Annotated in this window: 51 protein-coding genes (1 of these 51 cut by a window edge); 11 read left to right on the forward strand and 40 right to left on the reverse strand. The window is 40.2% G+C overall.

Annotation, left to right across the window (positions count from 1 at the left end):
* The 4 genes in view from tkt to I588_RS08820 are tightly spaced (at most 35 nt apart) and all read right to left on the reverse strand, a layout consistent with a single transcriptional unit that may run on beyond the window.
* Positions 1-1190, reverse strand: partial view of a transketolase gene (tkt, locus tag I588_RS08805; RefSeq protein ID WP_010755388.1) — the 5' portion only. 790 nt of this gene lie to the left of the window's left edge; 1190 of the gene's 1980 nt are visible here — the first part of the coding sequence; the start codon lies at positions 1188-1190; its stop codon lies beyond the left edge, outside the window.
* 35 nt (positions 1191-1225) lie between these two features.
* Positions 1226-2500 carry a PTS ascorbate transporter subunit IIC gene (gene ulaA, locus I588_RS08810; protein WP_010755387.1) on the reverse strand — a complete coding sequence of 425 codons (1275 nt, stop codon included), beginning with the start codon at positions 2498-2500 and terminating at the stop codon, positions 1226-1228.
* A 20-nt stretch (positions 2501-2520) separates the two neighbouring features.
* Positions 2521-2799, reverse strand: a complete 279-nt coding sequence (locus I588_RS08815; RefSeq protein WP_034692519.1) for a PTS sugar transporter subunit IIB — start codon at positions 2797-2799, stop codon at positions 2521-2523.
* A gap of 11 nt (positions 2800-2810) precedes the next feature.
* Positions 2811-4874, reverse strand: a complete 2064-nt coding sequence (locus tag I588_RS08820; protein WP_010755385.1) for a BglG family transcription antiterminator — start codon at positions 4872-4874, stop codon at positions 2811-2813.
* 365 nt (positions 4875-5239) lie between these two features.
* On the opposite strand from I588_RS08820, the gene I588_RS08825 reads away from it, so the two are divergent.
* The 3 genes from I588_RS08825 to lpdD are packed head-to-tail and all read left to right on the forward strand — an operon-like array spanning position 5240 to position 7710.
* Entirely contained in the window at positions 5240-6718 is a 1479-nt protein-coding gene (locus tag I588_RS08825) for a UbiD family decarboxylase (protein WP_010755384.1), read from the forward strand.
* A 16-nt stretch (positions 6719-6734) separates the two neighbouring features.
* Positions 6735-7304, forward strand: a complete 570-nt coding sequence (locus tag I588_RS08830) for a UbiX family flavin prenyltransferase (RefSeq protein ID WP_010755383.1) — start codon at positions 6735-6737, stop codon at positions 7302-7304.
* Positions 7297-7710, forward strand: coding sequence for a prenylated flavin chaperone LpdD (lpdD, locus tag I588_RS08835; RefSeq protein ID WP_034692330.1), 414 nt, complete (start codon positions 7297-7299; stop codon positions 7708-7710). Before I588_RS08830 ends, lpdD begins: the two co-directional genes overlap by 8 nt.
* Before the next feature lie 217 nt (positions 7711-7927).
* Here lpdD and I588_RS08840 read toward each other — a convergent pair whose 3' ends face one another.
* The 16 genes from I588_RS08840 to I588_RS08915 form a co-directional block, all read right to left on the reverse strand.
* Positions 7928-10300, reverse strand: coding sequence for a leucine-rich repeat domain-containing protein (locus I588_RS08840; RefSeq protein ID WP_010755381.1), 2373 nt, complete (start codon positions 10298-10300; stop codon positions 7928-7930).
* A gap of 445 nt (positions 10301-10745) precedes the next feature.
* Positions 10746-11342 (reverse strand): winged helix-turn-helix domain-containing protein, encoded by a 597-nt coding sequence (locus I588_RS08845; RefSeq protein WP_051130043.1) that lies wholly within the window; start codon positions 11340-11342, stop codon positions 10746-10748.
* A gap of 147 nt (positions 11343-11489) precedes the next feature.
* A complete protein-coding gene (locus I588_RS08850; protein WP_010755379.1) occupies positions 11490-11900 on the reverse strand; it encodes a hypothetical protein in 411 nt (136 codons plus the stop codon).
* Positions 11901-11905: 5 nt separating this feature from the next.
* Positions 11906-12202, reverse strand: coding sequence for a LytTR family DNA-binding domain-containing protein (locus I588_RS08855; RefSeq protein WP_245569549.1), 297 nt, complete (start codon positions 12200-12202; stop codon positions 11906-11908).
* 201 nt (positions 12203-12403) lie between these two features.
* Entirely contained in the window at positions 12404-13495 is a 1092-nt protein-coding gene (locus I588_RS08860) for a class C sortase (protein WP_010755377.1), read from the reverse strand.
* A gap of 97 nt (positions 13496-13592) precedes the next feature.
* On the reverse strand, positions 13593-15311 hold the full coding sequence (locus tag I588_RS08865) for a SpaH/EbpB family LPXTG-anchored major pilin (RefSeq protein ID WP_010755376.1): 1719 nt from the start codon (positions 15309-15311) through the stop codon (positions 13593-13595).
* Positions 15301-16890 carry a SpaA isopeptide-forming pilin-related protein gene (locus I588_RS08870; RefSeq protein WP_010755375.1) on the reverse strand — a complete coding sequence of 530 codons (1590 nt, stop codon included), beginning with the start codon at positions 16888-16890 and terminating at the stop codon, positions 15301-15303. The genes I588_RS08865 and I588_RS08870 overlap by 11 nt, the downstream gene beginning before the upstream one ends.
* Positions 16887-20252, reverse strand: a complete 3366-nt coding sequence (locus I588_RS08875) for a SpaA isopeptide-forming pilin-related protein (RefSeq protein WP_010755374.1) — start codon at positions 20250-20252, stop codon at positions 16887-16889. The genes I588_RS08870 and I588_RS08875 overlap by 4 nt, the downstream gene beginning before the upstream one ends.
* A gap of 466 nt (positions 20253-20718) precedes the next feature.
* Entirely contained in the window at positions 20719-21027 is a 309-nt protein-coding gene (locus I588_RS08880) for a YciI family protein (RefSeq protein ID WP_010755373.1), read from the reverse strand.
* Positions 21028-21046: 19 nt separating this feature from the next.
* Positions 21047-21352, reverse strand: a complete 306-nt coding sequence (locus I588_RS08885; RefSeq protein ID WP_010755372.1) for a YciI family protein — start codon at positions 21350-21352, stop codon at positions 21047-21049.
* Positions 21353-21367: 15 nt separating this feature from the next.
* On the reverse strand, positions 21368-22276 hold the full coding sequence (locus I588_RS08890; protein WP_010755371.1) for a helix-turn-helix transcriptional regulator: 909 nt from the start codon (positions 22274-22276) through the stop codon (positions 21368-21370).
* A 353-nt stretch (positions 22277-22629) separates the two neighbouring features.
* Positions 22630-23454: an ABC transporter permease gene (locus I588_RS08895; RefSeq protein ID WP_010755370.1), complete on the reverse strand. Its 825-nt coding sequence runs from the start codon at positions 23452-23454 to the stop codon at positions 22630-22632.
* Positions 23454-24476, reverse strand: coding sequence for an ABC transporter permease (locus I588_RS08900; RefSeq protein ID WP_010755369.1), 1023 nt, complete (start codon positions 24474-24476; stop codon positions 23454-23456). Before I588_RS08900 ends, I588_RS08895 begins: the two co-directional genes overlap by 1 nt.
* 24 nt (positions 24477-24500) lie before the next feature.
* Positions 24501-26114: an ABC transporter substrate-binding protein gene (locus I588_RS08905; RefSeq protein ID WP_010755368.1), complete on the reverse strand. Its 1614-nt coding sequence runs from the start codon at positions 26112-26114 to the stop codon at positions 24501-24503.
* A 3-nt stretch (positions 26115-26117) separates the two neighbouring features.
* Positions 26118-27116, reverse strand: a complete 999-nt coding sequence (locus tag I588_RS08910) for an ABC transporter ATP-binding protein (RefSeq protein ID WP_010755367.1) — start codon at positions 27114-27116, stop codon at positions 26118-26120.
* A gap of 2 nt (positions 27117-27118) precedes the next feature.
* Entirely contained in the window at positions 27119-28111 is a 993-nt protein-coding gene (locus tag I588_RS08915; protein ID WP_010755366.1) for an ABC transporter ATP-binding protein, read from the reverse strand.
* Positions 28112-28755: 644 nt separating this feature from the next.
* Here I588_RS08915 and I588_RS08920 point away from each other — a divergent pair.
* Positions 28756-30090 (forward strand): MATE family efflux transporter, encoded by a 1335-nt coding sequence (locus I588_RS08920; RefSeq protein WP_211219402.1) that lies wholly within the window; start codon positions 28756-28758, stop codon positions 30088-30090.
* Positions 30091-30148: 58 nt separating this feature from the next.
* On the opposite strand, the gene lacD is transcribed toward I588_RS08920, so the two are convergent.
* From lacD to I588_RS08945, 5 genes are read right to left on the reverse strand one after another with little or no spacing between them, the layout of a single operon-like run.
* Positions 30149-31120, reverse strand: a complete 972-nt coding sequence (lacD, locus tag I588_RS08925) for a tagatose-bisphosphate aldolase (RefSeq protein WP_010755364.1) — start codon at positions 31118-31120, stop codon at positions 30149-30151.
* A 14-nt stretch (positions 31121-31134) separates the two neighbouring features.
* The gene (gene lacC, locus I588_RS08930) at positions 31135-32064 is read right to left on the reverse strand and encodes a tagatose-6-phosphate kinase (protein WP_010755363.1); all 930 of its coding nucleotides are present in this window, start codon (positions 32062-32064) and stop codon (positions 31135-31137) included.
* 12 nt (positions 32065-32076) lie between these two features.
* Positions 32077-32592: a galactose-6-phosphate isomerase subunit LacB gene (gene lacB / locus I588_RS08935; protein WP_010755362.1), complete on the reverse strand. Its 516-nt coding sequence runs from the start codon at positions 32590-32592 to the stop codon at positions 32077-32079.
* Positions 32593-32607: 15 nt separating this feature from the next.
* A complete protein-coding gene (gene lacA / locus I588_RS08940; RefSeq protein ID WP_010755361.1) occupies positions 32608-33036 on the reverse strand; it encodes a galactose-6-phosphate isomerase subunit LacA in 429 nt (142 codons plus the stop codon).
* Positions 33037-33056: 20 nt separating this feature from the next.
* Positions 33057-33827, reverse strand: a complete 771-nt coding sequence (locus tag I588_RS08945) for a DeoR/GlpR family DNA-binding transcription regulator (protein WP_010755360.1) — start codon at positions 33825-33827, stop codon at positions 33057-33059.
* Positions 33828-33977: 150 nt separating this feature from the next.
* On the opposite strand from I588_RS08945, the gene I588_RS08950 reads away from it, so the two are divergent.
* From I588_RS08950 to I588_RS08960, 3 genes are read left to right on the forward strand one after another with little or no spacing between them, the layout of a single operon-like run.
* A complete protein-coding gene (locus tag I588_RS08950; RefSeq protein ID WP_010755359.1) occupies positions 33978-34463 on the forward strand; it encodes a PTS sugar transporter subunit IIA in 486 nt (161 codons plus the stop codon).
* A 1-nt stretch (position 34464) separates the two neighbouring features.
* Positions 34465-34764, forward strand: coding sequence for a PTS sugar transporter subunit IIB (locus tag I588_RS08955; RefSeq protein WP_010755358.1), 300 nt, complete (start codon positions 34465-34467; stop codon positions 34762-34764).
* A gap of 33 nt (positions 34765-34797) precedes the next feature.
* Positions 34798-36198, forward strand: coding sequence for a PTS galactitol transporter subunit IIC (locus tag I588_RS08960; protein WP_010755357.1), 1401 nt, complete (start codon positions 34798-34800; stop codon positions 36196-36198).
* Positions 36199-36255: 57 nt separating this feature from the next.
* On the opposite strand, the gene I588_RS08965 is transcribed toward I588_RS08960, so the two are convergent.
* Positions 36256-37008 carry a DeoR/GlpR family DNA-binding transcription regulator gene (locus I588_RS08965; protein ID WP_010755356.1) on the reverse strand — a complete coding sequence of 251 codons (753 nt, stop codon included), beginning with the start codon at positions 37006-37008 and terminating at the stop codon, positions 36256-36258.
* Positions 37009-37182: 174 nt separating this feature from the next.
* Here I588_RS08965 and I588_RS08970 point away from each other — a divergent pair, with 174 nt between their 5' ends.
* The gene (locus I588_RS08970; RefSeq protein ID WP_010755355.1) at positions 37183-38091 is read left to right on the forward strand and encodes a magnesium transporter CorA family protein; all 909 of its coding nucleotides are present in this window, start codon (positions 37183-37185) and stop codon (positions 38089-38091) included.
* A 574-nt stretch (positions 38092-38665) separates the two neighbouring features.
* Positions 38666-39091 (forward strand): transcriptional regulator Spx, encoded by a 426-nt coding sequence (gene spx, locus I588_RS08975; protein WP_010755354.1) that lies wholly within the window; start codon positions 38666-38668, stop codon positions 39089-39091.
* A gap of 82 nt (positions 39092-39173) precedes the next feature.
* Here the strand turns inward: spx and ahpF are convergent, their stop codons facing one another.
* The 6 genes from ahpF to I588_RS09005 all read right to left on the reverse strand — a co-directional run bounded on the left by ahpF (position 39174) and on the right by I588_RS09005 (position 48715).
* Positions 39174-40718, reverse strand: a complete 1545-nt coding sequence (gene ahpF / locus I588_RS08980; RefSeq protein WP_010755353.1) for an alkyl hydroperoxide reductase subunit F — start codon at positions 40716-40718, stop codon at positions 39174-39176.
* A gap of 10 nt (positions 40719-40728) precedes the next feature.
* Positions 40729-41292 (reverse strand): alkyl hydroperoxide reductase subunit C, encoded by a 564-nt coding sequence (gene ahpC / locus I588_RS08985; protein WP_010755352.1) that lies wholly within the window; start codon positions 41290-41292, stop codon positions 40729-40731.
* 337 nt (positions 41293-41629) lie between these two features.
* On the reverse strand, positions 41630-44542 hold the full coding sequence (locus I588_RS08990) for a glycoside hydrolase family 3 protein (RefSeq protein ID WP_010755351.1): 2913 nt from the start codon (positions 44540-44542) through the stop codon (positions 41630-41632).
* A 229-nt stretch (positions 44543-44771) separates the two neighbouring features.
* A complete protein-coding gene (locus tag I588_RS08995) occupies positions 44772-45785 on the reverse strand; it encodes a glycosyltransferase family 2 protein (protein ID WP_034692319.1) in 1014 nt (337 codons plus the stop codon).
* A gap of 2 nt (positions 45786-45787) precedes the next feature.
* Complete coding sequence (locus I588_RS09000; protein ID WP_010755349.1) at positions 45788-46309, reverse strand: GtrA family protein; 522 nt, start codon at positions 46307-46309, stop codon at positions 45788-45790.
* Between the two features lie 12 nt (positions 46310-46321).
* Positions 46322-48715: a glycoside hydrolase family 3 C-terminal domain-containing protein gene (locus tag I588_RS09005; protein ID WP_010755348.1), complete on the reverse strand. Its 2394-nt coding sequence runs from the start codon at positions 48713-48715 to the stop codon at positions 46322-46324.
* Between the two features lie 203 nt (positions 48716-48918).
* Here I588_RS09005 and I588_RS09010 point away from each other — a divergent pair, with 203 nt between their 5' ends.
* Entirely contained in the window at positions 48919-49626 is a 708-nt protein-coding gene (locus tag I588_RS09010) for a LytR/AlgR family response regulator transcription factor (RefSeq protein WP_010755347.1), read from the forward strand.
* On the forward strand, positions 49627-50931 hold the full coding sequence (locus tag I588_RS09015) for a sensor histidine kinase (RefSeq protein ID WP_010755346.1): 1305 nt from the start codon (positions 49627-49629) through the stop codon (positions 50929-50931).
* 46 nt (positions 50932-50977) lie between these two features.
* On the opposite strand, the gene glf is transcribed toward I588_RS09015, so the two are convergent.
* The 8 genes from glf to I588_RS09055 all read right to left on the reverse strand — a co-directional run bounded on the left by glf (position 50978) and on the right by I588_RS09055 (position 57617).
* Entirely contained in the window at positions 50978-52078 is a 1101-nt protein-coding gene (gene glf, locus I588_RS09020; protein ID WP_010755345.1) for a UDP-galactopyranose mutase, read from the reverse strand.
* Positions 52079-52208: 130 nt separating this feature from the next.
* Entirely contained in the window at positions 52209-52955 is a 747-nt protein-coding gene (locus tag I588_RS09025; protein ID WP_010755344.1) for an ABC transporter permease, read from the reverse strand.
* Positions 52955-53809 (reverse strand): ABC transporter ATP-binding protein, encoded by an 855-nt coding sequence (locus tag I588_RS09030; protein WP_034692510.1) that lies wholly within the window; start codon positions 53807-53809, stop codon positions 52955-52957. Before I588_RS09030 ends, I588_RS09025 begins: the two co-directional genes overlap by 1 nt.
* A gap of 106 nt (positions 53810-53915) precedes the next feature.
* Positions 53916-55169: a sensor histidine kinase gene (locus I588_RS09035; RefSeq protein ID WP_162141125.1), complete on the reverse strand. Its 1254-nt coding sequence runs from the start codon at positions 55167-55169 to the stop codon at positions 53916-53918.
* A gap of 71 nt (positions 55170-55240) precedes the next feature.
* Positions 55241-55987, reverse strand: a complete 747-nt coding sequence (locus I588_RS09040) for a LytR/AlgR family response regulator transcription factor (RefSeq protein ID WP_010755341.1) — start codon at positions 55985-55987, stop codon at positions 55241-55243.
* Between the two features lie 358 nt (positions 55988-56345).
* Positions 56346-56660, reverse strand: a complete 315-nt coding sequence (locus I588_RS09045) for a carboxymuconolactone decarboxylase family protein (protein WP_010755340.1) — start codon at positions 56658-56660, stop codon at positions 56346-56348.
* A gap of 16 nt (positions 56661-56676) precedes the next feature.
* The gene (locus I588_RS09050) at positions 56677-57090 is read right to left on the reverse strand and encodes a cupin domain-containing protein (protein ID WP_010755339.1); all 414 of its coding nucleotides are present in this window, start codon (positions 57088-57090) and stop codon (positions 56677-56679) included.
* 14 nt (positions 57091-57104) lie between these two features.
* On the reverse strand, positions 57105-57617 hold the full coding sequence (locus tag I588_RS09055) for a flavodoxin (protein ID WP_010755338.1): 513 nt from the start codon (positions 57615-57617) through the stop codon (positions 57105-57107).
* Between the last annotated feature and the right edge of the window lie 54 nt (positions 57618-57671).

A 57671-nucleotide genomic window follows, 5' to 3' on the forward strand; every position in this document is an offset into this window, starting at 1 on the left:
TCATGGGCTTCTTCATCCATAAATGGCTGACCTTCGATGGTTGTCTTATTGGAAGAAGCTAAATCAGCTGAACCACCAACTAAAATTGGTAAATCCTTATAAATTCGATTTAACATTTTCCCACTAGCTGTACGAGTGGCCATCTTTTCATCCTCGAAAGGCGTTAATGCCGCTTCAGTAACCTCAAATTTTTCTGAAATTATCTTCTCTAATTCTGCTGCTAATTCTGGATAACTCTTTTGATACTCTCCTACTAGCTGATTCCATGCCATTTCGGATTTTTCACCTTGTACACTAATTTCGTTAAAGTTCATTTTTACATCTTCTGGTACAAAGAAATCTTCATATTCCCAGCCTATCGCTGCTTTAATCTTCTTGGCTTCTTCAGTTCCAACTGGGTTACTATGAATCTTCTCTGTCCCTTGTAAGGTTGAACCAAAACCAATAATTGTTTTGACTTCAATCAATGTTGGTTTTTTAGACTCTGATTGAGCTTCCTCAATCGCGGCAGAAATTTCTTCTAAGTTATTGCCATCACTTACATAAAGTGTTTGCCAATTCATTGCTCTAAATTTTTCTTGAATATCTTCATGAGCTGATTGAGTAAGCGGTCCATCCGAAGTGATGTCATTTGAATCATAAAGAACAATTAATTTACCAAGACCTAGTTTTCCGGCAATTGCTGCAGATTCTAAAGCAACGCCTTCTTCTAAGTCGCCATCACCGCAAATCGTATAGGTAAAATGATCAACGACATTAAACTGATCCCGATTGAATCGATCCCGCAAATGCGCTTCGGCAATTGCCAAGCCAACTGTCATTGAAAATCCTTGCCCTAATGGTCCAGTAGTTGCTTCTACTCCAGGTGTATGGAATACTTCTGGATGACCTGGCGTTTTGCTGTCTAATTTACGAAATTGTTTAATGTCATCCATTGAAAGATCATACCCAGATAAATGCAGCAATGAATATAGTAGCATAGACCCGTGTCCTGATGTTAAAACAAAACGATCGCGATTAAACCATTGGGGATTTTTAGGATTATGATTCATGTGATGTCTAAATAACTCGTAGCCCATCGGAGCTGATCCCAAAGGCGCTCCCATATGTCCGTGATTTGCATTCTCTACGCTATCTACTACTAAATTTCTCATTGTAGCGACAGATTTATTATCAATATTTTTACTCATTCAATTTCCTCCATTATGTTTAATATAGTTGAAATTTAGAATACACTTTGCAATAATTGACCTATATAATATATAAGCAGCCCGACGATATTAAAGTCTGTTTCTGGGAAGGATGTTCCGGTTAATCCTATGTTTTCCATAATTGGGTAAATTAATGCTGGGCCAACAGCAATTAATATCCCTACTGCAAAGGAACCTGCGATACAGCCTTTCCAGCCGCCAGTAGCGTTACCAAACACTCCCGCAGTTGCTCCGATAAAGAAATAAGGAACAGCTACAGGTATGATAACGATCGTCCCAATCAAGCCCATGATAATCATCGTAACAATCCCACCGGCATATGCTGCTAAAAAGCCGATGACTGTTGCAGTTGGTGCAAAAGGGAAAACTACTGGGCAATCTAACGCTGGTTTAGCATTTGGAATTAGCTTTTCTGAAATTCCAACAAATGCACTGACGATCTCTCCCAGAAACAGACGAACGCCGGTTATGATTACATACAAGGCGGCAGCAAAGCTCAAACCTTGGAACAACGGATAAACCAGCCAGTTCACTCCTCCGGATAATTCTTCAACAGCACCTTTGCCAGCTGCAATTGCGGCGATGTAAAAGAATATAACCATCGTAATTGAAACTCCCACTACATAATCTTTGAACATAGTCAGCCACGCTGGAAGCTTTAAATCTTCGGTACTGTCTTCCGGTTTACCTACCTTTGATCCAATCCATCCTGAAATAGCATAACCAACGGTAACATAGTGTCCCATCGCTAATTCATCATCACCAGTAACTTTTCGCATATAGGGCTGTGCAATAGCTGGAAATAACCCTGCGCAAATTCCAAGAAATACACCCCCTAATCCAATTGTTAGCGTATTGCTCAAGCCCAATGCTTTAAACATGATAGTTAATAGCGCGGCTAAATATAAATTATGCTGTCCTGTCAAAAAGATATATTTTAGTGGTGTAAATTTGGCTACTAGAAGATTACACAAAAAACCAAGCAGCATAACCATTGATACAGTTGTACCAAACTTATCCTGTGCTAGAGCAGTCACTGCTTCAGCTAATGGCAGCACCCCTTTTAAGCCAAATCCTTCTGCAAACAATGCTTGAAAACTGTCCAATGATGTTACAGCTGCGGCAGAACCAACACCAAATACTAAGAAGCCAACAATTGTTTTTAATGTCCCAGAGATTACTTTGTCTGCGGGTTGTTTTTGTAAAACCAATCCAGTTAATGCAATCACCCCAACTAAGATTGGTGCCGAAGACAGTAAATCAAATACTAAAACCTTGATAACACCCATTGATTTTCCTCCTTACTTTTTTAAGCCTTATTATCAAAAAACTCCTTTAGCTTGGATTCAATTTCTTTTTTATCCATCAGGTTCTTTATTCCGATCACATAAGGCACTTGACCTTTCAATTCATCCGCTACATCCGACATCGTGATAAGTAAATCTCCTTTGAAACTTTTTACGTCATCTAAGGTACTGTGCTGAACCTCCAGAGGAAATTGATTGGCTTTCACAACCTGATCCACCTTTATTTTTAACATCATACTTGAGCCCATTCCTGTTCGACAGGCAATTAATGCTTTTTTCATTCCACTCATCTTTACTCCTCACTCTCAAATTTTTTAATAAAATCGATGATTTCTTCCGGTTTTTTTGCATTATCCAGTATTTCATAAAATTCTTGCTGGTCCAACAGCTCTGCTAATTCAGCCATTGCTGTTAAATGCGTTTGATTGTCCAAAGCGCTTAACCCAAAAATATACTTTACTGGATCATTTTCAGCATTCCCAAATTCAATTGGTTGTTTTAATGTAGCAATACTGATTGCTATTTCCTTAGCTCCTGTTTCTGGTCTGGCATGAGGCAAGGCGACATGTTTTGTAATCACTATATAGGGTCCTGTTTCTTTTGTTGTTTGAATCATTCCATCAATATAACCTGGTGAAACTTTGCCATTTTCTACAAGTACTTGTGTAGAATTTCTAATTGCATCCTCCCAATTCGAAGCCTCCACACCAAGCTTTACTAACTCCTTATTAGTAATTTCACTCAACAATGGATAATCACCTCCCTCTTCAATTATTATGCGTGAATTTGTTTCACCTGATTGAATTAGTACCTCACTTTCAATTTTTTCGTATTGTTCATAACTAACATATTTTTTTACCACCTTCAGAATGTCTCTTACCTTAGGATCGATAAGCGAATCATCGCTGATCAAATCATAGACTCGACCGATCAACTCAAATTTTTCTTTCGACGTCATGATTGGGTTGACGACAATGAAGGGAATATCTATGCTCAAAATATCTGACGTAATGGTTGTAGTAAAAACAATATCAAAATCTGAAAGTTCTCTCTTCTTATGCAGATTTTGTGCAATGAATTCGATGCAGGGAAAAAGCGATTCAAGCTCTTTCAAAAGTATGATCGATGTTCCAATACCGCTTGGACACAAAACCAGTCCTCGACTACGCTTGACCTGCTCTTCTTTTTCTTCAAAGGTTGAAGCAGCAAAATGGACTGTTAAAAAAGCAATCTCATCCGCTGGAAGTTCCCTTTTGAACAATGGCTGTAAAGGTCGGATCGCTTCGTTAACTAAGCAATACATTTCCGCGTACTCTTTTTGGATTTTTGATGTTAAAGGGTTAACGATTGGTAGATGATAAAAGATTCGGTAATAGCTTGATCGAACGTGTTCATATAGTCGTTTAACAACAGCCTCTTCATTTAAAAATCGAATGCCCGCTAGATTTTCAAATCTAGTTACTAAGCGCTGAACAATCTTTTTGATCATTGATCTATCTTTAGTTTGTTTTGTAATATCTCCTACTGACAAGCCTAAAATCCAGGCCGTTACATAGCTTATATTCTGCTCTTCTATTATTCCGAAATAATTACAAATGCTTTGACTGAATTGATATTCATTCGATTTACAATCAAATAGGTCGTTTCCATAGTCTGAAGCTAAAGCATAATGTTTGAATCTTTGGTTCAGCAATACAAAGCAATAGGTAAACTCCTTAAGCTTATTTTCAAAGAAATGGATATCGTACACTTGGCTATCCTTAAGAATTTTTCTTTCAAAATCTAAATAGCTAATTTTAAGGTGTTTGTTTAAAAAACTTTCAATAAAAAGTTCCCCATTGTCTTCATGCAAGCAGGTAATTACTTTTTTCATAATCATGTAGCGAATATCTTCTTCTTTGCCTAACAAATGGTAACCTTTCGCTCGAGTATAGTTCACTTTTAGATTGTTTTCTGTCAGTTGGTTTTTGACCTCTTTTAAATCATTTAAGACAGTGGAGCGACTGCTTTCCAGCATAACTATCAAATGATCCAAAGAGATGTACTCCAGTGAACAAGATAACATGAGCAAAATCATTAATTGTCGGTTTTCTTTTGAATGATAAACATCATCAAAAACTTCGAGTTCCAGCAAATACTTTTGCAGATATCGTTCTGCTTCTCTAGCTAAACTAAGACTGCTACCAGTAATCCGAATCTCAGTTTGCTGATTGTCCATTAAAATCTCATTTATCTTTTTTATTGCATACGTCAACTGCCTCCTAGTTAAGGCGAACTTTTTTTCTAGCTCTTCTAGACTCCTTTCATTTCTAAATGTTACTTCATGAAGAATTGCTAAATCCTGATTATCTATCATTGACCTCAGCTCCTACTCACAATATAATGTGGACGCTTTCAGTAATCAATCTTAATTAAGTTCATCTTTTGTCACTTTCAAGAACAATTATCAGACTGAAGTTGCTTAAAGCGCTATCCTTCAACCTTTAAATAGCTCTTATCTATTTCAGGTTATACGAAGTAATGTCAGATTAATCTGAAAATAAATCCCTGTCAAAATCATTCAAAAAATACATTATTACTAGAACGAATAGCATAAAAATTATACTCTTCTCTTCTAGGAACATATTCCATTTCGGAATACTTCTTTTTAAAATACGATTTGTTTTCTATCAATCAAGGAGAATACAATAAAAGAGAAGAAATGTATTAGGAGGAAAACAGATGAGCCAAGAAGAATTGTATGATCTGCGCAAAGTCTTAGAGGAATTAAAACAAGAGCCTGGTGCTTACCATGAAACGTATGTTGAAGTCGACCCTGATTCAGAGCTGGCTGGTGCTTACCGCTACATTGGATCTGGTGGTACCGTGATGCGGCCAACTCAAGAAGGTCCAACCATGATGTTCAACAACGTCAAGGGCTTTCCCGGTACGCGCGTGACAATCGGTATCATGGCCAGCCGTAAACGGGTTGGAAAAATTTTAAATTATGATTATCGGCATCTTGGTCGATTGTTGAAGGAATCCGTAGCGAATCCGATCAAGCCCGTGAAGGTTTCTAAAGAAGAGGCTCCTGCACAAGAAGTTGTTCATTTAGCTACAGATGAAGGATTTGATATTCGTAAGATTTTGCCGGCACCGACAAATACGCCGCAAGATGCTGGGCCTTACATTACCATGGGGATAGTCTTAGGCTCTGATCCGGATAAAACGATGAGTGATGTCACGATTCACCGGATGGTCCTAGAAGACGAAGACACGATTGGTATGTATGTCATGCCAGGTGGACGCCACATTGGTCATTTCCAAGAGCAATACGAGAAACTAAATAAACCGATGCCGATTACGATCAATATCGGACTTGATCCAGCCATCTCCATCGGTACAACCTTTGAACCGCCAACTACTCCTCTTGGCTATAATGAATTGTGGATCGCTGGAGCTTTACGTAATCAGCCAGTACAGTTAGTCGACAGTATCACGGTTGATGAAGTGGGCATTGCTCGCTCGGAATTTATTATTGAAGCAGAAATTTTGCCGAATGAACGGATGCAGGAGGATTTGCACACTAACACCGGACATGCTATGCCGGAATTCCCTGGCTATAACGGTGATGCGAATCCGGCCGTAAATGTCGTAAAAGTTAAGGCGATTACTCATCGCAAAGACAATCCCATTATGCAAACAACGATTGGACCAAGTGAAGAGCATGTATCGATGGCAGGAATTCCTACTGAAGCCAGTATTTTAGATTTAGTGGAAAAAGCCATCCCCGGAAAAGTAGTGAATGTTTACAATCCCCCTGCTGGTGGTGGTAAATTAATGAGTATCCTGCAAATTCGTAAGGAGCGAGAAGCTGATGAAGGCATTCAGCGGCAGGCGGCGATTTTAGCTTTGTCCGCCTTCAAAGAATTAAAGACGGTCATTTTAGTGGATGATGACGTGGATATTTTTGATATGAACGATGTGATGTGGACCTTGAACACTCGCTTCCAAGGCGATAAGGACATTATTGTATTGCCTGGCATGCGGAATCATCCGTTGGATCCGTCAGAAATTCCTGAATACAACCCAGGTGTGATTCGTTTCCGTGGAATGAGCGCCAAAACGATTTTAGATGGCACTGTTCCTTTTGACCTAAAGGATAAATTTATTCGGGCCCAATTTAAAGAAGTCCCGGACTGGGAAAAATATTTGAAATAGGAAAGCAGGGTTTTGGATGAAAAAAAGACGGATCGTCATTGGAATCACCGGTGCTTCTGGTACTGTTTATGCGTTGGATTTGTTGAAGGAATTGAAGAATTATCCTGAAATTGAGACCCATGGAGTGATTAGTGACTGGGCTAAGGAAAACCTGAAAATTGAAACTGACATGAGTTTGACTGAGGTATATGATTTACTGGATTATCATTACTCAGTTAAGGATTTAGGGGCTTCGATTGCCAGCGGGTCTTTTTTAGTGGATGCAATGGTGATCGTTCCTACCAGCATGCGAACGGTTGGAGCCATTGCGATGGGCTTAGCCGACAATTTGATTACCCGAGCAGCCGATGTCACCTTAAAGGAGCAACGCAAGCTGATTTTGGTTCCCAGAGAAACCCCGTTGCATGCCATTCATTTAGAAAATTTGACGAAATTAGCTAAAATGGGCGTGCAAATTATTCCGCCGATTCCAGCTTTTTACAATCAGCCGCAAACAATTCAGGATTTGGTGCATCATCAAACCATGAAGCTGTTGGATGCCTTGCAGATTGATAATGAGTTGTCTGGTCGTTGGAAGGATGCTTAACATGAATCATACAGTCGTAAAAACTCAGCTTGCCGATTTTACGATGTCGGCTGAAGCTAAACAGATTGGCAGAGATCTGCTGATCACTTTGACTGGTGGAGACACCCCTCACATTGGCACAGTAACGACTTTCTCAACTAAGCAGCAGAAAGAAACCATTCGCTTTGAAAGTCATAGCGGTCGTTTCCATAAAGATGATGTTTTAGCAGAAAAGATTCTGGAGATCCTTACACCATTTCTTCCAGGAAATTGCGTAATTACCTCTGGGGTTCATGTTGATGGAATTACTCCAGAACAAATCTCAGCTTCCTTTGACATGGCCGCTGACTTAGGCCAGCAGCTAGCGGACTGGCTAAAGAGAACTCCTTTTACTTCAAAGGATCCTATTTACCAAAATAAATCCTGATACACACTCGTTAAGCTTTGCTGTTTGTGAAAAATTTTGACTTCCTCAAACAATAAAAAAAGATCACCTCTCTAAAATCGTTTAAAACATGATTTTTTGAGCGGTGACCTTTTTTATATGCAAGCATGCTCGTAAAATTCTATTGCATCCGATTGATTGAATCGAGCTTTAGCACTTTTTTTTAAATTGCTGACTAAAATTTTAATTAGGCTTCTGCTTAGTTCGTTCTTTTTGTTTTCTTCAGCCAAATAAATAATCCAGCTGATAGAGCTGTCATGATTATCCCTATCGTTGTAACTAACTGATTTGAACGTTCTCCTGTTTTCGGAAAAGCTTTATTGGCAGATACCGTACTTGGCACACTAGTAGATGGTATCATTGAGGAATTTCCTGCTTTTATTGTACCTGTTGGCGTATTTTGATCCGCTGTATCCGCCTGTTGTTTATCCAAAACGGTTAACGTAATTGCCTTTTCTACTACATGGGATTTAGTGTTTTTAGACTTGTCTTCAACATAATAAGTAATTTTGTATTTTCCAGCTTTGGTCAGCGTGTCATTGCTGGTAGAAATCGGTATCCCTTCTCCTTCTACATCAAATCCTGTCACAAATCCTTCTGCATTCGTGAATTTAGCCCAAGACAGGACGTCTTCTTCAGTTAATTTATCTCCAACATACATCGTTTTATCAGCGGCTTCGATCGATGGTAATGGCAGATCCTTTTTAGGTAGAACAATTAATTTTACATTTTTTGCTTGGCCATCTGCACTTGTCAAGCTCACTACATATTCTCCAGCCTTAGTCAGATCAGCTTTGCTTAAGTCAACGCTAACCTCGGAAGGCTTACCATCCTTGTCTGTTGCGCTAGCCTGAAAATCAGCGGCAGTGGGTTCTGGATCTCCTACATACATAGTAAAATTTTCACCAGTAAGCTTTTGCTTGTTTGCTAAAACGGTGATTGTCGAAATGCTGGTGGCTGTTAGTCCATAGGCGTTAGTTACACCATATTTTATTGTATAGGTGCCTGGTTTACTGGCATCCACGCTATTGCTTAATACTTCGATTTTATCCGTTAAATCTACTTTAGCAGAGCCATCTGGTTGTTGATCAAAGGCAGAAACATCTTTCAGCGCGTCAAAGGATTCTCCTACATAGATTGTGCGATCACTCGCTTCAATAACCGGCGCTTTTGGATCTAACCATTCAATATTGATTATTCCGCTGCCGCTGTATTGCCCTTGAGCTCCCTGCCAAGTAAAGTGCAGCTGTGACGGCAAATTGGTTTGATCTGCTTCGATAATAAAACTTTGAACACTAGTTGTACTACCTTCCACAGGCTTGACTGTACCATCTGTTAATTTCACGGCCGACATGCCCGTTAAATTATCTAAAGTTAAGGTTTTGGCTGTTGGATCGGGTGTGCCAGAATAGTACCCTGTTGAATTGTCATATTGATAATCTAACGAAGTAATTGGTACCGCAATCTCAAATTGCTTCGTATTCTGCCCTATTGGTTTGAGTAACGAAATACTTTTTTCATAGGTTTGATTAATGGCTGAGGTACTTGAATTCAATTGGTAGCCTTCCATAAATTCAATACTGTAAATATGATTATTATCTACTTGATAAACACGTAAATTCGGGTAGCGGTCTTTCAAATTCTTCATCACAGAGATATCAGAAATTTGATTATCGTTAACAATTAAATATTCCAACTTAGTAAATGTTGCATTGGCAAAAGCATCGACGTTAGTAATCTTATTATGGCTGGCATCAAGCGTTACTAAGTTCGTTAAGGTCGACTTAGCAATGGGTGAAATATCTGTAATTTGATTGTGTGAAGCCAATAAGGTATTTAGCTTAGGCACATCGACGTTCTCAATAATTGAAATGTCATTTAATAAATTGTTTGATACATCGATCCGTTCAACATTAGGCAGCTTAATCCCGGCAATACTATTCAAATTCGTCAATACATTGTTTGAAAGATCCGCAGATTTTAACGAGGTGAGCTGGTTACTCTTTACAAAGGAGATGTCTGACAAGTTGTCCCCAGTTGCAACGATTGTTTCCAGCTTTGATAATGTACCAATTTCAGATAAATTGCGTGTGTGTGATAAGTCGGTATTTGTTACTGATAAATAGGTTAAATTTTTTGCATAGGACAAACCTTGCGCGTTAGAAATTTCCTTGTTATCAATAGACGCACTTGTGATGTTCAGCATATCTTCTTGGGTGAAGTCTGTTTTGCCTAGAATTTCGGCTACAATTGCTTGCAAATTTTTATCAGGCATCCATAAATCAATGGAGGACTCTTTTTCAGCAAGCACTTCCGCTTTTTTATTTTCTGTATTCTTTTGAGTCTTCTCACTATTCACAGTCTCTTCTGTTGCTTTTGTGTCCTTAGGGAGTTGACTTTCTCCAGCCGTTGAAGCGGCTATTTGCTTATTCGATTTTTCTCCTGATTCCTCTGATACTGCTTCTTGGTGATTACCTGAAGAATCAGGTGCCGCCTCAGCAAAGCTTGCAACAGGAACCAGTGCTTGCGAGCAAAGTATCAATGCTGTCATAAAAACATGTGCTTTTTTCATATTATTTCCCCTCCACCATCTCATCGAAAAAAAGTTACAAACACGCCGAATAACTTTTAAACAAAGTTAAAACAGCATGAATGAACAATTAAAACCAAGAAAATAACTCAAAATTAATATTCTCTCGTAAGAATTATCATAATAGAATGTGCATGAAATGGCAAGACGATTTTGTAAAATAGTAGAAAGTGCGCTAGGAAAATTGCTGCTTGGCTCTTGGTGAAGTGACCGTTGCTTTTGTAGAAAGACCGGCATCCTGAAGTTTTTTTAGTGTAAACAAACACCACAAAAAAAAGAGGCATTTCCTATTGAAAATGCGCTCCTTAAGCTGCTATATTTACGTATACAACAAATGGAATGGCGGCCATATCCAAAATTGGGCGGCGGTTGTTCCAATCTATCCCCTGACCCATAAACACAATAGATACTCAAGCGTTCTTCTTGGCTAAAGAGGCTCGGGAACTTCTTCATTCGCTGTATAATGTTCATAGATAGTATCCATCAAAGCATACCCTTCTCCCCAGCAAGTTTCAATCGTTTTTCCTTCGATTCCCTCCCGTTCAAAAGCAGTTCTTAACTTCCGCATGAGCAAGGAAACCTGAGACAAATGGGAATTACTCGTTGGTTCTCCCCACAAGTAATGGCATAGTTCCTCTCGCGAAACCACACGGCCTTTTGAGTGAAACAGCTTTTCTAAAGCTAACCGCTCCAGCCGGGATAAAGATAATGTGTTTAACGGTTTCTTTTCTCTCGGCAATTGCATTCCCATGTTTCGCTGGATGCTAAAGCCCTCACTCGGGGGACTTAATTGATTGCTCAATCGGAACAGCTTTTCACGAATAGTCTCAGTCGAAAGATCCTCGCTAATCCAGTCAGCGATGCCTTCCATATAAAAAGCTTCTTCATTTTCGGGAACACTCTCGAATTTCCTGATAATAACGCCTGTTTTATTTAATAAAGAAGCCAGCACTGTATTTACTTCTTCTTCCGAGATCGTTTCACTGAGAATAATATAGTCAAAATAATTGATTACCTCTGTCATCTCAGTTTTCTCCATTAGTAAATAAAATATACGCGGCGAGCAAAGAACTTCATAGTTTAATCGTTGTAATTTACTTTGGAGTGTTTTCTCAACTAATACATTTTTTGACAAAAATAGCACGGATATCATTTTTTCTCATTCCCCCCTTCACTTTGAATGGAATTTTTTCTTTAAACGTTTGTTCATTTGTTGTGTCAGCTTCATACTAATACTGAACAAAATCCATTTTCCTATAAAAAAAGAAATTATCATAACAACAAAGGCGACTCCCATAATAAGAATCGGTACTCGCCATGCAAATATATAATTTGAACAAACAAAGGTGAGGAAAACAAACAAAATATAAATAAACTGTACAATACCAACACCCAAGAAGTCGACAATCCGATCAATATAGAAGATCCAGCAGCCGATACTCAAAATAAAAGAAAAAATACCGATGGAAGCAATACTGCTATTTGTTAGATGAGCCCCTGTTAACAACGCAAATAGCGTACTTAAGGTAAAAATGAAGGAGAACATGATGAGTAGTTCGCGGATAATCATTGTAATTTTCATGTTTACTACTCCATTCCTAATTGTTTCTTGAGATTACGAACATATTTCCTTGAAATAGAAACCTGCTCATTATTCTTCAACCTGACAATCAAACGCCCATTAAAGGTTGGACAAATCAATTCAATCTTTTCAATATTGAGAATGACTGATTTGGAAACTCGAATATACTGAGTATCCTCGTACTTCTCCTCCAACTGATAGAGCTTTTCCTTTATTTCAAACACTTCATCCTTTGTATACAAAAATACCTTTTTTTCGACTGCTTCAAAGTAATATACATCACTCAGCCTTATTTTTCGCATGTCGCCTTCTTTACTGACCCATAGACACTCATTTTTTAATTGTAGAGTATTAATTAATTTTAAAATATCTTCGTCCAATGTTTTTATTTTCAGGAAAAGTTCTTCTTCTCCTTGATCGATTATATTAACTTCAATTTTGATAGAAAAACCTCCCCCCACCTATATAATAGTATACAAAAAAGTTAAACATTTCGCATTAAATTATTTTTTATATTCTTTTATAAGAAAAAAATGTTGACCAACCTTATCTATCCATAACAGATAACCTTCATTATTAGATCCAATTAATGTATATTTTCCTCCATATAAACCTTCATAAATTAACTGATTATCATGATCCGGACATACTACAGAAATCGGTTGATCAGTGGAGGATGAATTTTTACGATTATAAAGTTTGAGTGAATGATTCTTAACCTGCGGAATGTATAGAGTATACTTGCGATGAATAATGATTTGCCTTTTAATTCTTCGCCAAAATAGCCAGCATATGAACCCAATAGCAACGATTAGACCTAATAACCATAAGCTCAGGATCCATTTTTGCTTGTCTTTTAAAGCTGACAGCTGCGCTTTAGCCTTTGCAGGAAGTTCTGTACGTTCCCCTTTAACTAATAGGCGGTGAGAATTAACCATATAAGGTGTGCAAGTTAATAAGGTGACTAAATCTTTGCCCTCCTCAATTCTAAGGTGCTCGGTTTCTTCTGGTGGGATTACTTGAATATTTATTACTTCATAAGCAAATACATTGGCACCGATTTCGATGTAAAATTGATCCTTATTCTGAAGCTCCGGCAAATCAGAAAAGAATTTAGCATTGGATAATCCTCTGTGAGCAGAAATTACCGAGTGAGTATTTTGCCCGCCAATCGGATAAGAGGTGCCTTCTAATAAGGAAGCGCCATGTGCTAAAAAGAGTTCAGTTGTTCGATCAAAAATAGGCAAACTCACATTGATTTTAGGAATAGATATAACGCCAAGTGTGTGTCTACTTAAATAATCAGGTTCCTTCGAAAAATCAACCTCCGTTGCGCTCTCGATAAAGGGATCCGCTCCGGCATTGATTCCCTCCAACGCCAGTTTGTCATTCTCTTCCTGCATTTTCTTTTGATAGGCAGCTATATTGGTCTGATCCGCTTTGTTGGCTTTTTCTTGCGCTTGTTCAATAATCCGCTGATCGCGGTAAGCCATGAATGCATTTCCTAGAAAAGGGTACGCGATGGTACCCAAGCCAAAAAATAATATCAGTATCATCAGACCATCAATCATGATTTTTCTTTGCCATTTTTTCATGGAATTCCTGCGCCCCTTTATCTAAAAAATAAAAAAGCCGAGATACAAATCATTTATGATTAATCTCTCGGCTTCTCCTTGTTGCCTTTGAACAGAATTAGTCTTTAGCTGGTTTTCTATTACGTGAGAAGTATACCCCAGCAACTAGTAAGGCTGCCGCACCTACCGCAATAATACCGTAAATACCATTGCCTCCAGTACCTGGCAATGTTCCTTTACGTTTGTTTTCTACTTCTGTTTCACTGCCAACAGCAGTTGTTGTAGTATAGGTATTATAATCTACTGTAAATGGAATATCCGCTTCAATTTTTACATAGTTGTTATTTGGTGCTTTGGTTTCTTCCAACCAGTATTGAACCAGTGGTTTGCCTACTGTTGCAGGGTGACTTGGATCACCCACAGAAACGCTTCCTGGAGCTGTTTCTAGTTGCAGGGGAGTTCCGCTTGCATCATGACTGACTGTTCCTTCTAATCCAGTTACGGTGAATAGTCCGCCGGTTACAGAAGTTAATACTAATGCGTCATCTTTATTGGTAGACCAACGTGAAGGACTTGACGTAGTTGCCTTAGCAATCATGTATTCCACAACACCATTGTTTTTACGTTTTACAATAAATTCAGCTCCAACTAAAGAAGAACCATTGTCTTGATCGACTTTTTCAAAGCGGCGGCCATACGTGATTACATCATCACCAGTCCACGGACGTGTTTGCAGACCCTCTGATGGATTGTTTTCATATTGAAGAGTCGCCTGGTTATCAATCCAAGTATCCGGAACCGTGGTTTCATCTAAATACATACGATATTTGAAGACTAAAGTTTTCCCGGCATAAGCACCTAATTTTACATTATCAGGTGTTTGTTCAGCAAAGTCATTTTCTCCATTAAAGAAGACATACCAGATATTATCGTAGCCATTATTAATCGGAGCAGGTGGGTCTGTTGGATCCTCAACAACAGAAAAATCAACATCATTAATGGCAGTTAAAGCGCCCGTGGTAGCATCTTTTTCGTATAATCCTTGATTGTCTAAATAATGCAGGTTCGGCTGTGATTCATCTCGCAGGAAGAATTGCGTGTAACGATAAACTGGATTTGTTGGATCGTTATTTGCTAAGCCATCAATCCCCACTGGAACAGTGAAGGTAATTTGATACTCGATTGGTTCCCCTACTGTAAAATCATCTTTGATTTCTTTCTCTTTCTTTACTTCAACCTTATCCTCTTGAGCATTTTTAGGATATAAAAATAGTTCAGTTAGTTTGGTGTCACTAGGTGTGCCGTTCGCATTCATCTTGTAAACCGGGAACACAACGACCATATTATCAGCTTTTACTGTTACGTTGCTTGGTGCCTTCGTTTCAACGATTAAATAAACTGCATCTTTTTCTTCTAAACCAATGGTCACCTTGTCTGGTAAAGTAAATTTAGCATGACCAGCTGCATCAGTCGTTTTTGCCGTTCCTACTTGAACACCACCAGCTGCCGTTGCAGTCATTGCCGCGATTTCATTTCTTAAGTCATTAACTGATTTAGAAGGGTCAGCAGCGGCCAGTTCATAAAATTTGGCTGACACATCATAAGCGGTAAATTCTACATCCTTCAGCGGACGACCGCCAGCCGCAGTATGCCAGGTTTCATCTTTTTCCCCAGTATTTTGACGATCCGCCGGTACACTGTCATACGCCCCTTTATAAATATTTACATCAACATTGGTTGGTGCTGCTTCAGCCACAATCTGACTGCCTAATCCAATAAAGTTAGATAGCAGAAAAACCAGACCTACGAACCCCATAACTATTCTTTTACGATTCATCTTTCATGCCCCTTTTCTTCTTTTTTAAAATGACTGCTAAAAAAATACACATACCGCCAATTACCAATAAATAGAGGGATTGATCCGTACCGGTCTGCGGCAGACGACGGTTAGGTAATGTTTGAATACTCGTCGTCCCTTGTGTTCCCGGCAATGTTGGCCGATCTAGTCGCTTATTGACTATTTTTAGCGGTTCATTCACTTCGTCACTCGTTTCGTTAATCTCAAAAGAAATAAAATGCTGTTCTGGCAAATAATAATTTTCGGGTGCCTGAATTTCCAGCAACGCATATTTCCCATAAGCAAGTTTACCAACTTCAAAATTTCCAGCCTGATCTGAGGTGATTACCTGAAGCTCGTCAAAATGCTGATTCCCATACTCGGCCGATACCCACTCCCCTTGTTGCGTCAAATAGTGAGTTTCTTCGTTGCAAATGACAAATTTAGCTCCTGCCAAGGCATTGCCAGACTGTTCATCAACCTTTTGGAAGTATTTCCTGCCACCAGCTGGTTCATTGTAAATAATCGGCAGCTTTTCCTTTTCTACTAACGAGGCTAACGGCTGACCATTGACCAAGATCGGCTGCTGCATATCACTAGGAATCTTCACCCTAATTTGTTGTGCTTCTGCTGAGATCTCATACCCGTCAACCGTCGCTACCTCTTCAATTAAATAGTCGCCGCTTTTTAGACCAACATCGGTTCTGACAACACCATCATTTTGAGACACTAGCTTCTTAACTCTGGAATCTGTCAATGGTGAGGTTTCCACGTCTTTTGCTGAAAGCCATTCACTAACTGCTCCCGAACCATTTCTTAAATAAAACCTCTCACCCTGCTGTACTTTCGAAAGGACAAACTGAGCACCCTTCAAAGGGCTCGTTTGACCATTAATTTCCTTAGCCATCTTCAAAAAATAAGGCTCTCTGGCATAAGTAAAGTTTTTAGTATACAAATGAGTAGGCTGCTTTTCTAAGAGCGCACCATCTACCAAAAGATAACTCGCATAGCCTGCTTGATCGGTCTGAAGCTGTTCACTTAGTTCAAGTTCAATAATTAGGTACAGACATGATTCTTGGTTTTGATACCTCGGCACAGAAACTGAGATAATGCCGTCTTCTGTTAAATTAGCACCGGTTGCATCTATGATCTGTCCTCTTTTGGTCTGTTCCCTTTTCACTAGCTCAATGCCTGGATAAAGTGCTTGAACCCTAGAAAAATCAGGATCAGATGGTGTCGATAAAATGAGTAAATCACTGCGCAACACCTTTGCCTCATCCATGACCTGTTTTTTTGCTTCATCTAACGAGAGCTGCTGGGAGTGTGTTAAGAAAGCCACATATTCGCTTACCTCAAAAATGCCAAAGGTTGCACCATTTATGCCATAAGAATCCTTCAGCAGTTCTGAATCTCCCAGCCCTCCAGCCTGATTCACTTCTTCTGGCAGATTAGCATCTGTAAAAACCCGCTTATGAAGAATTAATTCAGCATTTTCGGCACTAAATGCCGTAGCTGGTTGAAAACTCAATATGCCGACTGTCAATAGAAAAAGCAGTGAGAGAATCCGTGTTAGCTTCATCTTCCATCACCTGCCTTTTTTCGAGTCAGCTTTTCCTTCATTAAATAAAGGAAGAATACAAAAACAAGCAATACACCCATCCCGATAATTACCCAAGGCCCATTTCCGCCAGTTTCAGGCAAGGTTCCTTTAGGATAATTATCAACAACTAATCGATTCGCTGAAGCTTCTTGTCCACCAGTAATGATGAACTTAATTGTTTCTTGCAGAAGTACATACCCATCAGGGGCCTTTGTTTCAACAAAATAGTAGGTTCCTTCCGGCAAATTGGTGATCACCAGCTCGCCCTCAGGTGTGACAACTGTAGTGTCTGGCACAAAGCTCCAGGTACTGCCACTTTTGACAGCCTTATAGGTTCCTTTAGCCGTCGTTCCATCACCAACCTCCAGCTCTTCATCAGCAAACCAGGTAGTGCCGGCAGCATTAACAGCTACCTTAAACTTGGCTCCCTTTAAAGTCTTATTGGAATTCCCATCTTGTTTCTTTAAAGTCACCGCTCCTTCAGCTACTTCATTGGTGACTTCATAGGTGATCGTTACGCCATCTTCTGTGATTTCCTTTACCTCAGTTTTTCCATCACCTGAAATCTTATACCCTTCTGGTGCCTGCACCTCTTTAAGATAATACTTACCTAATGGCAATCCAGAAATGTTTAATTCGCCGTTAACACCAGGCTTTTCATTGAATTCATATTTTTGAGTTACTGAATTGTACTCATAGGTATATGTTTTACCAGTTACGAAGGTGGTTCCCAATTTTGTTTCGCTAGTCCCCTCAGCTACTGCATACAATTCAAATTCGGCATCATTTAATTTACTACCATCTGGTGCCAGCTTGGTTAGTTTCAATTTCCCAGCCTTTGGTCGATTTTCTCTAGTCACACTGACCGTTTCACCATCTACACTAATTTCACCTATATCTGATTTCCCATCATCATCGTAGGTATAGCCGTCTGGTGCCGCCTCTTCTTGGAAATAATATTCACCTAAAGGCAAACCGGAAACAGTAATCTTTCCTTTTATCCCTGGCACAGAATCTTCAACCAGTTCGTAGCTGCTGGTTGTATCATTGTATTGATACAAATAATTTTTCCCAGTTGTCAGCAACACCTGTGGCTGAACCAGTTCCTCACCAGTCTTTTTCATCAGAGTGAACTGGGCATTATTCAACTGCTCACCGGTATCTGCATCTTTTTTGATTAAGGTAATTTTCCCCTTAGCCAAATAATTGTAAGCACTAACTGCGATTCCTTCAGCGGCAGTACTATTAATTGTGAAGTAGTAGATTCCTTCTTCACCGACACCGTCTGGCGGCAGAATCGTTAGCTTCTCTGTGTACCTCGGATCAGGGTTATTCATTTCAATTAGGCGATAGTTCCCATCCGTCAAATTTTCATAAAGCAAGACACCGTTCGCATCAGTTTTCTTCACACCGTTTGTAATGGTCTCATAAACCCCTGGTTCACCGGTCTTTTCCCGTTGTAATTTGAATTCAACATCCTTCAGAGTTACTTTGGTATCATTGTCCATTTTTTTCAGTCGGAAGGTTGTGGGAGGCACACGGGTTGCTCCCCCGCCCCAGTTATTGATGGTAATTTTATTGGATTCACCCTCTTCACCGGCGGTATTATTTTCCCAAAAAACGGTAGCTTTATTCTCAATTACAGAACCTTCTCCCAATGAAGTGACTGCATTTAAACGAATGTTTAACCCATAGGGATAATTATCATAGGTTCCACCACTGTCGTGAGAAAAATAGCGCTCATAGGCTTCTTGTGTTTTTTCACCTTGTACTGCTGTAATTTTCTCAGAGACAACGGCATCTGCGATCACCTTCCAAATTCTTTGTTTGGCACTGCCAGCAGCATTACCAAATAACAGCAGGCCATTACTTCGATCGTTGGTTAGGTTGGGAAAGCTTCTTAAATTTATCACCAGCTTGTTGGAACGGGTAACTCCATAACAAGGATAGGTATGATTACGAATCTCTTGTTCAAAGTCTTCATTCGACTGTAGGCTCCCTTGTGTCTTTAGTTGCAGTGGGCTTAAGGTATTTACTCCGTCAGTTCCAGCCAACTGCACCTGTCCAATAGGATCTTTCGCCATTTTTCCATCATCGGTTACAGTGTAAATATTCATGTAAATCGAATAGGTTAGGTTACTTAAGGATTCATCCAGCTGGTCTTCCAGATAAACATTTTGATAGAAGTCAGGTGTGTCTCCTTCTAAGGCTTTTTTATAATTATCCATCATTAGACTAATCGTCCAATAAACCTGATTACTGTTAACATAGGTTCCACCATTTTTAGTGATTGTTGACAAGTCTCCGATTGGTTTACCTGGATTTGACTCACCTGGTTTAGGATCAATTACAATCGGGTATTCGCTTGATTCAGATCCTTCAATCACTCCTGAGTCAGTTTCCACACTGGCAATACCATAAGCTGTGAGGTAGCAATCACTCAGCCCATTCCAATTTTCAGCTACCTTATCATTGAAGGTAATTTTCAACTTTTTGTCTCCACTGAAATCCACAAGTGAAATCTCGCCAATCACGTCATTTGATTGACTTTCTATAAAGGGCATTGTATTGTTAATCGCTGAGAATCTGAAATATTCTTCCGGCAGATCAACATAGATATAATCCCCAGCTCCCAAATGTGCAGATTGTGGAACACTAAACGTGTAATCAAAGTAAACCCCATCACCAACTTTTACTGTTGGTTGCGGGTCAACCGGGACATAATTTTGAACAATATATTCTTTAGTATTACCGCTTCTGACAATATAGATATCTTTTATCCAAAGATTGTTCATTAAGCTGGTCTTATCTGATCCTGACTGTGGGCCAATTTCTTCAGATAAAATCTGGGGTGTCTTTTTTTCTAATGAGGCTTCCTTTGATGCTTTAAATGCTACTTGAAAAGAAAATTGATCAAAAAAATTCAACGTTAAATGAGAGCCTTTAAGGGCCTGCTTCCTTAATACAAATTCAAAACTGAGCTTTTTCAATACTTGTTTTGCTCCATTTTTATTTTGTACCTTTAAACAATTATTCTCGATTGAAATGAGGCTATTCTCTTGCTCGAATATTATTTGATCCGTTGCCAGAATCTCTGTCGGTAACTGTAGTGACCAATCCGCATCTTCTTCAATGGTTAAAGTAAATTGAGCAAAAATAGTCTCTTCTGGTTCAATTGTTGCAGCCAATGGATTTCCAGCAGAATCCATTAACTTTAGTTCTTTGACTGGTTGATTGGCTGCGGTTTGCTTGGTTTCTGCCAATGTTCCCAGCGGAAAAATAGAAAGCAACATTAACAGGAGAGAAAACAATGTCCAGCAGCGATTTCTCCACTTATTCATGATTTCCTCCTTTCGTCATTTATTTTCGTCACCTTCACTTAAAATAGTTGATTCCCTTTAGCACCTCCTATTTTTATCATGTTCATTTTTTAGTCAAAAATAGTACCCTGAAGAAATACCCAATAAACTTAGATAAATATTCTTAACTGACGATTAACAAAGATAAAAATTATTTTTATTCATTTACATTATATTTCTACAAAGTTTTGGTAACAATATGATTTGTACAACATGCATTTTTTTGGAATAAGAGGTTAAATTTAATAACCAAAAATCATTTCCAAGTATTTCTATAACTTAAAAAAGTGAATATTGATTTTCTATTATCACTTCTTTTCTTTTTTGACTTATAAAACTCTTTTAAGCAAAAAAAGAGGAAGCAAGGCCAAACAATTCTTTCTGAAGTTTTGGTATAAACTTCAGAAGGAATAGCTAAAACCTTGCTTCCTCTTTCTATTAAATAAGATTATTGCTTGTCGTTCGTCGGAAAGACCATCAAATTCCAACACTTCAATTCGTAACGATAAAAACCGCCTTTAATAATCGGATCTTCATCAGAAATTCGTTGAGCCTCTGCTAAATCCTCGGCTTCAAAAAGGATCATCGCTCCATCTACTTCCTCGGTTTCCATATTTCCAAATACTCCAGCCAATAAATAGCGTTCATTGGCCAACTGCTGAAGATACGTCATTGAAGCCATGGCTTCCTCTTCGGTGACTTCTCTTTCATCGAGCTTGTAATCTGTTCTTGCATACAACATCTTTTGTTCATTCATTTGTTTTCCGTCTCCTCCCTTAATTGCCAAACAAATAATTGTTTTCCTTATCAGCTACCCGCAGTGCTTTCAACTTGTACTTGGCGTACCCGCCGATAACTAACGGCTCTTGCTTGCACAGCTCTTCAGCCTCTTCATAGCTATCGGTTTTAAGCAGCAGCATGCCGGCGACACCTGGATATCCTTTAAAAACACCACAAAAATCTAACTTGCCAGCTTCATCCAGCTTTCGCAGATGCGCAACATGCTTTTCCACCTCAGCCTTTGTCAAACGATTGTAGGTTTTGGTTTTTTCAATAAACATAGCGTAGACCCATTTTTCCATTTACTTTTCACTCCTCTAATCTTCATACATATGAACAATCATCAATGCTTGCTCTTTTAGCATTCTTTGCACTTCTTTTGGTGACAGAACCTGCACCTGGCTGCCAAAGGAAAGCAAGTAATGAACCATCCAATGATTTACCTCCGCTTCAAACTCCACTAGATAACTGCCGTCCTCAGCTGCCTTTAATTGGTCTTCAGCAAATTCATCATATAATCGATGGATTGCCTCTGGTGAAAACCTCAGCTGCAGCTTGGTCAGCTTTTCCTGAGCTTTTGGTGATTTCATCGAGTACTTTCGCGATAATTCTCTAGTGAAGGTTTCCCGTTGTACCACTAACTGTTTTATTCGGGAAAGCCGAAAAACTCTTGTTTCCGCTCTTTTTTGACAATAGCCGACAATATACCAGGCATGGGATTTGAATACTAACCGCAAGGGCTCGATGATTCGCTGAGATTTTTGCAATTCAGAATTTACATAGTCAAAGGAGATAAGATGCTTATTTAAAATTGCATATTGCAAATCCGATAATTTTATCTTTTCAGTATCATCACTGCCCCAATAAGAAAAATCAACCTCTAACCATTGCGGCTGCAGCACATTTTGAAAGACTGCCCCAATCTTACTGATTGCTGCCTCTGTATTTGGGTAGTGGGTTGCTTGAAGCAGTTGAAGACCGTGGTAAATATTTTGCTGCTCCTCTTTGGTTAGCAAGGATTTATCCAACATGTACCCCTCTAGTAAAGAAATCCCTCCTCCTGTCCCTTTGGAAGACAAGATAGGAATTCCCGCCAGAGTCAGTGTGTTAACGTCTCGATAAATGGTTCTTGTCGAAACATTAAACTGTTCTGCCAGTTCCTTTGCGGTCACCTGTTCATGATCCATTAAGTAGAAAATCATTCGTATTAAACGTTCAATTTGCATGGCTCTTCTTCCTTTTCTTAAAAAAAATCATAGCATACCTAATATGACAACTAGCTGTCGCATTTGAAAATTTCCGACAAGAAATCCCACTTAATTTCCTATTGTTTGCCAATTCGCATCTCAGCTCATTTATTCCCATTCATCTTTAAGCACAGAATAATATCTTTAAATAGATAGGTTAAAATAATTTTTGCTTTCTCCTTTTTTAACTCTTAGCTAAGTTGACAAGCAATCTCCTCTCAACCAATTTAATACATCTTATGTATTCGTACTTTTTCTAAAATTTTTGTTTGACTGACTTGAATAAAAAACCGAACCAGCTTCCATCAGCTAGTTCGGATGATTGAATCTGTTTATTTATTTTTCAGTTTTGGATCGAGATAATCTCGCAGACCATCACCAACAAAGTTGGCGCCGATGGACATGGAGAAAATCGCTAAGCCTGGGAAGGTAGACATCCACCAATAATTCATGTTGTTCACGCCATCCGATACCATCGAGCCCCATTCTGGAGTGGGTGGTTGGGTACCCAACCCTAGGAAACTCAACCCGGAGAAGGTCACTATGGCATTGCCGATATCCAAAGTTGCCATAACCAGCAACGATCCTAATGCATTAGGAACAATTTCCTTCACCAAAATCCGTAGATGGCTGGCTCCTAGTACACGGGAGGCGACAATGTATTCATTCTCCTTCAAGGTAATGACCAAACTACGCATCAGCCGGGCATAATTCGGCCACCAAATAATAGTCATGGCAAAAACTGAATTCGAAATGCTTGGCCCTAAGGCTGAAGCAATAACCATTGCCAAAATTAGCGGTGGAAAAGCATTGATCAACTCAGCAATCCGCATCATCACGTCGTCAATAAATCCACCAACATAGCCGGCAATTCCGCCATAGATTGTTCCCACAACAATCGTAATACAAACGGTCACCAATCCTGCCGCAATCGACACGCGACTGCCGACTAAAACTCGAGAAAATACATCCCGGCCCAACTCATCGGTTCCCAGCAGATGGCCGGAGCCTGGCGCCTGGAAACGTGCAGTCATATCTTGGGCGATTGGATCTTGAGAAACGAGATAAGGTGAAAGCAACGCTGCTAATACCCAGCCGATACAAATGACAATTCCTAACTTAAATAGAAAGTTTTTTTGCTTTAAAAATCGTTTCATTAGCTGTACCTCACTCTCGGATCAATCACTCCATACAGAATGTCGATCAATAGATTGAGGATGACATTGACCATCGCTATCAGCAATGATACGCCACAAATGGCTGGAAAATCTAGCGTGGTTGCCGATAAATAGGCATATTGCCCAATCCCCGGCCAAGAGAAAATTTTCTCAACGAAAACCATCCCCCCCAGCAAATTACTAAAGCCCATGCCCATCACGGTAATTACTGGAATCAAGGCATTTCCCAACGCATGACGCATAATAATCCGGCCACGTGATAAGCCCTTAGCCTTAGCCGTTCGAATATAGTCCAGCGAAGTTACCTCCAATAAATTGGAACGCGTTTGTCGCGAGATTAATCCCATAGTAAAGAACCCTAATACGATTGCTGGAAGTATTAGATGGGAAAGGGCATCGTTTACCAACGCCCAATCCCCTTGCAGTATTCCATCTAAAACGTACAACCCTGTTCCGCCTGTTGGTGCCGTCATTCTAGAATTAATTCGGCCGCCACCTGGGAACAAGTGCCATTTCGAATAAAAGAGCAACAGCATCACCAGAGCAAACCAAAAGTTAGGAATGGATACACCGCTGATAGAAATTGTCCGAACTGCATAATCCACTGACTTATTGCGATAAACAGCCGACAGCACCCCAAAGGTTATACCGAAGAGGATAGCGATAATCATCGCTACAATCGACAGCTCCAAGGTAGCTGGGAAGAACTGCTTCAAATCACTCAACACTGGATTACCGGTACGGATGGATACCCCTAAATCGCCCCGCAGCAAATTGCCTAGATAGATAAAGTATTGCTGCATCAACGGTTTATCAAGTCCCCATCTTGCGCGATAGGCAGCAACGGCTTCAGGATCACTCATTGCGTGGGGACTCATGTTTGATGCAATTGGGTCACTGGGAACCAAATGCGAGATCATGAACACCAAAAACGAGATGCCGATGATCAAAAAGCAGACAAACACTAAGCGCCGCAATAAAAACCTTGCCATATTCCTCATGTGATTTTGCTCCTTGCATCTAGATTATTTGATGGCTACATCCTGGAAGTTGATTTTTTGTACTTCGTAGTAGTTCACGCCATCTAAATTACTGCGGTAAGCCAATACCTTCGGATGCTGAACTAACAGAGCATAAGGCATGTCTTTATCAAGCAATTCTTGAAGCTCTTCAGAAGCAGCCGCACGTTTGTCTTCGTCCGATTCTGTTTCAATAGTTTTTTGCAGTTCGCCAATCTTGCCATTTGATGGATCTGACCAGTTCGCACGTTCACCCACGGTTTCACCTGGTAAGAAGGCCAATTGATTGTTGATATCCATGTAATCTGGGTGCCAGTGCATTAACAAGAATTGTTCTTTTCCTTCACGGTAAGAGTCAATAACAACTCCGATTTCAGAAGTTTCAATTTTAGCATTGATACCAATTTTGCTTAAATCGTCTTTAATTTTTTGTCCGATAGTTGTCCAAGACATCCCTTCTGTATCAAAGTTCGCTACCGTAAATTTCACTTCAAAGCCGTCTTTGTAGCCAGCTTCTTCCATTAATTTCTTCGCTTTGTCTAAGTCCATGTAATCTGTTTCTTTTTCCAACGCACCAGTGAAGCCTTTTGGTACAATGTTCAATGGCAATACAGCTTTGTCGCCGCAGATTTCCAATAATTCTTTGTAGTTGATTGCTCGACGAACCGCTTCTTGCACCTTCGCATCAGCCATTGGTCCGCCAATTTCTGGGTCATCATTCATTAATAGGAAAGTAGAAGTCGTTCCAGTGTAGTTCTTCAATTCTACGCCATCTTGGCCTTCTAATTGAGAAGCATTGTCTACCCCAATACCTAAGGCAATATCAATATCACCTTGCTTCAAGTTTTGAATTTGAGTATTCACATCTGGGATTTCTTTACAAATGACTTTATCATTCTTTACTTCGCCCCAGTATTTTTCGTTGCGTTCCATCACCAGCTCGACATTTTGCTTCCATTCGCTTAAAACATATGCCCCTGAACCTGCTGAGTTTTGGTTTAACCACTCTTCTGCAGTATCTTTAGTTGAAGCATCTTCTGCATCAGTTCCGCCATGTTCCTTCACTACTTCAGAATCAACAATTGCAAATGAATTATTCGCCAATTTTACTAAGAATGCTGCATCTGGTTCATTTAATGTAATAACAACTGTATGATCATCTGGTGTTTCCACACTCTTCACGTTTTCAGTATGATGACTGGTATTACTCTTTAAATTTTTCGTCCGATTAATACTGAAGGCAACGTCTTTTGATGTTAAATCATTTCCGCTAGAAAACTTCACGCCTTCTTTCAGCTTGAAGGTATGAACTGTTTGTGTATCGTCTAGTTCATGCTCTTCAGCTAAGGATGGTTCAGGTGTGGATGAGTCATATGTCCGATACAAATAATCATACATCGCATAATAAACCATGTTACCGTAAACTTCATAACCATGAGCCGGATCTAATGTCTTCAAGTCAGAATCCATTCCTACAACTAACGTATTTCCCCCGTTTGCGCTGCCGCCAGAACTAGAGCCACCACCTGAATCATCTGTATCTCCGCCACCGCCACATGCGGTTAACATCAATACCAACGCGCTTAACAAACCCAATGCGACTTTTTGATGTTTTTTCATTTTCTAATTTCCTCCCTCAGTGTTTGTTTTTTTACATAAATGACAAGCCACAAAGTGATTGTCTTTTACTTCCATTAATTCCGGATTCTCTGTTTCACAAACCGGCATAGCATAGGGACAGCGTGTGTGAAACTTGCAGCCCTTCGGTGGGTTGGAAGGACTTGGCACATCGCCTTTTAATACCACACGGTCCTTCTTTTCCAAATCAATCGTCGGTGCCGCCGAAATTAATGCCTGCGTGTAAGGATGTAGCGTATCTTCATACAAGGCCTTTTTATCCGCCAGCTCCACAATATTTCCTAAATACATCACGGCGATTCGATCGCACATGTGATAAACAACCCCTAAATCATGGGAAATAAACAAGTAGGTCAGTTCCATCTTTTCCTGCAGCTCTTCCAGCAGGTTAATAACTTGCGCTTGAATGGATACATCCAAGGCCGATACCGGCTCATCACAAATGATAATCTCAGGATTCAGCGCTAACGCTCGGGCTATACCGATCCGCTGCTTTTGTCCTCCAGACATTTCATGGGGATAACGATGCTTGTATTCAGGTGCCAAGCCCACCATGGTTAAAAGCTCATCGATTCTTTGATCAATCGCTTGCTTGGACATACTGTTTTTATGATGAATTTTAAAAGGTTCCGCCAAGATGGCCCCAATCCGATTTCGCGGATTCAGGCAAGCTGATGGATCTTGGAATACCAGCTGAACCTTGGAGCCAAAAGCCACTTTTTCTTTGCGGCTTTTAAATTGGGTAACATCTTGTCCTTGAATGTAAATCGTGCCATCTGTGATTGGGAACAAGTTCAAAAGTGTCTTACCTAATGTACTTTTACCGCAACCACTTTCTCCTACCAATCCAAAGGTTTCACCCTTTTTAATCTGGAAAGAAATATCATCTACGGCTTTCAGGGTCCCTTTTTTCCCTTTGCTGTCCCGAATGTCAAAATATTTTTTTACGTTTTCTAATACTACAATTGATTCTTGTGCTTCCATCGTTATGGGTTCACCTCGACTTCCTCAGTTGAAGAATATTTAAAGCAGCGAACTTTACGTCCTTCGGCAGTTTCTGATAAAGCAGGTCGTTTCTCCTTGCAGATGTCCATGGCATAGGGGCATCTAGGGTGGAAGCTGCAACCCTTAGGCATGTCATCTAAACGCGGAACAACGCCGTCAATGCTGTTCAACGGTTCCTTTTGATCCTTCATTTTAGGAATTGCGGCAATTAAGCCCTCCGTATAAGGATGCATCGGCGAATCAAGAATATCGCGGATACTGCCCTGCTCCACAACTTTTCCCGTGTACATTACCACTACACGGTCACATACTTCGGAAACAACACCTAAATCATGAGTAATCATGATGATCCCCATTTTTAGTCTTTCCTTCAGTTCTTTCAACAGCTCTAATATTTGTGCCTGGATCGTAACGTCTAAGGCGGTTGTTGGTTCGTCGGCGATTAAAAGCTGCGGATCACAGGCTAAAGCCATCGCAATCATAATCCGCTGCCGCATCCCGCCAGACATCTGATGAGGATACTCATTGAAGCGCTGCTCTGGTGCTGGAATACCTACCAGCTTCAGCAGATCAATCGCTTTGTTTTTCGCTTCTTCTTTGCTGATTTTCTCATGAATCAACATCGATTCCATGATTTGTTTGCCGCATTTATGGAGCGGATTCAAAGAAGTCATCGGTTCTTGGAAGATCATAGCCAGCTGGTTCCCGCGATAATGCTGCTTCTCTTTTTCGGGCATATTAATCAAATCTTTGCCCTTAAAAAAGGCATGTCCCGTAACTGACGAAGTATCTTCATCCAACAGCCCCATGATGCTCAAAGAAGTAACACTCTTACCACTCCCACTTTCACCAACAATTCCTAAGGTTTCATTTGTATTTAATTGAAGGTCTAAATTATCGATTGCAGTAACTGTCCCATTATACGTTCGAAATTTTACAGTCAGGTGATCGACGCGTAACAATTCTTCATCCATAAAATAATTATCTCCCCACACGATTCTTTCTTTAACAACCCATTAGAATATATATCATTTTCTAATCTTAGAGAAAAAACATTGTCAATATTTTCACATGTTGCTATATCTATTAATTATAACAGCACTGAAAACGTTGTCAAGACAGCATCGCTAATGAATGCAGTCCTATAATATTCTTAGATAACATGCGATTTAACTCCTTTGAATACTTAGTTTACGATGAGAATTTTTATTCTTTTCCAATTTAAAAGCAATTTATTCTTTTGGGAAAAACTATTAGGAGTTGCTGGTACCTCCTTCAAATAACAAAACTTGAAATTTATTGATAGAAACATTCTTCATTTGACAGCAGTAGAAATATTCTAAATGCTCATCATCACGAAGCTGCGTAAAAAACTCAACATTTGCCAACTGAAACGGTTCTAATGCTTCTTTGGCACAGTGTTGTCTCTTAACAGTAGATTCAACAAGTCTATTGACATTTCACTTGCCCCTTGTTACTTTAATATTGGTTAGAATATGTGATCAGTTCCAGGCGTTTAGCGATTACCCCTAGTGTACAGCTTGTACACCTGCGTAATCGCTGAACGTCTTTTTTTCTAAATTAATCAGAGGTTGAATTCAGAAGGGATGGGGTTTAGTTGGGAAAAGATATGACACAAGGCGGAATTATTAAAACATTGCTGCTTTTTACTATTCCCTTGGTATTGAGCGGCGTATTTCAGCAGCTGTTCAACTGGGTAGATGCCTTCATTGTTGGAAATGTCGAAGGTGAATACGCATTAGCCTCAATTGGTGCGACCTCAGCCGTTTATAATCTGTGTATCACTGCAATCGTAGGATTTACCTCAGGAATCTCAATTCTGTCTGCGCAGCAGCAAGGGAGAAAGGAACTGGACAAAGCGAGAAATACACTTATCTCCTTTGTCGTGATTTTAGGTGTATTTTTCTTGTTGGTGGCACTTCTGGGGATTTTTTTCACAACACCCATCATTGATCTGTTAGGTACCCCAGAGAAATTAATGGTGGTTGCGAGACAATATCTCAGAATCATGTTCATTGGGGTTCCATTTTTGGCTATTTATAATGTGTACGCAGCTATCTTACGGGGCTGCGGGGATAGCCGAGCTCCGTTTGTCGCAATTATCGTTTCATCACTGATCAATGTGGTATTAGATCTTCTATTTGTGGCTGTTTTGAAGAAAGGTGCAGAGGGAGCGGCTATTGCAACTGTGTTTGCTCAGTTTGTTATGACGGTGTTCATTGTTCTGTACACCGAGAGAAACTATTTTTATTTGAAATTTCGCTGGAATAGAAAATTCTTTCATCCTACAGCAATTACTCAAGGCTTTGGTTTTGGTTTACCGCCGACGATTCAAGCGAGTACTAGCTCAGTAGGCAACTTGATTCTTCAGCGGTTCATGAATGGCTTTGGCGAGCGAGCAATTGCCGCCTTTAGCACGGCTTATCGCATCGACTCTGTGATTCTTTTACCCATCGTGAATTTTGGATCAGGAATTGCAACCGTCGTGGCGCAAAATATTGGAGCAGGTAATCCTGAGCGAGCGAAAAAGGCCTTGAAAATCGGCCTGATTATGATGGCGATTATCTCAATCGGTTTGACAGGACTGGTTCTTGTAACCGGAGAATATTTATTGACCACCTTTGGGCTTACCTCCCAATCAGTGGCGATTGGCAACTCCTTCTTTCAAGTTTTGGCAATTTTCTATATCGTCTTTGGTTTGGCAATGGCTATCAGAGGGTATTTAGAAGGAAGAGGCGACATGCTGTTTTCCAGTATTGCCGGGATTGCTGCACTGCTGGTTCGAATTGTTGTGTCTTATGGCTTTGTGGATCAGTTTGACAGTATGATCGTTGCCTATGCAGAAACTTTTTCATGGGTTGTACTGCTAGGAATATATCTTGCTCGTTATTGGCAAACCCAGCTAAAACGAGAATTGTTGACTAATGATTGAAAGCAGCAGATAAAAAACTCGACAAACACATTAGTCAGCTGTGTTTGTCGAGTTTAAGCTAATCAAGCTTTATCGGTGTGGCAGTTTCGTTAAGAACCTGATTTAACGCTTCAATGTTGCTTCGGCCTTGAGTTTGCAGCCATTCTTTGGCAGCCGCTGTTCCTTGGGTAATGTAGGGTTCTACCCCGTTTGCCCAGGTTGCTCTTCCACATAATACACCATTAAAGGTAGAGCCGGCTTCTTTGGCAAAATGCAAAGTTTCCTGGAACAATGCAGCACTGACACCTGCACTTAAAAAGATAAATGGCAGATTAGTTGCTTCGGCTTGTTCCTTGAAGAAGCCTGCTGCCTGCTCTTTTGTATAGACTGGTTCTTCCTCGCCATAGCCTGCTACAAAGTTCATGTTGACTGGCACTTCCACTTTCAATACATCAACCCCATAGCGAGGGTCTGAAAATTCCTTCATCATTTCAATAACCTTATGCGGCTTTACCTTCGCATATTCTGGTGAACTACTGTCGGCATTATTGGCATCATAAGAAACCAGCTCTAGAAAGAAAGGCAGCTCTTCTGCTTCACATTCCGATCCGATTCGTTCCATATATACTTTCTTTTGTTGATTGATTGCTTCATCTTCATCTACATCATAGTAAAGTAAAAATTTGCACGCATCGGCTCCAGCTTCCTTCAAGCGTTTAACTGACCATTCAGCGAGAATATCTGGTAAACGCCCTGGAGTTGTCGCATCGTAACCAGTCTTCTCATAGGCCAAAAGTAAACCAGCAGTATCTGCCCGTTCCTCAGCCGCTGGCAAGCCATATTCTGGATCTAGCAGAATAGAACTAGCGTAGGGTGTCAGCTCTTTTGAAACCAATTGCTTAAATTCAACAATTTCTTCATCGGTAGCCGCGCTGCCTTTGAACTTAGCAATCATTTTCTTCAAAGCGCCCCGTTGGTCAATCGCTAGTGCACCAATAATGTTTTGCTCGTTGCTTAATTGCTTTAAGTAATTTCTCTTTGCTTCCTTCATTCTTTCCCTGCTTTCTAAAATGTAGTTACTTCAATCCGATCAAACAGCTGCTGATAATTGGTTAGATTAACTGATCCGGTAATCGCTTCTTGAGCGTTTAGCATGCCAAGTGTATTACCCATTTTCAGCAAAGCTGTTGCCTCTTTTCCCTCAACTATTGCGGCTGCGAAGCCAGCAACAGTCGCATCACCTGAGCCGACTGGATTCACAATCTCAATCTTAGGAATCGTCACTCGATAAAAGTTGTTCTCATGCTTGGCGATGGCTCCTTGTGCTCCTAAGGAAACAACCACCCACTCAATCCCTGCAAATAAATCATTCGCTAAAGCTTCCTTGATACTTGCCAGGTCTTCGAGTGAAGTGCCCAGCAAATCTGATAGTTCCTCCCGATTTGGCTTTATCAAATAGGGCTTGTGTGAGCTAGTCAATACTTGGCGCAGCGCTTCACCTGAGCAGTCTAGTACAACTGGCTTATCAACGCTGTTGCAGCGTTTAATTACCTCTACATAAAAATCTGCTGGAACACCTTGAGGCAAGCTGCCGGAAATCGTTACTACATCAGTTACTTGAATTAACGCATCCAGCTGAGCTAAAAAGCGTTGAAGTTCTGCTGGTTGAATGGTTGGACCGTTTTCCAGAATTTCCGTTTGTTTTCCTTCATGTAAGATGGCAATACAGTTTCGCGTATTGCCAGAAATTGCAGTAAATTGATGAGCAATATCGGCTTTATCCAAGTCAGCCTTCATTCCTTCACCGATATAACCGCCTAATAAACCACTGGCAATCACGTCATGCTTCAGCTGTTTCAAAACACGCGTGACATTCAAGCCTTTGCCGCCAGCCGTTTTTCTTACATCGTTTACACGATTAACCGTATCTAGCTGAAATCTTTCCAACGGATAGGAGATATCAATAGAAGGATTCATCGTAATCGTTACAATCATTCGTTCCGCTCCTTAGTCATGGTATTCGCCACGGTCCCATTTTTCGATGAATTCGTCAAAGAAATTAGCCGCAAATTGTTCTTCTGACGCTTGTTCAATATGATCAATTTTAGCAATCCATTCTTTGTTGACTGGGGTTTCTTGATACTCTGCTTTAATGAAGGCTTCGATAATATCGCAAATTAGAAACTCGCCTGTTATTCGGGCTCCAAAGCCGATTACATTGGCGTTCAATTGTTCCTTCGCATAGATTGCAGTGGTCATATCCCGAACCAACGCACCTCGAACACCAGGAACCTTATTGACAGCATTATTAATCCCTACTCCAGTTCCACACAGACAAATACCCAAATCAGCCTCGCCATTTACTACCGCCTCGCCTACCTTCTTGCCATAAATAGGGTAATGGGTTCTAGTAAAATCATAGGTACCTACGTCTATTACCTCATACCCTTTTGATTTCAAAAAATCAGATACTGCGATTTTAGTGTCTGTTACAATATGATCGCATCCTAGTGCAATTTTCATGTTTTCCATCCTTTCTTAAGCCATTTTATTTAACATATCCACTCGAACCTGATGACGTCCACCGTCGTAATCAGCAGATAAAAACTCACGAGTAATATTCATTGCCAGTTCTGGTCCCACGATTTTTGCTCCCAAGGTAATCATGCGAGAATTGTTATGCTCCCGAGTCATGTAAGCCGTTCGCTCATCGGATACCTCTGCTGCTACCATGCCTTTTACCTTTGTTGCAGTCATGAAGCTGCCCGCACCATAGCCATCAAAGGCAACCCCTAAGCTTTGGTCATTTGCCAAAAGATCTTGTGCCACTGCCAAAGTGGATTCCACAAAATCCTTTGCTGGTTGTTCACTTTTGTCTACTACCTCATGACCTTCCTTAATTAAGTTTTCCTTGATATACTCCTTTAATTTCATGCCATCTTGATCTGAACCTAGTACTACACGCATGTTTTTTCCTCCTTTTTCAACTAATTAATAATAGTAGTAAATTGTTGGTAATTTCTTTTTACACCAGCAGGTAAGGTGAAGTCTGTAAATAATGCATCCACCTGTCGCAGGTCATAAAAATTGTAAAAATCACTGCGGTCAAACTTGTTGGCATCAGCCACTAAATATTTTTTACGGGCGTTGTCTAACACAATCCGCTGCAGTGTTCCTTCTTCAATACTAAAATTGGACACCATATGCTGTTGCAGACCATTAGCACCAATAAACGCTTTTTTGATGCCGATTTTTTGGACTACCTCATGAGCCATTGTGCCGATGAACGCTCCTGTTTTATCACGATACAGTCCGCCAATTAAATATAATTCAAAGGTGTGTTGTTCCTTTAGTAGTTGGAAAACTGGAAGACTATTGGTTACCACTCTGATTTTTTTGTTGGTCAAGTGTTGCGTCATTAATTCAATGGTTGTTCCTGATCCGAGGAAAATAGTGTCCTCCTCATCTATACATTCAGCAGCCTTCTTGGCAATGTACTGTTTTTCTTTTGTATGCAGACGCATCTTTTCTAAGTGAGATAATTCTTTGCGGTCCCTTTGCCCCTCCTCTTTTTCATAATCTGCACTTTGTGCCCCTCCACGAATACGTACAATTTTTCGCTGTTCAGCCAATTCATCCAAGTCTCTTCTGATAGTCATATCAGAAACCCGCAACTCCTTACGGATAAAACTAACGGACACTAAACCATGATAGTTACACATTTCTACAATTGAACGATGGCGTTCACTCTTCAACATATAGCCTTACCTCCACCACCATAATAAAACACAAACAAACATTTTTCAACCAATTTTGTTTAAAAAAGTTTCTTTTTAGGTTGACACAGTATTTGGAAGCGTTTATACTCATAGTGTAATCAACAAAAACAAACAAAGGAGGACAATTACATGACGACGCTTTTTAAGCGGGAGACAGTCTATGTGTCTGAAAAGAACTCACCAGAGGATGTTTTCGAAGAGGTTTACTTGGACCTGCTGAAGCAAGGACTCGTGACGGTAGATTTTTTAGCCAGTCTCTTAGAAAGGGAACATAACTATCCAACTGGTCTTGATCTCACTCCAATAGATCGTCAGTTGCCGAACATCGCTATTCCTCATACAGAAAGCGAATATGTTCGTACAACCAGAGTTATTCCAATTAAGCTTAAGACACCGCTTATTTTTCACAACATGATTGCACCGGATGATCAGTTGACTGTTTGTTTCTTATTTATGATCTTGAATGAGAATGGTGTAGAACAAGCTGGAGTTTTGGCGGACATTATGGATTTTATTAACCGAACCGAAAAGCAAGCATTGTTATCGTTTTTTTCTTCGGAAAACCCTGAAGAAATTTATCAGTTTTTAGAAAACAATTTTAAAGGAGAGAAATAAAATGATTAAAATTTTAGCAGCATGTGGAGCTGGAGTAAACTCAAGCCATCAAATCAAAAGTGCATTGGAAAATGAATTGGCAAACCGTGGGTATCAAGTTACTTGTGATGCAGTCATGATTAAGGATATTAATGAAGAAATGCTTTCTCATTACGATATTTTCGCCCAGATTGCCAATACAGACTTAGGCTTCGATATAAATATTCCGGTAGTAGATGCTGGGGCAATCCTTTATCGTATTCCGGCTATGGCAGAGCCAGTTTACCAAAATATGGAAGCTGCGATTCAGTCAATCAAATAATAATCGGACATTCCATATAGGAGGAAGCCTTAAATGAGTACTATCATTGATTTAGCTAATGCAATATTCCAACCCCTGATCAATTTAGGGGCTGCACCACTAATGACCATCGTATTAACATTGATCGCTTTGTTCTTTAAAGTAAAACCTACTCGTGCTCTAGAAGGCGGGTTAAAACTGGGGATTGCTTTGACGGGTATCGGTGCTATTATTGGGATCTTAACTAGTGCTTTTTCAGATGCCATGGCCGCTTTTGTGGAGCGTACTGGTATTTCCCTAAATATTACCGACGTTGGCTGGGCACCTTTAGCCACTATTACCTGGGGATCCCCATATACTCTTTATTTTTTACTTATCATGGTTATCGTTAATGTCGCTATGCTGATCTTGAACAAAACCAACACTTTAGATGTCGACATTTTTGACATCTGGCATCTTTCAATCGTTGGATTATTTGCTATTTATTGCGGTGCCAACTTATTGATTGCTTCTGCTTTAGTCATTTTTATTGGAATTTTAAAAATTATCAACTCTGATTTAATGAAGCCAACCTTCAATGATTTATTGAATGCGCCAGACGAAAACCCGATGACTACAACACATATGAACTATATGATGAATCCTATCATCATGGTCTTTGATAAAATTTTTGATAAGCTGTTTCCTTGGTTAGACAAATATGATTTTGATGCTGCCAAGTTAAATAGCAAGATTGGATTTTGGGGATCAAAATTTGCGATTGGCATTTATTTGGGGATTTTTGTTGGTTTACTAGCTGGACAGACACCGACAGAAATTTTCTCACTGGCCTTCACCGCAGCAGTCTGTTTGGAATTGTTCTCTTTGATCGGCGCATGGTTCATAGCAGCAGTAGAACCGCTATCTCAGGGAATTACCGACTTTGCGAATAAACGCCTGAAAGGCCGTACCATCAATATTGGACTAGATTGGCCTTTTCTTGCAGGCCGAGCTGAAATTTGGGCAGCTGCCAATGTACTTGCCCCCATCATGCTGTTGGAAGCTATTATTCTACCCGGCAATAAATTATTACCTTTAGGTGGAATTATTGCAATGGGAGTTACTCCAGCTCTATTGGTAGTTACTCGCGGAAAACTGATTCGCATGATTATAATTGGTGCCATTGAATTACCCCTTTTCTTATGGTCAGGAACTTTGATTGCTCCTTTTGTTACCGAAACTGCTAAAAAAGTAGGGGCCTTTCCAGCTGGTTTGAGCGAAAATGCTTTGATTTCACATACAACAATGGAAGGACCTATTGAAAAATTCCTAGGTTATCTGGTAGGGAATGCTTCACAGGGCCAAATTGAATTTGTCTTGTATGCTGCTTTGGCCTTAGCCGCTTATCTATTAATTTTTATTTGGTACGCAAGAGAAATGAAAAAACGTAATCTGGCCTATGCAAAAGCCAAATAGTTACACAAAAGGATACAGGGCATGTCTCATGCCTGTATCCTTTTTGTGACGAAAGTATTATGCCAAAATAACCTCGTCTTTTTCAATTCGTGTATAGCTTTCATTCGCATCCTGGTTAGTGATAACAGCTGTTACATCTTTTAAATGGTAGTAAGAATAAAAATCCTTTTGACCAACCTTTGTGCTGTCCAGTAAAAGATATTTTTCCACCGAGTTATCTAGAGCAATTGTCTGTGTTTGCCCTTCTTCAAAGGTCGAGGTCATAATGTCCTGTTCATTTAACGCATTACAGCTGAAAAAAGCTTTATGAAAATGCATATCCATTAAATTTTTATTAGTAAGCTCTCCAAAAAAAGCCTGCGTGGTATCACGCATCTCTCCTCCCAACAAATAAACTTTGCGTTGTTCGCTAGTTTGTTTTATCTTTTGAAAGATTGGAAGACAGTTGGTAACAATTCGAATCGATTGCCTAGTAATCAGCTCCGCCAATAGTTCAATCGTTGTTCCTGGTCCCAGAAAAATGGTCTCATTATCTTGAATGAGTTGGACTGCCTGTCGAGCAATCGCTTGCTTCTCCTGAATGTTCATAATTTGCTTTTCTCGATGGGAGAGTTCATGACTGCGAATAAAGTCCTTCAGTCGTGCACCACCGTGGACTCGTTCCAACAGTCCTTGGCCTTCCAGCTCACCCAAGTCGCGTCGGGCAGTCATATCAGAAATATTCAGCTGCTTAATCAGGTCGCTTACCTTAACCGTTCCGCTGATTTGGAGCAAGTCCATAATCGCTTTATGCCTTTCATCTTTTAACAATAGTCCATCCCTCACCTTGTTTAATTGTGTTTCTTTTCTTCTATAATAACAGGTATTTACGATTTAAACATCATGAGTTCATCACAGGTTTAAATCGCTAGAACCATACTTCTCATTTTTACTAAAAAGGTATACAATGAAGCGAACTTTCTTCTATAGAAATGAGGTGCTATTATGCTGACAAAACAAACATTTAACCATAATCAAAATACTTGGATCAACCTGACCACTGAAAGTAAAGAGGAAGTTGCTCAACTTTACAGCGAACACAAAATCGATCAAGAGGTTGTCGAATACTCCCTAGATAAAAATGAACGAGCCCATTTGGATTTTGACAAGGCCGCTCAAACCTTCGTCCTAATCTACAATGTTCCCAATCGTTTAAAAATTGACAACCATTACGAGACAATTCCTATGACCTTTATTGTCAAAGATCGTTTACTTATAACGATCACAAATAGGAGAAACCAATATTTGTTCTTTGAAATGCAAAATTATTTGGAGAAGTTTCCGAATGTCTCGATTTTCCAATTCCTGTTTAGCAGTCTCTTCTTAATTAGTGATGCCTTTTTTCCTTTCGTTGAAGAGATGAATCAGGATCGAACCAAGGTCAGCAGTAAATTGAAGGAGAAAACCACTAAACGCAACCTATTGGAATTGTCCGATTTAGAAACGGGAATTGTCTTTTTCATTTCTGCTTCTAAACAGAATGTTGTCCTGTTGGAACAAATTAAAGCACACACTGTTTATAAACAGCTAAGCGATCCGGAAAAAGAAGAGCTGGAAGATGCGATGATTGAAGCGAAACAATTAGTCGAAATGACCAAGCTATCCTCTGAAATCCTTCAGCAGTTATCCAGCACCTATAATAATGTTTTGAATAATAACCTAAATGATACGATGCGCATTCTAACCGTTCTTTCTGTTTTATTGACTATCCCAACCATAATTACTGGCTTTTTTGGTATGAACATGCCTTTGCCTTTGGAACATAATGCTTCTGGTTGGGTAATTACGATAGTAATCAGTACAGTTCTTTGGTTTGGCCTCTCACTGATTTTTAGAAAATTACTAAAGCGATAACGAAAACCGACTAGCCTTCTCTGGAGAGAAACTAGTCGGTTTTCGCATACGTTGGATTATGTATAAATTTAGTCGAAATGAATAAACTCAGGATATTTAAACTGATCAAAATGACTATTCTCATTTTAAAGCCAGATGCTCCTAACAAGACCATGTAATTTTATAATTTATTGCAGCAGTACCTTCTGTAAAAAAGATAAAAATGAATCCTCTTACTTTTTTTCAGTTGTTCTCTTTTTAAGCAAAAAAAAGCAAAAAAATCGTTTAAATCAGTTTTTTCGATTCTTAAGAATTTTTTGATTGTATTTTAGCTTATTAATTTCATCTGTTATCAGCAAATTACTCAATCTAATATAAAACACTATTAAGACAGCTCTTTATAACAATTTCCACTTGCTATTATAAATGAAATCCGTTCTTTTATTATACATTACAAATTAAAATCAGTATCTTTTAGACGTTTCTTTAATTCAAAAATTTCACAAACGATTAAATTTCCTGTAACTTAGTATGTGTAAGATATGTCTCGTTATTTATATAATCTTTTTTTATTTCTAGAAAGGCAGGATGTTAAATGATTAAATTGTATATTTCTCCAAGTTGTACTTCATGTCGAAAGGCGCGAGCATGGCTAAAAGAAAAAGGGTTGGAATTTGAAGAACGAAATATTTTCTCGGATCCATTGAATTCAGATGAAATCAGAGAGATTCTATCATTAACTGAACTTGGTACAGAAGAAATTATTTCTACACGATCAAAAATCTATGAAAAATTGAACATAGATTTTGATAAATTATCTACAAATGAATTGATTGCATTGATTGAAAAATACCCAGGTCTGCTGCGTCGACCAATTATTTTGGATTCTTTACGATTGCAGGTAGGCTACAATGAGGATGAAATTCATCAATTCATTCCCAGAGAAATCCGTCGTACCGCAGCCAAGGAAATGGCTAGAATGCTGGTATTTATGGAATTAGAGAAGAAAAGTTTAGCTTAATCAATCCCTATTTTTAAACCTATTATCCCTCAACACAAAAAAGCTGCAGAGTTGCAGCTTTTTTGTGTTGATTTATTTAATACTATGCTTCTGGAAACTCATTTCTGATCGTGTAATCAAAGGCTCCTAAAGCGGCTGTTGCACCAGATCCCATGGAAATGATGATTTGTTTATAGGCGCTGTCTGTGCAGTCGCCGGCCGCAAAGACTCCCTCAACATTGGTTGCTCCATGCTTATCAACCGGAATTTCTCCTCGTTCAGTTAACGCAACAGAGCCTTGCAGCCATTCGGTATTCGGCATTAAGCCAATTAGGATGAAGACACCTTCAACATCTAAGGTATGCTCTTCGTTGGTTACTCGATCTGTATAAGTAATGGCTTCCACATGGCTTGAACCAGTAATTTCTTTGGTTGCAGCATTAGTGATTACGGTCACGTTATCCAGCTGATACAGTTTATCCTGTAGGACTTGATCGGCCTTTAATTCAGGCAAGAATTCTAAAACATAGACATGCTTGGATAAACCAGCTAAATCAATTGCGGCTTCAATTCCAGAGTTGCCGCCACCCACAACCGCCACGTCTTTGCCTTTAAACAATGGACCGTCACAGTGTGGACAATAAGCAATTCCTTTATTCTTGAACTCTTTTTCGCCAGGAACATTAATTGCACGCCAGCGAGCACCGGTAGCCAAGATGGCTGTCTTCGACTTCAATTGTGCGCCATTTTCCAGCTCTACTTCGATCCATTCATTTTTGCGGATAGATTTTGCACGCTGGCCTTTCATGATATCAACACCATATTGATTTACATGTTCTTCAACCTGACGCATCAACTGAGGACCTTCAACATATGGAGTCCCAATGACGTTTTCGATTCCTAAGGTTTCAAGTACTTGACCGCCAAAGGTTTCAACCACCATTCCTGTTTTGATCCCTTTTCGAGCAGCATAAATGGCTGAGCTGGCTCCGGCAGGTCCGCCACCGATAACTAGTACATCAAACGGTTCCTTCTCAGCAAATTCTTCTGCTCCTAGAGGGCCTGCAACTTTTTCAATCAATTGCTCAATTGTTGTACGACCGCTGCTAAACTCTTCTCCATTTAAGAAGACTGTTGGAACAGCCAGAACTTCCTTGGCATCTACTTCTGCCTGATACATGCCGCCTTCGATCATGGTGTGGGAAATCTTAGGATTTAACACAGACATAATGTTCAGCGCTTGAACCACGTCTGGACAGTTATGACAGGTTAAGCTGACATAGGTTTCAAAGTGCAGATCTTTGTCGATGGCTTTGATTTGAGCCGCTACCTTGTCTTCAATTTTTGGTGCTCGGCCGCTTACTTGAAGTAAAGCCAGAATGAAGGAGGTGAACTCGTGTCCCATTGGTAGTCCAGCAAAAGCGATCCCGCTTTTTTCCGTACTAGAAGGGTTAATTTCAAAGCTTGGTGTGCGAGATAAAGCTGCTTTTTCGACAGTAATACGAGGAGTCATTTCTGCTACTTCATTTAAGAATTCCGCAACTTTTTTCGAATTTTCGTCCTCTGCTACACTGGCGGTGAAAACCACATCAGATTCCAACAGTTCAAGGTATTGCTTTAGCTGTGCTTTTGTCTCATTATCTAACATTGTGCGCTCCTTAAATTTTTCCGACTAGGTCAAAACTTGGTTTCAATGTTTCGCCGTCTTCTTTCCATTTCGCAGGACAAACTTCACCTGGATGTGTGCGTACATATTGCGCAGCACGAATTTTATCTACCAAAATGCTGGCGTCACGGCCAATACCGTCTGCATTAATTTCCATTGCTTGAACCACACCATCTGGATCAATGATGAAGGTACCGCGCTGTGCCAAACCTGATTCTTCATCCAACACATCAAAAATACGTGAAATATGATGAGAAGGATCACCAATCATGGTGTATTCGATTTTGCCAATCGCATCAGAGGTATCATGCCAAGCCTTGTGAGTGAAATGAGTATCCGTTGAGCAAGAGTAAACTTCCACGCCTAATTCCTTCAGTTTTGCATATTGCTCCTGCAAATCCTCTAATTCTGTTGGGCATACAAAGGTAAAATCAGCTGGATAAAAACATAATACATTCCATTTGCCAGCAAAAGTTTCTTGAGAAACCTCTACAAATTCTCCTTGATGATATGCTTGCGCTTGAAACTCTTCTACTTGTTTTCCAATTAATGACATGGGTAAATCCCTCCTGTTTGATAATGAGAATATGATTCTCTAATTGAAAAAGCTGGAGTGAAAAAATCTGAAAACTTCCATCCATGCTTCTCCTTAATTTATAATCATTATAAACAGAAGTTCATTCTATTGTAAACACTTTTTTGCATTTTTTTGACAAAAATCTGATTTGAGAACAGATTTCACCGTCTTTAATCGACTAGCTGCTGAGTTTCATCTGAAATAATATTTTGCAGGCCATTCAATCAACGTACCTTTTAAGAAAAAAATTCGGAAGACCTGCATTCCTCCTAAGAGTGAATGCAAATCCTCCGATAACTTCTTTTTCTAATTCAATTTAGCCAACATTTTTACGTGCTTTTCTTCTATACAAGTAGATAATCAATGCTTGTATCGCTAGGATAACTACTCCTACAGCAATATTGATCTTAATGACCGTTTTCTGCCAAGGCATCCATTGGGAAGCATTGTCGTAGTTCTCATACTCACGGCTGTTAACTACTGTGTAAAGAATGTTATGAGCGGCTGTTCTCATGGCTTTAACCGCTGTGGCACTTTCTGTGTCGTCAAGACCAGCACCTGTTTCACCAGTAGTTGACAGCATCATATCGTTACCGTTTCGAATCGCTTTATCAGCATCCATATAACCGTAACCGCCAAAGTAATCCGTTAAGACAAATCCATCAAAGCCCCATTCGTCTCGTAATACAGTGTTTAATAGTGGCGAACATCCACCAGCCCATTGATTACCAATATAGTTAAAGGCTGACATGGCAGCATTTGCTCCGCCGTCCTTAACTGCCATTTCAAATGGTTTCAGGTAGACTTCACGAATCGCCTGTTCAGTTGACCAGGTTAGCAGTAAGTCAGTCCGATTCTTTTCTTGGTCATTCAAGGCAAAGTGTTTCATGTAAGAGTAAACGCCTTTTGATTTTGCTCCAGCGATTTCGTTCGCTGCCATAACACCTGAGATTACCCCATCTTCTGAGTAATATTCAAAGTTCCGGCCAGCAAAGGCACTTCTATGAATATTCATTGCCGGACCATACCAGCCAGAAATACCAATTTCGGCTGCTTCTTCACCGACGGCTTCACCACGATCTTTAGCTAATTCTTTGTTCCAGGTTGCAGCAATCATGGTTGCGGTTGGGAAGGCTGTGCCTTTTGCTTGAACAAAGAAGCTGCTGATTCCCGCTGGACCATCAAAATCGTAGGTTTGTAATTTGCCGACTGATTTAGCAGCAACGGTTTGGTAGCCACCATAAGTGATGATATTGCTCATATCTTTTACAGTCATTTGATCCAACAGCTTGTCCCATTTTTTATCGTCATACTCTAAGCCTGCTAGATCATTTAATTCCATGCCATTTGATACGCCTGTCTTAGGCATTTCATCTTTGTCATCATTTTCGATTTTGTAATCATCTGCATTGGTTAAGCCATCTTTTTCTAGATCAGTTAATGGACGGCTTTCAGGTTTTGCAGTTGTTGCTTCGTAGTTTGTAAAATCATCCTTACGGCTCAAGTATTCCACTTCACCTGTCGCAAAATCAGTAAACTGATTTTCTGCTGCGATTCCATCAGTGCTGCGTTTGTTTTCACCACTATAGGTAATTGTTCGGCCCAAGGTATAAGGCTTGCTGTCCAATGTTTCATGAGCGTTCGCCTTCAGAGCAATGGTATACTCACCGTCTTCTAGAACATAGGCCTTCGCTGTTTGATTATCATAGGAAGCCATATCCTCTTGGTTAAAGGAAATCGTCAATGTTTGACTTTCCCCTGGCTTCAATTCTTTTGTTTTTTCAAAAGCTAAGACATTTGTTGCTGCTTTTTCAATTCCACCGTTTTTATATGGCGGCGTGAAGTAGGCTTGAACAACGTCTTTTCCGGCTTTATCGCCAGTATTGCGGACGGTTACCTCAAATTCAATGGTTCCATCACTTTTCGTCTGCAAATCGCCCATCGTTTGTTCAAAGGTGGTATAGCTTAACCCGTAACCTAATGGAAATTGAACGGCCTTTGAATAACCCTCTTGATCATCTTGATAATAGGTTTCGTAGAACTTATAGCCGACATAAATATTCTCTACATAATCGACAAATTTATATTTGCTGTCATCATAAGAGAAATCACCAAAGTTGTTCCAAGTAGGTGTCGCCTTAAGGTCATAAACAAAAGTATCAACAGTTTTACCTGATGGGCTAACTGAACCATTTAAGATATTCCCTAATGCTGAAAAGCCAGTAGCACCAGGTCCAGCCATCCATAAAGCCCCTTTGATGTTGTCGTAGTCATTTAACCAGCCTAGCTCCATCGCATTTGATGAATTAATCAGCACGACAACGTCTTCGAAATTCTCAGTGACTAAGTCGACCATGTCTTTTTCGGTTTTCGTTAATTCCAGATAATGGTCACCTTTTTCAAAATCGCCCTCGTTCCCTTTATAGGTAATGTCTTTAGCCTTCATATCCGTTGGCAGGTCAGCCCCTTCACCGCCAACACGAGAAATGACCACTACTGCCGTATTGGAGAAGTCTTTGGCGTCATTGATTAATTGATCGGAATAATCACTACGTTTAGGTTCAACTAAAGTCCAGTCTTGCTCCCACATACCTACTACTGGACGATCCTTGCGGTAATCTGTGTAAAAATCCGACAATTGGTCATTCAGTTTAAACCCTGCATCCTGCAAACCACTTAAAATAGTCGTTGCGTTGCTGGTATCAACGTTTCCAGATCCAGTTCCCCCATATACAGGATTCGTGGAAGCCCAACCAAAAACATTCAAATTTTTCGTGCTTTCAGCTAACGGAAGATAATTGTCCGTATTTTTTAACAGCACGGTTCCTTCGTTGGCAATTTCTTCAGTCAGTTCACCATTTTTCTTCAATGTAGCTGCACTAACATTATCCAAACTTGCGTAATTTAAGTTAAACAAGTTAGCCATTGGCCCAAAGACAATCGCATTCACTGTGATCATAACCGCAATCAGCATTGCAATTAGTGATTCACCCTTAAGCCAGAATTTAAATTTCCATTCTTTGTTTCTAAAGACGATTAACGCGATAATTATAAGTACAAGTAAAACAACGGCAGGGATGAAGTAGACCGAAACCTTTTTAATAGTGGCATAAACATCCGCCATATTGAGTACGCCGTCTTGGCTTAATTTGTTTAAATAGAATGCTGCAACACCTGCAATTGCTAAAACAACCACCAGAGGTATTAGTATTTTACGATACTTTTTCAATTTGTATCCCCTTCCATATTCTGAAAATTAACTTGCAAAGCCGATACCCATTGCCCTTTCCCGCTAAAATACACCGGTTTATCTTAACTTGAAAAGACATATGTAACCCTTTACAAGGCATAGTATAGCAACCGAATTGAACAATAAAACAGCTCATTCATATCTTGTTGCTATTTATTCATAACTTGCTTTCAGCTCTTTTTAAACAGCTGAGAGCAAGTAGCGAATCTTAGTTAAAACCATACAGTCGTTTGGCGATTTGATACGCACCAATTGCTGTTTTTCGTCCCAGCTTGCCTGGAAGATTAACCCCTAAACCAAATACACCTCTGCGTAATCTTCTGTACAATACTGGATCACTCTTTCTAATAAAATTCCATAATTCCTGCTTTTTCTGCATGCTGTCTGGCGATCCCTCTTTGAGCAAAAAAATCGAGGAAACTGTCGTAATAATTTCGACATACCGCTGCATATATTTCAGCAGACTTTCGTTTTCTACCTGTGTATCTGAATAGAAGGCAACCATCCGTTTATTGACTGCTAATTGCTGATCAATCCGTTGAATCATTACCTGTTCATTGACAGATTGATCCTCTCGACCAATAAAATAGCGATACAGATCTACATTCAAGTAATGCATATTCTTGACCAACGGCAATGGTTGAAAAATATACAGGTTATCTACATAAAACGTATGCTGAGGCAATTTTAATGACAGTTCCTTTAAAATACTGGCACGATAAATGACCGAGTGCATCAGCAAATATTTCCCTAACGGAAAGCGAACATCCGCCCAAGAAAATTCTTGATCCACAGGCAAAAAGGATTCATAAGAGATAACTTTCTTGTTCTTGGCTCCTTGTTTTTCGTACACATAGTTGCTGATCAGCATATCAACTGGATGATCCGTTTCAACTGTTTCCGTCAGCATTTGCAAAACCTGCTGATAGGCATTGGCATCCAGCCAATCATCACTGTCCACAACCTTTATATAGTGACCAGTAGCATGATCAAGGCCAGTGTTGATAGCCTGACCGTGTCCACCGTTTTCCTGATGAACAGCTTTGATGATTTCCGGGAAATAACTGGCATAATGATCGGCAATTTCTGCCGTACGATCTTGTGAACCATCATTAACAATGATAATCTCGACAGCTTCTTTTCCTAATAGTAAGGAATTAATACAGCGTTCCATGTAATCTGCTGAGTTATAGCAGGGAACAATTAAACTCAATATTTTCATGATCAATTTTCTTTCTTCATTATTTTAAATTTCATCATTGGATAGTTTATCAGAACTTGGATAACAATGTTCACAATATTTGCGACAGTCGGTGCGAAATTGCCAATGTAAGGCGACAATCGTGCGATTACATATGGAGGCAGCCAAACAGAAATCAGGCCGGCTACTGTAACGGTAGCAATATACCAAGGCAAGACCTTTTTCACGTCAACAGTGGCCGAAAAGACTACCTTGCGTTGAACGATAAAGTTCACAATTTGAGCACAGACATAAGCAACGAGGAAGCTTAAAAACCCTCCTAAGCCGCCTTGCTCCGTTCCATAATGAAAGATAAACCAGTTAAAGGGAATGTTGCTTAACCCTGAAAAAATAATTCCTGTACCGATCCATAGTACTAAGAAGTTGGTGATCGTAGCAACATTGCTCATAATATTGAACAAAATAAATTCATAGACATCTGGATGCTCGTGTTTGAATTTTTGAATGATTTGTACCAGCTTATTGCTGGATTGACTTTGCTTCATACGCTTTCTCCTTTACTTTGCTTTTTGAAGCTTGCGATTATGGAAAAATTGCTTGATTAAACCTGCAAAGCCCTTGAAAAAATGACCGTTGACCATGACAAGCATTTCATCAACCATGGCTAAGCTGACCATTCCATTCGTCATTTTAGCAATCGCTCGAAAAGGCATATTAGAAATAAACAACAAATTTAGATCCGGTTTGCCCTTCTTCTCACTTCTTTTCAGCAGTGCACCAATGATGCGACACACTAAACGGGCCAATGGATTCTTTGCTTGGCTCATTTCAGCAATAATACTTGTTCGATTCAGCTGACGTTTGCCACTGACTTCTTCTTGAGGAACCTTTTGTCCGTATAATTCCTCAAAATCCGCCAGAGTTACCGCTTCAAGTTCCGCTGTCTGATATTTTGACAGCTGCGCAGTCATTACAGGTTGTGTTCCTGAAACCAGCAGCTTGCCTTCTAGGCGAATATCTTGCGCTGAACTTGCCAGCATAATCGTGTATTCTCCTGCCTCGGTTTTCCATGATTTGCTGTTAACATCATAATACCGAAAGCTCTTATCATCAAAGGCGATTTCAATTGTTTGGCTTTCTTTTGGCTGCAGGAAGACTTTAGTAAATCCCTTTAGCTCTTTAGCCGGTCTTACTAATGGTGAATCAGGCTTGCCAACGTATAATTGAACAATTTCTGCTCCGGCTTTGTCACCGATATTGGTGATTACTGCTTTTACACCTGACTCGGTAATCTGCAATTCACTATATTGGAAACGCGAGTAGCTTAAACCATAACCAAAGGGATAGCGAACCGCTTTTTGGGCCGTATCGTAATACCGATAACCAACGTATAGTCCTTCCTTGTAGTAAACGTATCGGCCTTTAGCCGGAAATTCTTTGCCAAAGGGAATATCCTGATAAGAAAGCGGATAGGTTTCGTTGAGCTTGCCGCTCGGATTGTGATTTCCGCAAAGTACCTCCAGCATAGCACTGGCGCCAGCTTCTCCGCCCAGATAACCATGTAAAATCCCTTGCACTTTGTTTTCCCACGAGCATTCCACTACAGAGCCCGCCGACAAAACAACCACGATCGGTTTTTCGACAGCTGCTAATTCTTGAATCAAGGCCAATTGGTTTTTAGGCATATCAAGAGTCGAACGATCCATTCCTTCGCTTTCCAAAATTTCGTCCAACCCAGCATAAAGCAAGATTACATCGCTTTTTTCAGCTAACGCAAGAGCTTCAGTTACTAGCTGGTCATCGCTTTGCCCGCCACGTTCATAACCCTTGGCAAAGCCGGTAATCGTTAAGGGATACTCCCCGATAACATCTAAGGTGGTTTCCAAATTCTTTGCATTTACTACTGACGAACCGGCTCCCTGATAACGAGGCGTTTGGGCGAAGTCGCCAATAACCGCTACCTTTTTATCTGGGGTTAAAGGCAAAATTCCGGCTTCATTTTTTAGCATAACCACACTTTCCATAGCAGCCTTCTTCGCTACTTCATGATGCTTTTGCCAATCAATCTCTCCCTCGGAGCCTGATGACTCTACCATGTAAATGACAGACAGCAATTCATCTACCCGCTGATCCAAAACAGCTTCGTCTAGTGCACCATTTTCGACCGCTTCAACCAGCTCCAACGTACCGTTTTTACTTAAGGTTGGCATAGCTAGATGGCTGCCGTTTTTTACACCGGCTGTATGGTCGTTATCGCCGCCCCAGTCAGAAACTACAAAGCCCTCAAAGCCCCATTCCTCCTTCAGAATCTCTCGCAGCAAATAAGAATTTTCATTGGCATACTGACCATTTAATAAGTTGTAGGAAGACATAATTGACTTAGGCTGTCCTTCTTTTACAGCAATTTCAAAATTGGTTGTATAGATTTCTCTCAGTGTCCGTTCGTCCACAATCGAATCTGAGGCCATGCGGCGATACTCCTGACTATTCGCTGCAAAATGCTTGGGACTTGCGATTGTTCCATTGGCCTGTATCCCTTTGATACTAGATGCAGCCAGCTTCCCAGCTAAATAGGGATCTTCGCTATAGTATTCAAAGTTTCTGCCGCACTTAGGATTCCGTTTGATATTCAAGCCAGGACCTAGAACAACATTTACCCCTAAGGCTTTGGCTTCTTCACCAATACAGGTTCCGACTTGATAGACTAACGCTTCATCCCAGCTGTTGGCCAAGGTCGCAGCGGTAGGAAAACAGGTGGCCGGCAAGCTAGCATTTAAGCCTAAATGATCGGCTTCTCCCACTTGCTTCCTCAGACCATGGGGACCATCAGACATGAAAATAGCTGGTACTACTTCTGGAATATCCTGGGATTCCCACGTATTTTTCCCCGACATCAACGAGGCTTTTTGTTCCAACGTGAGAGTATCAATAATTTTTTTATTCTTCAGCATCTTACTCACCTTTTCAATTTATGCAATCAATTTATCATCAAAGGAAGCGGTAACAAATAGTTCATTCATACTTTGACACTTTTTATTCATAACCTGCTTTTTCATCATTTAATCTGCCGATTTCTAAAAAACGACCTTGCTTTAAAGGCAGCATTAATTATAATAAGTGAAAGTAGATCTAAATTTTTGGGAGGTTGCTTCTTATGAAAATTGCCATCGTAGAAGATGACATTCAGCAACAAAATTGCTTTATATCACTGGTTAATCGCTACACAGTGGAAAACAACTTGCCTGTCAGCATCACAACTTTTAATGATGGAATTGACATTATTGAGAAGTATAAAGGAGAGTTTGATGTTATTTATTTTGATGTTGAAATGCCGATCATGGATGGCATGACCACCGCCAAAAAAATCCGAGCGATTGATCCAGATGTTGCTATTGTCTTTCTCACGAATTACGTGCAATTTGCCATTGACGGCTATGCAGTCAATGCCGACGATTTCTTGTTAAAGCCTTTAACTTATTTTAATTTTAGCGAACATTTTAAAAAAATCGTTGAAAAATTATCGAAGAAAACTGAAGAAACAATTACTATTAAAACAAACTCCGGGATACGTAAAATTTTGTTGGAGGAGTTGATTTATGTAGAGTGTGAAGGCCATTATTTGTATTTTTACACCAATGATCAAGTCTATTCCCTGCTTGGCTCCATGAAAAATATTGAAAGCGAATTAAAGCCGCAAAATTTCTTCCGCTGCAATAATTGTTATTTAGTCAATCTGAAGCACGTTAAAGCGATCGATGGCAGCACCGCCCACGTTGGCCGATTTGATTTGCGAATCAGCCGTCCGCGAAAGAAGGATTTCATGGCGGCGTTGACGAATTATCTAGGAAATGGAGGAATCTAATTGAACGAGCTGCTGCCAAATATCCCTCGTTTTTACACGGCAATCGCTGAATGGGGGGCGTGTATCTTTATAATTTTTCAATTTGATCGGCAAATCTGGAAAAAAGGAGGTTTATTTCTTCTGCCCTTTATGGGAGCAGGTCAAATTCTTCTGCAATTATTTGTTGGCACCTGGCCGCTGCTGTTTTGGATTCCGGGAATGATGTTAAATGTCTTGTGGATGCTGCTGACCCTTTACCTTACTCTAGACATTTCAAAATTCAGCTATTTCTATAACCTGTGCAAGGCCTTCATCTTTGCGGAGTTTATTGCATCGCTCTCCTGGCAGCTGTTCTGTATTCTTTTTCTACGCACAACGGAGCATGCGACTGTACGGCTGGGGTTCATGCTGATGATGTACCTCCTTTTGTCCTTGCTGTACTACATATTTGAGAAACGCAGCCCGCACCAGGTTGTCTTAAAGAACATCAAAAAAAGAGAAGTCGTAATTGCTGTGCTCTCGGCAATTATCATCTTTACCGTCAGCAATATGGGCTTTATGTTTTCACAAACCTTTTTAGCTGCCGGCGATGGACAATCTATTTTTATCTTTCGAACCTTCATTAATTTATGCGGATTGTTGATCTTGTACATTCAAGAAGGCATGCGGTACGATATTTATTTAAGAAATGAGCTTTCCTCGATTAACAATGTTTTGCAGTCGCAATACGAGCAATACGAAGCCTTCAAAGAAAGCAATGCGCTAGTCAGCCAGAAATTTCATGACCTGAAGCACCAATTAGACATTATTGAAATGGAATCGGAGCCGGCTAAAAGAAAAGAATATGTCAGTCAGTTAAAAAAGGATATTACGCAATATCAGGCAACCGTTAAGACTGGTAATGCTATCATGGATGTCATTTTAACTAGAAAAAACAGCTTTTGTATTCAAAATAAGATTACCTTTACTTGCATTGTTGACGGAAAATTATTGGACTTTATTGAGGTGATGGATTTGTGCAGCCTGCTGGGAAATGCCTTAGACAATGCCATCGAATCCACGTTAAAAAATGTTGACACCGACAAACGTCTGATTAATTTGCGGGTAGAAAAAAAGGCTGGCTTTCTGCTGTTTTTATTAAATAATTACAGTGAAGATCAGTTGTCTTTCGAGGATGGTCTCCCTAAAACAACCAAGGATGATAAAGAATACCACGGATATGGCTTGAAGAGTATTTCCTATATTGCCAATAAATACGATGGAACGATGACCATTAGCCATGAAAACAATTGGTTCTCTTTAAAAGTATTATTGCCTATCACTTAATAAAAGCAAGCAGCCAGCGAGAAAAATCCCGCGGACTGCTTGCTTTTTATGACTCGCTTGAAGCAAGACTGAGTGCTTCATCAATAACCTGATGCATGTCAAAATAACGATACATGCCTAAACGCCCTCCAAAAATCACCTGTTCATCCTGATCTGCCAGCTGTTTGTACTGCTGATAGGTTTGCTGATTGTGCTCATTGTTGACCGGATAATAGGGTTCGTCGCCTTTTTTCCAGGCTTTCGGATACTCCTTCGTAATAATGGTTCGTTCCTGAGTGCCGAACTCAAAATGCTTATGCTCGATAATCCGCGTGTAAGGAACCGTTTTATCAATATAATTTACTACGGCATTTCCTTGAAAATTGTCAGTCTCCAGCGTTTCATGTTCAAATGCTAAAGAACGATACTCCAATTCGCCATAACAATAGTCATAATACTGATCAATCATGCCGGTATAGATGACCTTTTCGTAATTTGCCAGCCATTGCTCTTTCTTCACCATAAAATCGGTGTTTAGCTGAAGCTGAATATTGGGATGATCCAGCATTTTTTCAACAATCTGAGTATAGCCGCCGATAGGAATCCCCTGATACAAATCGTTAAAGTAATTATTGTCGAAGGTTAAGCGCACAGGCAGGCGTCGAATAATAAAGGCCGGCAGCTCTGAACAAGCTTTTCCCCATTGCTTTTCCGTATACCCTTTAATCAAGGTTTCGTAAATGTCACGACCAACTAACGAGATGGCTTGTTCTTCCAGATTTTGTGGTTCCTGATTGTGAGAAAGCCGACTTTGCTGTGCAATTTTTTCTTTTACTTCCTGTGGCGTTTTCAGTCCCCACAAAGCATAAAAGGTATTCATATTAAAAGGAAGATTGTAGAGTTTGCCTTTGCTTAAAGCAATTGGTGCATTGGTAAATCGGTTAAACTCTGCGTATTGATTAACGAAATCCCAGATTTTTTTATTGGATGTATGGAAGATATGGGCTCCATATTGATGAACGTGTATGCCCTCAGTTTCCTTGGTATAAATGTTTCCGGCAATATGTGGACGTTTTTCCAGTACGGTTACTTGGTGACCCTTTGCTGCCATCTGGTTGGCAAAAACTGCCCCAAACAATCCGCTGCCCACTACTAAATAGCTTGTCATCTCTTTTCCTCCCCCAAAGCATAATCAATAAACAACCTATCATAGTTTGAGGTGATTTTCTATAGTTTTTAGCTAAAGTGCTGATAAATGAAAAAGCGACCGAGCACTGTTCAGCCGCTTCTTTCCCTAACTATTCGTGTTCGAAGCCATTTTTGCGGTAATTAACAACAAATAGCAAGGAAATAACCGCCAGCTCGCCCACTAGAACCAGCCAGCTTTGAAGGCTCAAGCCTTGTCGACTGCCCTCAGCAAAGGCCGAAACTAGATTGCCGACGATCCCGGTGTACAAGAAGTTGCTAACCTTTTGAAAACTGCCAGCGATATTGCCAAGCACTGGAACCAGCATTAAAACTAGAACAAAAATGGTACAAATATTGCTGGATGACATTTGATTCTTAGCAAACAAGCCAATCAGCATTCCTAAGACACAACTGGTTAAGCCAGCGATAGCTGTAACTAGTACATACAAAACTAAATTGACCTCACCTAAGTTGATGCCGCTAAGAACCAGTACCAGCAGATTAATTAGAAAAGAAACCACAAAGGAAGGAATGACCGAGCTAATAAAGTATTCCGTTCCGTTAACCGAAGAAGTCATCAAGGTTCTCAGCGTATTCTTTTCTTTGTCCTTTGCCAGCATAGTAGCTGGCATCATCATGGATACACTGGTTAAGTTCATTAATAGACCCAGATTCAGCACCAGCGCCACCATCATCGGCGGCATCGCTTTGCCATCTAGCAGATTTTGATACACAAAGCGCATCAAAAGGGTTAACAATGGAACCATGCTGCCAGTAATCAGGAAGGTCTTGTTGCGGAACAGCTCTTTGAATTTGAAGCGGGTTAATACGTGAATTTTTTTGAATGAAAGTCCCATTAGCTTAGCTCCCTTCCAGTGACCGTTAAAAAGACATTTTCCAAGGTTGGTTCACAGGAATGGATCGATTCGATCACATCATTGGTGATCCATTCAGACAGCTTTTTCGTATTTTCAGCGGTGTGTGCCAAGGTAACTTCTTCTTTTGTATTCAGCAAAATCCGGTACTGTTTCTCCGAATTGTAGCGTAGACAAATTTCCTGCGGTGAACCGAATTCGACAATCTTGCCATCATTTAACAAAGCAACATGATCGCATAACCTAGTGGCTTCCTCCATGTTATGGGTTGTCAAGAAAATCCCCATGCCATCTGCCCGCAGCTCCAGCAGTAAGCGGTGAATTTCCAATGCCGTTGTTGGGTCCAGACCTGAAGTCGGCTCATCTAAGAACAATACCTTGGGCTGATGCAAAACGGCCCGTGCCAAAATTAGTCGCTGGCTTTGACCTTTAGACAATTTACCAGCCGGCTGTTTTTTCTGTTCAGTTAAGCCCACCCTTTTTAGTAAATAATCTACTCGTTTTTTGGGTACATTTAGTAATTGAGCAAACAGCAACAGGTTTTCGTACACAGTGAATTCCTCATAAATTCCACTGGCATCGGTAACAATTCCAATCTTTTCATAAATCTGTTCGTTCAGCTTCCGGGTGTCACTGCCTAAAATAGTGGCTTCACCTGAGCTTTGAATCATTTGACCAGTCACGATCTTAATTGTCGTGGTCTTCCCAGCACCCGATGGCCCTAAAAAGCCCAGAATTTCCCCAGCAGAGAGGGTCATGTTGATGTCTCTTAAGGCTTGTTTATTAGAAAAAGCTTTTGAAATATGCTTTAATCTCAGTAATTCTTCTTTCACTATTTCGCCACCTCCATTAGTTATTATCTTAACTATAAGCATTCAGAGTTAAAAAAGGGGTCTGCGTCCAAAAAAGACAGAAAACTGTCCTTTTTGGCAGTTTTCTGTCTTAGGTTAGTTTGAAGGTCAGCATTTGAACAAATTCTTGCTTCTCTACCCGTGTTTCTAGCCAAACATCTGGATATTGACGGGTAATTTCCTTTAAATTGGTTAAGCCTAGACCACGACTTTCCCCCTTGGTAGAATAACCAGCTGTCCAAATCCGCTGCAGGTCAACCGTTTGACTTGTTGGATTCTTGACGATAAAGGTCAGCTTACCTTGCTCCTTCAGCAGGACAATCGTGACCTCCGGCTTCTTTTCCCGGGCAGCAGCTTCAATGGCGTTGTCCATTAGAATGCCCCCACATCTTAACAGGTCAGAGATCTCCATCGGAATTTTGTTGATTGGCTCCAGCACTTCAATCATCAGCTGAACTTGCATTTTCTCTGCTTGCATGATCTTAGCCATAATCAACGTTTTCAGCTCAATTACTTCAATGTTCGCCAGCTGATTCAGCTGCTGCATATCCAAGCGAATTTCTTTGTCCATCTGCAGCATTTTTGTGCTGATGAATTCCTGAGCAGCTTTGATATCCCCTGATTCCACCTGCGCATACAGGCCGGTAGCAACATTTTTATAATCATGATGAATCTTCCGCAAATCCATTTGAATACTTTCCAACCGTTGTAAATAGGCTTGCTGCTGTAATATCAAGGCTTCTGATTCCTTTAGCTGTCGTTCCCGCAAGTATTCCCGCAGTAAAAAAATATAGATTGCGATTACCATGCCGTAGCTTAGAATGTACAGCGCAGTCACCAGTAACGAAAAATCATTCAGGAAAAAGGTCGCTTTAACCAGTTCGATGGTAACATTTAAGGCGCTGATAATTAAAGCAATCATCAAAGCAAGTCTAGGATACTCTATGATCCGCCGTAGGACAAAAAAGACGCGAGTTTTGGTCAGGAGTCGATATATTAATAGAATTAAACCAAAAACAATCGTTGTTCCCAGTATATTCATCACGCCATAGTTAATGTCAGGAGCCGCTGCCAAGATGATACTCTGATAAAGACTGTTGAAGACGACTGTCACCAACGTTATAAATATGGCTAAAAAGAAGATCATTCGCCAGTCCACCACTTTGAAAATGTAGTGATGCAGGAATAAAGAGAGCACCGTTGTGATACCGGCCTGAACTAAAATGTAAACACCTAATGGCAAATCAGCCAGCAGATAGGTCAATTCCGCAAAAAAGACCGACATAGCTAAATACAATAGCCACGTATACGAGCTTTTTCGTTTCTCTTTGAAAACTAGATACACAAGCAAATATTCTAGGATAAAGGTAGTCATAAATACATACGTTAAAACACCCATAGTCATTAAATAGTCGATTAGTCCGTCCTCCCTTCGAAATAACTTCGCAACAGCTTTTTACCCGCTCGTGACATTAAACAAACCGAACCATTTTCCATAATTACCGTATTGTCTGAATAATTGACCTGCTGAATTTTACTTTTTTGCACTAGATAGGAGCGGTGAATCTTCAAAAAATTCTCTGATAGCTGCTGCTCAATCTTCTTCAATTCCCCTCGAAATTCCAATAAACGGCTTTCCGTGTGGATTACGACCCGGTGTGCCCCGACGGTTTCGAAAAATAAAATACTTTCCAATGGTATTTGATAACTAGTATCGGCGACCTTTACTGTATAATAGCTTTGCGGATCGCCTAATTCCTGAGTCAGCAAATGCTGAATATCCTGTAGACAAGCCATTAATTGGCTGTTCAGCTTCTCAGGAGTATCCTTATATAAATAGCTCATTGCCTCCAGCCGATATTTGAATGTTTCAAAAATCATTTCCTCATGGGTCGTAATAAAAATCAAAAATCCTCGTGTATCCAGCTCTCGTATTTCTTTGGCTAAAGAAAAACCGTTGTACGTTTCATGCTTTAAATCCACATCAAAAAAGTAAATCGAGCGCATACTATGAGAACGGCGATGGGCCAATACTGCTTCAGGATCACCGGTTACCAAAACGATTTCCATATCGTAGGCATGAATCATAATTAGATTAGAAATAAGTTTATTTATATATTCCCGCGTTTCTTTGACATCATCACAAATATAAATAGGTACCATGCTTCATCCACTTCCACTAAAGGTATATCTCAGTTTAGCATTACTTCCTAAGCGTTTCCACATCATCTTTTAAATCCCTTCTAAATATAAAAAGGTCAACAACTGTGAAAAATGAAGCAGATCGAACGGTAGCTACTCCTGTAACTCAGAAAGCCCAAGTGTTTATGCTCTGATAGAGTTAATTATTGGACGCTACTTTCAAATCTTTAACAGATAAGACAATTAATGATAATTCTGGCAAGTATATCCTATAAACTTACTAAGGGCGAAATACCTATTAGGTGTTAGGTTCGCAATTTCTCTATCCTCGCAAAAAAATCACGAACCAGCAAGCCAGTTCGTGAAGTGTATGTTTGTTTTATTCACCAAAAATTTCTTTGGCCAGTGCAAAGGCTGACCATGCTTTAGGCCACCCTGCATAAAAGGCCAAGTGGGTAATTAGTTCTACAATCTCGTCTTCGGTTACACCGTTTTGTTTGGCAATGTTTAGATGGGCTTCTAATTGAGGGGCTCCCATTGCTAATAGAGCGGAGCAGGTAATTAAGCTGCGATCATGCGCCGAGAGCTGTTCTTCCCGCTCCCATACTTCACCAAATAGAACATCATCGTTTAATGCTGCAAATTGTGGGGCAAATTCACCTAACTGATCTCTGCCTGCTGTTTGTTTTGCCATTTGTATTCGCTCCTTTTTATTTTGCTAATTGATCGTACAGCTCATCACTAACCGGCTCCAACCATTCTGGTGTGCCAGCAGTAATTGCGATATGTTCAAACCAACTATCTTTCGCTGCACCATGCCAGTGCTTTACGCCGTCGTGGGTAATAATTACATCTCCCGCCTTTAGCGCTTGGGCTGCTTTGCCTTCTTCTTGATACCAGCCTTCACCACCAGTTACCAGCAGCAGCTGGAAGCCGTCATGATGAATGTGCCAATTGTTGCGGCAGCCTGGCTCAAAGGTTACATTGCCTACACCTACATTTATCTCTGGATCAGCTACCAGTGAGTGCAAATAGCTTTGACCAATAAAATATTGAGCATAGGCATCATTTTTTTCACCGCTTGGAAAGATGATGCCATTTTTTACTTCTTCATGCTTTGTCATAATGCATTCCTCCATTACTCTTCAATAGTTGTCAGCCAATTTTTAATGGCTGTATCGGAACGTGCCACTTGGGAACCGCGGATTGGCAAGCCATTCTTTACTGTGGCGGTGGGGCAAAGCTGCTTCAGCTCCTCGATGCTGCTGCCCATCCCGCTGCCTTCATGAGTACAAAATGGATAAATTGTTTTGTTTTGCCAATCATTCTCTTGTAAAAAGGAGACCACCAGCTGCGGCAATCCACCCCACCAGTTGGGATAGCCTAAAAAAATCGTTTCATAATCTGTCAAAGCTATCTTGTCTGCTGTATAAGCGACGTATGCACGCTGCTGTCTTTCAAGCTCTGCCTGTTTGGTGGCTTCCTGATAGCTGTTGGGATAAGGTACTACTGGTTCTAGCTTAATCAAATCGGCTCCTAACGCTGCGGCAAGTTTCATGGCCGCCACTTCCGTATTTCCAACGGCTAATTCTTCCATTTTTCCATTAACAAAGTTTTCTCCTCGCCGAGAAAAGTAGATCACTGCTTTCATATGGAACCTCCCTCTATCTAAAAGAAAAACGCTGTAAGATGATACCTTCATCCT

The sequence above is a fragment of the Enterococcus pallens ATCC BAA-351 genome, from assembly GCF_000407485.1.
GTDB classification, from domain to species: domain Bacteria; phylum Bacillota; class Bacilli; order Lactobacillales; family Enterococcaceae; genus Enterococcus_A; species Enterococcus_A pallens.

Bases quoted from the DNA above. Each gene is read 5' to 3' on its own strand.
- ulaA (WP_010755387.1), bottom strand. From the start codon at position 2,500: ATGGGTGTTATCAAGGTTTTAGTATTTGATTTACTGTCTTCGGCACCA.
- I588_RS08815 (WP_034692519.1), bottom strand. From the start codon at position 2,799: ATGAAAAAAGCATTAATTGCCTGTCGAACAGGAATGGGCTCAAGTATG.
- I588_RS08820 (WP_010755385.1), bottom strand. From the start codon at position 4,874: ATGATAGATAATCAGGATTTAGCAATTCTTCATGAAGTAACATTTAGA.
- I588_RS08825 (WP_010755384.1), top strand. From the start codon at position 5,240: ATGAGCCAAGAAGAATTGTATGATCTGCGCAAAGTCTTAGAGGAATTA.
- I588_RS08830 (WP_010755383.1), top strand. From the start codon at position 6,735: ATGAAAAAAAGACGGATCGTCATTGGAATCACCGGTGCTTCTGGTACT.
- lpdD (WP_034692330.1), top strand. From the start codon at position 7,297: ATGCTTAACATGAATCATACAGTCGTAAAAACTCAGCTTGCCGATTTT.
- I588_RS08840 (WP_010755381.1), bottom strand. From the start codon at position 10,300: ATGAAAAAAGCACATGTTTTTATGACAGCATTGATACTTTGCTCGCAA.
- I588_RS08845 (WP_051130043.1), bottom strand. From the start codon at position 11,342: ATGACAGAGGTAATCAATTATTTTGACTATATTATTCTCAGTGAAACG.
- I588_RS08850 (WP_010755379.1), bottom strand. From the start codon at position 11,900: ATGAAAATTACAATGATTATCCGCGAACTACTCATCATGTTCTCCTTC.
- I588_RS08855 (WP_245569549.1), bottom strand. From the start codon at position 12,202: ATGCGAAAAATAAGGCTGAGTGATGTATATTACTTTGAAGCAGTCGAA.
- I588_RS08860 (WP_010755377.1), bottom strand. From the start codon at position 13,495: ATGAAAAAATGGCAAAGAAAAATCATGATTGATGGTCTGATGATACTG.
- I588_RS08865 (WP_010755376.1), bottom strand. From the start codon at position 15,311: ATGAATCGTAAAAGAATAGTTATGGGGTTCGTAGGTCTGGTTTTTCTG.
- I588_RS08870 (WP_010755375.1), bottom strand. From the start codon at position 16,890: ATGAAGCTAACACGGATTCTCTCACTGCTTTTTCTATTGACAGTCGGC.
- I588_RS08875 (WP_010755374.1), bottom strand. From the start codon at position 20,252: ATGAATAAGTGGAGAAATCGCTGCTGGACATTGTTTTCTCTCCTGTTA.
- I588_RS08880 (WP_010755373.1), bottom strand. From the start codon at position 21,027: ATGAATGAACAAAAGATGTTGTATGCAAGAACAGATTACAAGCTCGAT.
- I588_RS08885 (WP_010755372.1), bottom strand. From the start codon at position 21,352: ATGGAAAAATGGGTCTACGCTATGTTTATTGAAAAAACCAAAACCTAC.
- I588_RS08890 (WP_010755371.1), bottom strand. From the start codon at position 22,276: ATGCAAATTGAACGTTTAATACGAATGATTTTCTACTTAATGGATCAT.
- I588_RS08895 (WP_010755370.1), bottom strand. From the start codon at position 23,454: ATGAAACGATTTTTAAAGCAAAAAAACTTTCTATTTAAGTTAGGAATT.
- I588_RS08900 (WP_010755369.1), bottom strand. From the start codon at position 24,476: ATGAGGAATATGGCAAGGTTTTTATTGCGGCGCTTAGTGTTTGTCTGC.
- I588_RS08905 (WP_010755368.1), bottom strand. From the start codon at position 26,114: ATGAAAAAACATCAAAAAGTCGCATTGGGTTTGTTAAGCGCGTTGGTA.
- I588_RS08910 (WP_010755367.1), bottom strand. From the start codon at position 27,116: ATGGAAGCACAAGAATCAATTGTAGTATTAGAAAACGTAAAAAAATAT.
- I588_RS08915 (WP_010755366.1), bottom strand. From the start codon at position 28,111: ATGGATGAAGAATTGTTACGCGTCGATCACCTGACTGTAAAATTTCGA.
- lacD (WP_010755364.1), bottom strand. From the start codon at position 31,120: ATGAAGGAAGCAAAGAGAAATTACTTAAAGCAATTAAGCAACGAGCAA.
- lacC (WP_010755363.1), bottom strand. From the start codon at position 32,064: ATGATTGTAACGATTACGATGAATCCTTCTATTGATATCTCCTATCCG.
- lacB (WP_010755362.1), bottom strand. From the start codon at position 32,592: ATGAAAATTGCACTAGGATGCGATCATATTGTAACAGACACTAAAATC.
- lacA (WP_010755361.1), bottom strand. From the start codon at position 33,036: ATGCGTGTAGTACTAGGTTCAGATCAAGATGGCATGAAATTAAAGGAG.
- I588_RS08945 (WP_010755360.1), bottom strand. From the start codon at position 33,827: ATGTTGAAGAGTGAACGCCATCGTTCAATTGTAGAAATGTGTAACTAT.
- I588_RS08950 (WP_010755359.1), top strand. From the start codon at position 33,978: ATGACGACGCTTTTTAAGCGGGAGACAGTCTATGTGTCTGAAAAGAAC.
- I588_RS08955 (WP_010755358.1), top strand. From the start codon at position 34,465: ATGATTAAAATTTTAGCAGCATGTGGAGCTGGAGTAAACTCAAGCCAT.
- I588_RS08960 (WP_010755357.1), top strand. From the start codon at position 34,798: ATGAGTACTATCATTGATTTAGCTAATGCAATATTCCAACCCCTGATC.
- I588_RS08970 (WP_010755355.1), top strand. From the start codon at position 37,183: ATGCTGACAAAACAAACATTTAACCATAATCAAAATACTTGGATCAAC.
- spx (WP_010755354.1), top strand. From the start codon at position 38,666: ATGATTAAATTGTATATTTCTCCAAGTTGTACTTCATGTCGAAAGGCG.
- ahpF (WP_010755353.1), bottom strand. From the start codon at position 40,718: ATGTTAGATAATGAGACAAAAGCACAGCTAAAGCAATACCTTGAACTG.
- ahpC (WP_010755352.1), bottom strand. From the start codon at position 41,292: ATGTCATTAATTGGAAAACAAGTAGAAGAGTTTCAAGCGCAAGCATAT.
- I588_RS08995 (WP_034692319.1), bottom strand. From the start codon at position 45,785: ATGAAAATATTGAGTTTAATTGTTCCCTGCTATAACTCAGCAGATTAC.
- I588_RS09000 (WP_010755349.1), bottom strand. From the start codon at position 46,309: ATGAAGCAAAGTCAATCCAGCAATAAGCTGGTACAAATCATTCAAAAA.
- I588_RS09005 (WP_010755348.1), bottom strand. From the start codon at position 48,715: ATGCTGAAGAATAAAAAAATTATTGATACTCTCACGTTGGAACAAAAA.
- I588_RS09010 (WP_010755347.1), top strand. From the start codon at position 48,919: ATGAAAATTGCCATCGTAGAAGATGACATTCAGCAACAAAATTGCTTT.
- glf (WP_010755345.1), bottom strand. From the start codon at position 52,078: ATGACAAGCTATTTAGTAGTGGGCAGCGGATTGTTTGGGGCAGTTTTT.
- I588_RS09025 (WP_010755344.1), bottom strand. From the start codon at position 52,955: ATGGGACTTTCATTCAAAAAAATTCACGTATTAACCCGCTTCAAATTC.
- I588_RS09040 (WP_010755341.1), bottom strand. From the start codon at position 55,987: ATGGTACCTATTTATATTTGTGATGATGTCAAAGAAACGCGGGAATAT.
- I588_RS09045 (WP_010755340.1), bottom strand. From the start codon at position 56,660: ATGGCAAAACAAACAGCAGGCAGAGATCAGTTAGGTGAATTTGCCCCA.
- I588_RS09050 (WP_010755339.1), bottom strand. From the start codon at position 57,090: ATGACAAAGCATGAAGAAGTAAAAAATGGCATCATCTTTCCAAGCGGT.
- I588_RS09055 (WP_010755338.1), bottom strand. From the start codon at position 57,617: ATGAAAGCAGTGATCTACTTTTCTCGGCGAGGAGAAAACTTTGTTAAT.